General features: G+C 67.6%; 52 protein-coding genes and 1 tRNA gene (1 of these 53 only partly in view). 20 read left to right on the forward strand and 33 right to left on the reverse strand.

The genetic code is table 11. The features are described 5' to 3' along the window. Positions 1–614: 614 nt before the first annotated feature. Complete coding sequence (pssA, locus tag DFP85_RS13250; RefSeq protein ID WP_133636818.1) at positions 615–1,451, reverse strand: CDP-diacylglycerol--serine O-phosphatidyltransferase; 837 nt, start codon at positions 1,449–1,451, stop codon at positions 615–617. Between the two features lie 144 nt (positions 1,452–1,595). Beyond that, entirely contained in the window at positions 1,596–2,612 is a 1,017-nt protein-coding gene (ilvC, locus tag DFP85_RS13255) for a ketol-acid reductoisomerase (RefSeq protein WP_106232115.1), read from the reverse strand. A gap of 177 nt (positions 2,613–2,789) precedes the next feature. On the opposite strand from ilvC, the gene ilvY reads away from it, so the two are divergent. Further along, positions 2,790–3,677, forward strand: a complete 888-nt coding sequence (gene ilvY / locus DFP85_RS13260) for an HTH-type transcriptional activator IlvY (protein WP_133636820.1) — start codon at positions 2,790–2,792, stop codon at positions 3,675–3,677. A gap of 77 nt (positions 3,678–3,754) precedes the next feature. On the opposite strand, the gene ilvN is transcribed toward ilvY, so the two are convergent. The 5 genes from ilvN to rluD all read right to left on the reverse strand — a co-directional run bounded on the left by ilvN (position 3,755) and on the right by rluD (position 11,103). Further along, the gene (gene ilvN, locus DFP85_RS13265; RefSeq protein ID WP_040183026.1) at positions 3,755–4,246 is read right to left on the reverse strand and encodes an acetolactate synthase small subunit; all 492 of its coding nucleotides are present in this window, start codon (positions 4,244–4,246) and stop codon (positions 3,755–3,757) included. Further along, positions 4,246–5,970, reverse strand: a complete 1,725-nt coding sequence (locus DFP85_RS13270; protein ID WP_133636822.1) for an acetolactate synthase 3 large subunit — start codon at positions 5,968–5,970, stop codon at positions 4,246–4,248. Before DFP85_RS13270 ends, ilvN begins: the two co-directional genes overlap by 1 nt. 541 nt (positions 5,971–6,511) lie before the next feature. After that, entirely contained in the window at positions 6,512–9,094 is a 2,583-nt protein-coding gene (gene clpB / locus DFP85_RS13275) for an ATP-dependent chaperone ClpB (RefSeq protein WP_133636824.1), read from the reverse strand. 283 nt (positions 9,095–9,377) lie between these two features. Beyond that, positions 9,378–10,133, reverse strand: a complete 756-nt coding sequence (pgeF, locus tag DFP85_RS13285; protein ID WP_133636828.1) for a peptidoglycan editing factor PgeF — start codon at positions 10,131–10,133, stop codon at positions 9,378–9,380. A gap of 10 nt (positions 10,134–10,143) precedes the next feature. After that, positions 10,144–11,103, reverse strand: coding sequence for a 23S rRNA pseudouridine(1911/1915/1917) synthase RluD (rluD, locus tag DFP85_RS13290; protein WP_133636830.1), 960 nt, complete (start codon positions 11,101–11,103; stop codon positions 10,144–10,146). 125 nt (positions 11,104–11,228) lie between these two features. Here rluD and DFP85_RS13295 point away from each other — a divergent pair, with 125 nt between their 5' ends. Continuing rightward, the gene (locus DFP85_RS13295; protein ID WP_133636832.1) at positions 11,229–12,044 is read left to right on the forward strand and encodes an outer membrane protein assembly factor BamD; all 816 of its coding nucleotides are present in this window, start codon (positions 11,229–11,231) and stop codon (positions 12,042–12,044) included. Between the two features lie 158 nt (positions 12,045–12,202). Here DFP85_RS13295 and DFP85_RS13300 read toward each other — a convergent pair whose 3' ends face one another. Further along, positions 12,203–13,834, reverse strand: a complete 1,632-nt coding sequence (locus tag DFP85_RS13300) for an NAD+ synthase (protein WP_133636834.1) — start codon at positions 13,832–13,834, stop codon at positions 12,203–12,205. Positions 13,835–13,935: 101 nt separating this feature from the next. Between DFP85_RS13300 and DFP85_RS13305 the strand changes: the two genes are divergently transcribed. Together DFP85_RS13305 and DFP85_RS13310 are read left to right on the forward strand one after the other, a co-directional pair. Next, positions 13,936–14,247 (forward strand): PP0621 family protein, encoded by a 312-nt coding sequence (locus DFP85_RS13305; RefSeq protein WP_133636835.1) that lies wholly within the window; start codon positions 13,936–13,938, stop codon positions 14,245–14,247. Positions 14,248–14,433: 186 nt separating this feature from the next. Further along, positions 14,434–14,982, forward strand: coding sequence for a GspH/FimT family pseudopilin (locus DFP85_RS13310; RefSeq protein WP_133636942.1), 549 nt, complete (start codon positions 14,434–14,436; stop codon positions 14,980–14,982). Between the two features lie 23 nt (positions 14,983–15,005). Here DFP85_RS13310 and DFP85_RS13315 read toward each other — a convergent pair whose 3' ends face one another. From DFP85_RS13315 to DFP85_RS19220, 5 genes are read right to left on the reverse strand one after another with little or no spacing between them, the layout of a single operon-like run. Beyond that, on the reverse strand, positions 15,006–16,337 hold the full coding sequence (locus DFP85_RS13315; protein WP_133636837.1) for a pilus assembly PilX family protein: 1,332 nt from the start codon (positions 16,335–16,337) through the stop codon (positions 15,006–15,008). After that, a complete protein-coding gene (locus DFP85_RS13320) occupies positions 16,334–16,948 on the reverse strand; it encodes a PilW family protein (protein WP_243737302.1) in 615 nt (204 codons plus the stop codon). The genes DFP85_RS13315 and DFP85_RS13320 overlap by 4 nt, the downstream gene beginning before the upstream one ends. Before the next feature lie 3 nt (positions 16,949–16,951). Beyond that, positions 16,952–17,416 (reverse strand): type IV pilus modification protein PilV, encoded by a 465-nt coding sequence (pilV, locus tag DFP85_RS13325; protein ID WP_133636839.1) that lies wholly within the window; start codon positions 17,414–17,416, stop codon positions 16,952–16,954. A 21-nt stretch (positions 17,417–17,437) separates the two neighbouring features. Then, positions 17,438–17,893, reverse strand: coding sequence for a GspH/FimT family pseudopilin (locus DFP85_RS13330; protein WP_133636841.1), 456 nt, complete (start codon positions 17,891–17,893; stop codon positions 17,438–17,440). Then, a complete protein-coding gene (locus DFP85_RS19220) occupies positions 17,877–18,350 on the reverse strand; it encodes a type IV pilin protein (RefSeq protein WP_133636843.1) in 474 nt (157 codons plus the stop codon). Before DFP85_RS19220 ends, DFP85_RS13330 begins: the two co-directional genes overlap by 17 nt. A 321-nt stretch (positions 18,351–18,671) precedes the next feature. Between DFP85_RS19220 and DFP85_RS13340 the strand changes: the two genes are divergently transcribed. After that, positions 18,672–19,916: an OmpP1/FadL family transporter gene (locus DFP85_RS13340; protein WP_208108510.1), complete on the forward strand. Its 1,245-nt coding sequence runs from the start codon at positions 18,672–18,674 to the stop codon at positions 19,914–19,916. Between the two features lie 140 nt (positions 19,917–20,056). Here the strand turns inward: DFP85_RS13340 and ispH are convergent, their stop codons facing one another. From ispH to rplU, 11 genes are all read right to left on the reverse strand, one after another. Further along, the gene (gene ispH / locus DFP85_RS13345) at positions 20,057–21,010 is read right to left on the reverse strand and encodes a 4-hydroxy-3-methylbut-2-enyl diphosphate reductase (protein WP_133636948.1); all 954 of its coding nucleotides are present in this window, start codon (positions 21,008–21,010) and stop codon (positions 20,057–20,059) included. Positions 21,011–21,165: 155 nt separating this feature from the next. Then, on the reverse strand, positions 21,166–21,627 hold the full coding sequence (gene fkpB / locus DFP85_RS13350) for an FKBP-type peptidyl-prolyl cis-trans isomerase (protein ID WP_133636845.1): 462 nt from the start codon (positions 21,625–21,627) through the stop codon (positions 21,166–21,168). Positions 21,628–21,736: 109 nt separating this feature from the next. Beyond that, positions 21,737–22,285 carry a signal peptidase II gene (gene lspA, locus DFP85_RS13355; RefSeq protein WP_243737303.1) on the reverse strand — a complete coding sequence of 183 codons (549 nt, stop codon included), beginning with the start codon at positions 22,283–22,285 and terminating at the stop codon, positions 21,737–21,739. A 22-nt stretch (positions 22,286–22,307) separates the two neighbouring features. Continuing rightward, positions 22,308–25,142, reverse strand: a complete 2,835-nt coding sequence (ileS, locus tag DFP85_RS13360; protein ID WP_133636847.1) for an isoleucine--tRNA ligase — start codon at positions 25,140–25,142, stop codon at positions 22,308–22,310. A 10-nt stretch (positions 25,143–25,152) separates the two neighbouring features. Then, positions 25,153–26,193, reverse strand: a complete 1,041-nt coding sequence (ribF, locus tag DFP85_RS13365; protein WP_133636849.1) for a bifunctional riboflavin kinase/FAD synthetase — start codon at positions 26,191–26,193, stop codon at positions 25,153–25,155. A 310-nt stretch (positions 26,194–26,503) separates the two neighbouring features. After that, positions 26,504–28,027 (reverse strand): murein biosynthesis integral membrane protein MurJ, encoded by a 1,524-nt coding sequence (murJ, locus tag DFP85_RS13370; protein WP_133636952.1) that lies wholly within the window; start codon positions 28,025–28,027, stop codon positions 26,504–26,506. Between the two features lie 221 nt (positions 28,028–28,248). Beyond that, positions 28,249–28,515 (reverse strand): 30S ribosomal protein S20, encoded by a 267-nt coding sequence (rpsT, locus tag DFP85_RS13375; protein ID WP_133636851.1) that lies wholly within the window; start codon positions 28,513–28,515, stop codon positions 28,249–28,251. A 220-nt stretch (positions 28,516–28,735) separates the two neighbouring features. Next, positions 28,736–29,875, reverse strand: a complete 1,140-nt coding sequence (gene proB, locus DFP85_RS13380; protein ID WP_133636852.1) for a glutamate 5-kinase — start codon at positions 29,873–29,875, stop codon at positions 28,736–28,738. A 53-nt stretch (positions 29,876–29,928) separates the two neighbouring features. Next, entirely contained in the window at positions 29,929–31,116 is a 1,188-nt protein-coding gene (cgtA, locus tag DFP85_RS13385) for an Obg family GTPase CgtA (RefSeq protein ID WP_106232093.1), read from the reverse strand. Positions 31,117–31,201: 85 nt separating this feature from the next. Continuing rightward, positions 31,202–31,459, reverse strand: a complete 258-nt coding sequence (gene rpmA / locus DFP85_RS13390) for a 50S ribosomal protein L27 (protein WP_040183062.1) — start codon at positions 31,457–31,459, stop codon at positions 31,202–31,204. Positions 31,460–31,493: 34 nt separating this feature from the next. Then, complete coding sequence (rplU, locus tag DFP85_RS13395) at positions 31,494–31,805, reverse strand: 50S ribosomal protein L21 (protein ID WP_040183063.1); 312 nt, start codon at positions 31,803–31,805, stop codon at positions 31,494–31,496. A 293-nt stretch (positions 31,806–32,098) separates the two neighbouring features. On the opposite strand from rplU, the gene ispB reads away from it, so the two are divergent. Both ispB and DFP85_RS13405 read left to right on the forward strand, forming a co-directional pair. Beyond that, entirely contained in the window at positions 32,099–33,106 is a 1,008-nt protein-coding gene (gene ispB, locus DFP85_RS13400; RefSeq protein WP_133636853.1) for an octaprenyl diphosphate synthase, read from the forward strand. 92 nt (positions 33,107–33,198) lie between these two features. Continuing rightward, positions 33,199–33,275, forward strand: a tRNA-Pro gene (locus tag DFP85_RS13405). 95 nt (positions 33,276–33,370) lie between these two features. Here DFP85_RS13405 and DFP85_RS13410 read toward each other — a convergent pair. The 5 genes from DFP85_RS13410 to DFP85_RS13430 all read right to left on the reverse strand — a co-directional run bounded on the left by DFP85_RS13410 (position 33,371) and on the right by DFP85_RS13430 (position 38,247). Then, entirely contained in the window at positions 33,371–34,300 is a 930-nt protein-coding gene (locus DFP85_RS13410) for a DUF808 domain-containing protein (protein ID WP_133636855.1), read from the reverse strand. A gap of 55 nt (positions 34,301–34,355) precedes the next feature. Beyond that, positions 34,356–34,808, reverse strand: a complete 453-nt coding sequence (locus DFP85_RS13415; RefSeq protein ID WP_133636857.1) for a universal stress protein — start codon at positions 34,806–34,808, stop codon at positions 34,356–34,358. A gap of 94 nt (positions 34,809–34,902) precedes the next feature. After that, a complete protein-coding gene (locus tag DFP85_RS13420) occupies positions 34,903–36,399 on the reverse strand; it encodes an SLC13 family permease (protein ID WP_133636859.1) in 1,497 nt (498 codons plus the stop codon). Positions 36,400–36,449: 50 nt separating this feature from the next. Next, positions 36,450–38,015, reverse strand: coding sequence for a phospholipase D family protein (locus tag DFP85_RS13425; RefSeq protein ID WP_133636861.1), 1,566 nt, complete (start codon positions 38,013–38,015; stop codon positions 36,450–36,452). Next, the gene (locus DFP85_RS13430) at positions 38,005–38,247 is read right to left on the reverse strand and encodes a hypothetical protein (RefSeq protein ID WP_106232087.1); all 243 of its coding nucleotides are present in this window, start codon (positions 38,245–38,247) and stop codon (positions 38,005–38,007) included. Before DFP85_RS13430 ends, DFP85_RS13425 begins: the two co-directional genes overlap by 11 nt. A 115-nt stretch (positions 38,248–38,362) precedes the next feature. On the opposite strand from DFP85_RS13430, the gene DFP85_RS13435 reads away from it, so the two are divergent. Together DFP85_RS13435 and rapA are read left to right on the forward strand one after the other, a co-directional pair. Further along, a complete protein-coding gene (locus tag DFP85_RS13435; RefSeq protein ID WP_133636863.1) occupies positions 38,363–39,163 on the forward strand; it encodes a TlpA family protein disulfide reductase in 801 nt (266 codons plus the stop codon). Between the two features lie 114 nt (positions 39,164–39,277). Further along, positions 39,278–42,226: an RNA polymerase-associated protein RapA gene (rapA, locus tag DFP85_RS13440; protein WP_133636865.1), complete on the forward strand. Its 2,949-nt coding sequence runs from the start codon at positions 39,278–39,280 to the stop codon at positions 42,224–42,226. Positions 42,227–42,405: 179 nt separating this feature from the next. On the opposite strand, the gene DFP85_RS13445 is transcribed toward rapA, so the two are convergent. Further along, entirely contained in the window at positions 42,406–43,311 is a 906-nt protein-coding gene (locus DFP85_RS13445) for a TIGR01777 family oxidoreductase (protein ID WP_133636867.1), read from the reverse strand. 106 nt (positions 43,312–43,417) lie between these two features. Between DFP85_RS13445 and DFP85_RS13450 the strand changes: the two genes are divergently transcribed. From DFP85_RS13450 to fabB, 11 genes are all read left to right on the forward strand, one after another. Beyond that, positions 43,418–44,476 (forward strand): NAD(P)/FAD-dependent oxidoreductase, encoded by a 1,059-nt coding sequence (locus DFP85_RS13450; protein WP_133636869.1) that lies wholly within the window; start codon positions 43,418–43,420, stop codon positions 44,474–44,476. 124 nt (positions 44,477–44,600) lie between these two features. Further along, the gene (locus DFP85_RS13455) at positions 44,601–45,515 is read left to right on the forward strand and encodes a MerR family transcriptional regulator (RefSeq protein WP_133636871.1); all 915 of its coding nucleotides are present in this window, start codon (positions 44,601–44,603) and stop codon (positions 45,513–45,515) included. 13 nt (positions 45,516–45,528) lie between these two features. Then, entirely contained in the window at positions 45,529–46,947 is a 1,419-nt protein-coding gene (phrB, locus tag DFP85_RS13460) for a deoxyribodipyrimidine photo-lyase (RefSeq protein ID WP_133636873.1), read from the forward strand. A 27-nt stretch (positions 46,948–46,974) separates the two neighbouring features. Continuing rightward, a complete protein-coding gene (locus DFP85_RS13465) occupies positions 46,975–47,409 on the forward strand; it encodes a nuclear transport factor 2 family protein (protein ID WP_133636875.1) in 435 nt (144 codons plus the stop codon). A gap of 25 nt (positions 47,410–47,434) precedes the next feature. Next, entirely contained in the window at positions 47,435–48,217 is a 783-nt protein-coding gene (locus DFP85_RS13470; RefSeq protein WP_133636877.1) for an SDR family NAD(P)-dependent oxidoreductase, read from the forward strand. After that, complete coding sequence (locus DFP85_RS13475; protein ID WP_133636879.1) at positions 48,214–49,584, forward strand: NAD(P)/FAD-dependent oxidoreductase; 1,371 nt, start codon at positions 48,214–48,216, stop codon at positions 49,582–49,584. The genes DFP85_RS13470 and DFP85_RS13475 overlap by 4 nt, the downstream gene beginning before the upstream one ends. Further along, positions 49,581–50,360 (forward strand): DUF1365 domain-containing protein, encoded by a 780-nt coding sequence (locus tag DFP85_RS13480; protein WP_133636881.1) that lies wholly within the window; start codon positions 49,581–49,583, stop codon positions 50,358–50,360. Before DFP85_RS13475 ends, DFP85_RS13480 begins: the two co-directional genes overlap by 4 nt. Continuing rightward, positions 50,357–51,625, forward strand: coding sequence for an SAM-dependent methyltransferase (locus DFP85_RS13485; protein ID WP_133636883.1), 1,269 nt, complete (start codon positions 50,357–50,359; stop codon positions 51,623–51,625). The genes DFP85_RS13480 and DFP85_RS13485 overlap by 4 nt, the downstream gene beginning before the upstream one ends. A gap of 6 nt (positions 51,626–51,631) precedes the next feature. Next, complete coding sequence (locus DFP85_RS13490) at positions 51,632–52,159, forward strand: DUF2878 domain-containing protein (protein WP_133636885.1); 528 nt, start codon at positions 51,632–51,634, stop codon at positions 52,157–52,159. A gap of 125 nt (positions 52,160–52,284) precedes the next feature. Then, positions 52,285–52,800: a 3-hydroxyacyl-[acyl-carrier-protein] dehydratase FabA gene (fabA, locus tag DFP85_RS13495; RefSeq protein WP_040183089.1), complete on the forward strand. Its 516-nt coding sequence runs from the start codon at positions 52,285–52,287 to the stop codon at positions 52,798–52,800. A gap of 13 nt (positions 52,801–52,813) precedes the next feature. Further along, a complete protein-coding gene (gene fabB / locus DFP85_RS13500; protein WP_133636887.1) occupies positions 52,814–54,031 on the forward strand; it encodes a beta-ketoacyl-ACP synthase I in 1,218 nt (405 codons plus the stop codon). Positions 54,032–54,108: 77 nt separating this feature from the next. Here fabB and DFP85_RS13505 read toward each other — a convergent pair whose 3' ends face one another. The 3 genes in view from DFP85_RS13505 to ssb are tightly spaced (at most 24 nt apart) and all read right to left on the reverse strand, a layout consistent with a single transcriptional unit that may run on beyond the window. Continuing rightward, the gene (locus tag DFP85_RS13505) at positions 54,109–54,870 is read right to left on the reverse strand and encodes a lysophospholipid acyltransferase family protein (RefSeq protein WP_133636889.1); all 762 of its coding nucleotides are present in this window, start codon (positions 54,868–54,870) and stop codon (positions 54,109–54,111) included. Further along, on the reverse strand, positions 54,867–55,757 hold the full coding sequence (locus tag DFP85_RS13510; protein ID WP_133636891.1) for a sugar nucleotide-binding protein: 891 nt from the start codon (positions 55,755–55,757) through the stop codon (positions 54,867–54,869). The genes DFP85_RS13505 and DFP85_RS13510 overlap by 4 nt, the downstream gene beginning before the upstream one ends. Positions 55,758–55,781: 24 nt before the next feature. Then, positions 55,782–56,178: the 3' portion of a single-stranded DNA-binding protein gene (gene ssb / locus DFP85_RS13515; RefSeq protein ID WP_133636893.1), read on the reverse strand. It continues 200 nt past the right edge of the window; only the last 397 of its 597 coding nucleotides appear in the window; its start codon lies beyond the right edge, outside the window; its stop codon occupies positions 55,782–55,784.

A 56,178-nucleotide genomic window follows, 5' to 3' on the forward strand; every position in this document is an offset into this window, starting at 1 on the left:
CTTTGACGAGTCGCTTGCCTTGAATGTTTCAGTGACTGGTCACCGACATCCCGACAAGCGCCCACATGAATTACCTGATCGATTGTTAAAGAGCGTCTCGCTATTGCCGTCGTGCCCGGCTTCTGATGAAGCGGCGGTCTCGCCGGCGCCCTGCGAGGAAGGCGTATTCTACGTGATCGGCTGTCGTTGTCAACCCTGCGAGACGTTCCGAAGAAGCGAAGCGGGTGACCGAAATCTCATTTCGCTAGAGCGAAGTGAGTGCCGATCGAGTGGCGATACATTCTACCGAATGCGGCGAGTTCGTCAACCGGGAATTTCTGAAACCGCTTCGAAAAACCCAATAGGAAACAAGCACTTCTACCACTTCCCACCGCCTGCAACGTGTGCCCGTCGCCGGCAGCGGATGCGTACTTTACGGATTTCCCCGGGACCGCGCAAGGCCCTCGCGAAGAAAAATGTCACGGCGATGACGCCCCCGTGAATCGGTGATGACGATCGGGCGGCTGGCAGGCCGTCCACAGCCCCGTCATGACGACCGCCTGTGGATGACATGGCCGTGAGCAGAGACGACGACGCCCGCGCGGGGCGGGCGTCGTGGGGAATGGAAATCGGGTTCAGTGCGTGGACGGCGAGTGCTTCAGCTTGCGCATCATCGCCATCACCGGGCCGGAGACCACGTAGGCACCGAACAGCAGCAGCAACATCACCGAGGGCTCGATGGAGATGACCACGAAGCCCAGCACGATGGCCAGCAGAAAGACGAAGGGCACCGGCCCCTTGAGGTCCACGTCCTTGAAGCTGTAGTAGCGGATATTGCTGACCATCAGAATCCCCGCGGTGCCCACCACGAAGAGCATCAGCAGCTTGAAGCCGAAGGCATCGGCATCAAAGCTGTGAAAGGTCCAGACACTGGCCGCGACCAGGGCCGCCGCCGAGGGGCTCGGCAGGCCGATGAACCACTTCTTGTCGACGCTGCCGATCTGCACGTTGAAGCGCGCCAGCCGCAGCGCGGCGCAGGCCACGTAAAGGAAGGCCACCACCCAGCCGGTCTTGCCGATGTCCTGCAAGATCCAGATGAAGGCCACCAGGCCCGGCGCGACACCGAAGGAGAGCATGTCGGAGAGGCTGTCGTACTCCGCGCCGAAGTCGCTCTGGGTGTTGGTCAGGCGAGCCACCCGACCATCAAGGCCATCCAGCACCATGGCGATGAAGATGGCGATGGAGGCCGTGGTGAAGTCCCCGTTCACGGCGGCCACCATGGCGAAGAAACCGGAGAAGAGGGCGGAAGTGGTGAACAGGTTGGGCAGCAGATAGACGCCCTTGCGCCTCACCTTCCTGCCACCCTCCTCGGCCTCCTCGATGACCTCCGATTCGCGCATGAAGGTGCTGGCCAGATCCTCGTCGCCAGGCCGGTCCGGTTCTTGCTCGCTGTGGTGCGAATCCCGATTCATCTGTCTCTTCCATCGGCTTGGGTGTCGCCCCATTCTACACACAGAGCGCCCGACGACTCACGACGGCGGGCGCGCCGGGTGACTCCAGACGCAGCGAGGGCGCGGAAACCCGCGCCCTCGCATCAGCCGGAACGGATCGTGAGATCAGTTCTTGGACTTGTCGACCAGCTGGTTGGCGGCGATCCACGGCATCATGCCGCGCAGCTTCTCGCCGACCTGCTCGATCGGGTGCTCGGCATTCAGGCGACGACGCGCGGTCATCGAAGGGTAGTTGCTGTTGCCCTCGTTGATGAACATCTTGGCGTACTCGCCGGTCTGGATGCGCTTGAGCGCATTGCGCATGGCGGCACGGGACTGCTCGTTGATCACCTCGGTGCCGGTCACGTACTCGCCATACTCCGCGTTGTTGGAGATGGAGTAGTTCATGTTGGCGATGCCGCCCTCGTACATCAGGTCGACGATCAGCTTGAGCTCGTGAAGGCACTCGAAGTAGGCCATCTCCGGCTCGTAACCCGCCTCGGTCAGGGTCTCGAAGCCGGCCTTGACCAGCTCCACGGCGCCGCCGCACAGCACGGCCTGCTCGCCGAAGAGGTCGGTCTCGGTCTCGTCCTTGAAGGTGGTCTCGATGATGCCGCTGCGGCCGCCGCCGATGGCCGCCGCATAGGAGAGCGAGAGCTCCTTGGCATTGCCGGAGGCATCCTGATGGATGGCGATCAGGTCCGGGATGCCGCCGCCGCGCACGAACTCGGAGCGCACGGTGTGGCCCGGGGCCTTGGGCGCGATCATCACCACGTCCAGGTCCTTGCGCGGCTCGATCTGGTTGTAGTGGATGTTGAAGCCGTGGGCGAAGGCCAGGGTGGCGCCCTGCGCCAAGTTCGGTGCGACCTGGGTCTCGTAGATCGCCTTCTGGTTCTCGTCCGGCGCCAGGATCATCACCACGTCGGCGTTCTTGCTGGCTTCCTCGACGGAGGCGACCTTGAGGCCGGCGGCCTCGGCCTTGGCCGCGGAGGAAGAGCCCTCACGCAGGGCGACCGTGACGTCGACACCGGACTCCTTGAGGTTGTTGGCGTGGGCATGGCCCTGTGAACCGTAGCCCACGATGGCCACCTTCTTGCCCTGGATGAGGGAGAGGTCGCAGTCCTTGTCGTAGTAGACGCGCATAGGGGGTACTCCTGAACGTGATAGCGTGGAATCGAGGTCAGCGTTGATGGCCACCCGCGCCGTCTGTCGCGGCGCTGGGATTCGTTGCAGCCGATGGGGTCACCTTACGCCAGCTCTCGCGTTGCGTAAAACGCGATATTTGCAATGTCACATGCCGAAATATGCAATACTAGCGACATGGACATGCGCCCCCTCAAGCACTTCCTCGCCCTGGCCGAGACCTTGCACTTCGGCCGCGCCAGCGAGGCCTGCCACGTCAGCTCCTCGACGCTCTCGCGCACCATCCGCCAGCTCGAGGAGAGCCTGGGCGTGCGCCTCTTCGAGCGTGACAACCGCCATGTGGTGCTGACCCGCCAGGGTCGCACCTTCCAGGGCTATGCCCGGGACACCATGGAGGAGTGGGAACGGCTGCGCCAGTCGCTGATGAGCGAGGCGCGCACCCTCACCGGCGAGATCAGCATCTACTGCTCGGTGACCGCCAGCTACAGCTTCCTCTACGAGCTGCTCAGCGAGTTCCGCACCCGGCATCCCGGCATCGAGCTCAAGCTGCACACCGGGGACCCGGCCCAGTCCCTGCCGCGGGTGCTGGCCGGCAACGAGGACATGGCGATCACCCCGCGGCCACGCCAGGCCCCCGATGCCCTGGCCTTCAAGTCGCTGACCCGCTCGCCGCTGGTGTTCATCGCGCCCCACGAGGCTCACGACTGGATCCCCCCCACGCCGGAGTCGCCCTCCGCCGAGCAGTGGCGCGAGGTGCCGATGATCCTCTCCGAGGCCGGCCTGTCGCGCCAGTTCAGCGACACCTGGTTCCGCGCCCTGGGCGTGGCGCCACGGATCTATGCCCAGGTCGCGGGCCACGAGGCCATCGTCAGCATGGTGGGGCTGGGGTTCGGCGTCGGCGTGGTGCCGCGGATCGTGCTCGACACCAGCCCCCTGGCGGAGCGGGTCAGGGTCCTGCCGGTCAAGCCGGAGCTGCCCCACTACGATGTCGGGCTCTGCGTGCTCGAGCGCCGCCTGAAGAGCCCACTGATCGCCGCCCTCTGGGACGAGGTCGCGGAGCGCTGAATCAGAGCCCTCACGCACGAAGGCCGCCCCAAGGGGCGGCCTTTGCGGTACGGCAGTTGGCTCTCTTGCAGGAACCGCTACAGGGACAGCACCTTGTCGCCGCGGGCAATCCCCGACACCCCGGTGCGCGCCACCTCGAGGATGCCCACCGGCGCCATGGCCTGCAGGAAGGCATCCAGCTTGCCGGCGTCGCCGGTGATCTGCACCGTGTAGAGGCTCGGCGTCACGTCGACGATCTGCGCGCGGAAGATGTCCACGGTGCGCTTCACCTCGTCGCGGGCTGCGCCCAGTGCCTTGACCTTGACCAGCATCAGCTCGCGCTCGATGTGGTTGCCCTCGGTCAGGTCCACCAGCTTGACCACGTCGATCAGCTTGTTGAGGTGCTTGGTGATCTGCTCGATCACCCGGTCGTCCCCCACGGTGGTCACGGTCAACCGCGACAGGCTCGGGTCCTCGGTGGGGGCCACGTTCAACGTCTCGATGTTGAAGTTGCGCTGGGAGAACAGCCCCACCACGCGTGACAGGGCGCCCGGTTCGTTTTCCATCAGAATCGAGATGATATGGCGCATCAGGTCCGCTCCGTCTTGGAAAGCAGCATGTCACGCATGGAGCCCAGGGGCACCTGCATCGGATAGACGTGCTCGTGCGGGTCGACGAGAACGTCGAGGAACACCAGCTCGTGCGTGTCGGCAAAGGCGCGTTCCAGTGCCGGCTCGAGATCCGCCAGTGTCTCCACCCGCAGCGCGGTGAAGCCATATGCTTCGATCAACTGCTGGAAGTCGGGCAGCGATTCCATGTAGGAGTGCGCATGGCGGGACTTGTAGTTGAGGTCCTGCCACTGGCGCACCATGCCCAGCGAGGCATTGTTGAGGTTGACGATCTTCACCCCGCCACCGAACTGCTTACAGGTCGAGAGCTCCTGCATCATCATCTGGAAGCTGCCCTCGCCGGTGACGCAGATCACCTGCTCCTCGGGGAAGTTGTGCTTGATGCCCATGGCCGCCGGGAAGCCGAAGCCCATGGTGCCGAGCCCCCCGGAGGTGATGAAGCGGTTGGGCTTGTCGAACTTGTAGTACTGGGCCGCGAACATCTGGTGCTGGCCCACGTCGGTGGTCACGTAGGCCTCACCGCGGGTCACCCGGCACAGCGCCTCGATCACCTCCTGGGGCTTGATCGGCTCGCCGGGCTTCGAGGGCTCATAGAGCTTTTCGCGGCGCTCCTCGCGCCAGCCGTCGATCTGCTTCCACCAGTCGGCCAGGGCCTCGGGATTGGCGATCTCCTTGCCCTGCACCATGCTGATCATCTCGTTGATCACGCTGCCGGCGGGACCGACGATGGGCACGTCGGCCCGCACCGTCTTGGAGACCGAGCTCGGGTCGATGTCCACATGGATGATCTTGGCGGTGGGACAGAACTTCGAGGTGTTGTTGGTGACACGGTCGTCGAAGCGTGCGCCGATGGCGATGATCAGGTCGGCATGGTGCATGGCCATGTTCGACTCGTAGGAGCCGTGCATGCCCAGCCAGCCCAGGCACTGGCGGTCGCTCTGCGGGTAGGAGCCGATGCCCATCAGGGTGGTGGTGATGGGATAGCCCAGCCGCTGGACCAGGTCGGTCAGCCCCTCGCTGGCGTTGCCGGTGACCACGCCCCCGCCGGTGTAGAAGACCGGGCGCCGGGCCTTGAGCATCAGCTCCACGGCCTTCTTGATCTGGCCGGTGTGGCCGCGGGTGACCGGGTTGTACGAGCGCATCTTCACCTTCTTCGGGTAGACGTACTCGTAGCGCTCGGTAGGCGCGGTCATGTCCTTGGGAATGTCCACCACCACCGGGCCGGGCCGACCGGTCGCGGCCAGGTAGTAGGCCTTCTTGAGGACTTCCGGAATCTCGGTCGGGTGGCGGATCGAGAAGCTGTGCTTCACGATCGGCCGGGTCACGCCGATGATGTCGGTCTCCTGGAAGGCATCATCACCGATCAGGTGGCTCATCACCTGGCCGCACAGCACCACCATGGGGATCGAGTCCATGTAGGCGGTGGCGATGCCGGTGACGGCGTTGGTCGCGCCGGGGCCGGAGGTGACCAGCACCGTGCCCGGCTTGCCGGAGGCCCGGGCATAGCCGTCGGCGGCGTGGGTGGCCGCCTGTTCGTGGCGCACCAGGATGTGCTTGACCTTGTCCTGGCGGAACAGCGCATCGTAGATGTGCAGCGCTGCCCCCCCGGGATACCCATAGATGTATTCGACGCCCTCGTCCTGGAGGAAGCGGGCAATCATGTCTGCGCCGGAAAGCAGTTCCACAGATGTATCTCCCCTGGAGGTCTCGAGTGCGATCCGCGCCCACCGTGTGGACACGAAGTCGAGTGCGACGGTATGCCGCTGCCGGCCGTGCCGGCACCTGATGCCAAACCCTGGCAGTAAGGGCCCTGTTGGGGCCTGCACTCTCATCACGGCGGATTGCCGCGTCGGGGCGTTGGCCGACCCGGGCGGTTGGCCCGGATTCGGAAGTCCTTCGGCGGGTAGAGGCGCTCGGCCCACCCTTCGCGCGGGAATGGGGGGTTGCCCGCTGGAGTCCGCGCCCGTATCAGGAAGGGTCAAGATTCCATTAGCACTGTGGAAGTGTCAACCGCGGAAACAGCGTGGGTAGCCCATGATGGGCCATCCGGCAAGGGGGTCGTGTCACCCGGGCCACCACAAAAGAGCCCGTCCACTCGCGGGGAGGGACGGGCAAGGGGGTTACAGGACGCAACCTGAATCTCAGTGTAGACCGTCGCCGCCCGGTCGCCCGGGCGGCAAGGTAACGCTTTGTGGCGCAGTGTGACGCGGCTTTACGGCATGTGCCTCAGCTCTGGAACACCAGCTGGTCGCCTTCCGCCTCCACATGGATGACGTCGCCCGGCGAGAACTTCCCGGCCAGCAGGTCCTGGGCCAGCGGGTTCTCGATGCGCGCCTGGATCGCCCGCTTGAGCGGCCGTGCCCCGAACACCGGGTCGAAGCCCGCCTCGGCCAGCAGGCCCAGCGCCGCCTCGCTGACCTCGAGGGAGAGGTCGTGCTCGGCGAGCCGCGCGCGCAGGCGGTCGAGCTGGATCTCGGCGATGGCCTGGATCTGCGCCTGGCCGAGGGCGTGGAACACCACCACCTCGTCGATGCGGTTGATCAGCTCGGGGCGGAAGTGGTCGCCGACCACCGCCATCACCATCTCCTTCATCTGGGCGTAGTCGCTGTCGTCGCCGCCCATGCGCTGGATGATGTCCGAGCCCATGTTGGAGGTCATCACGATCACCGTGTTGCGGAAGTCCACGGTGCGCCCCTGGCCGTCGGTGAGGCGGCCATCCTCCAGCACCTGCAGCAGGATGTTGAAGACGTCGGCATGGGCCTTCTCCACCTCGTCGAGCAGCAGCACCGAATAGGGCTTGCGGCGCACCGCCTCGGTCAGGTAGCCGCCCTCCTCGTAGCCGACATAGCCGGGAGGCGCGCCGATCAGCCGCGCCACGGAGTGCTTCTCCATGAACTCGGACATGTCGATGCGCACCATCGCCTCCTCGGTGTCGAAGAGGAAGCTGGCCAGCGACTTGCAGAGCTCCGTCTTGCCCACCCCGGTGGGGCCGAGGAACAGGAAGGAGCCGTTGGGCCGGTTGGGGTCGGCGAGGCCCGCACGGGAGCGGCGCACGGCATTGGCCACGGCGGTCACCGCCTCATCCTGGCCGATCACCCGCTCGTGCAGCGCCTCCTCCATGCGCAGCAGCTTGTCGCGCTCGCCCTCGAGCATCTTGGCCACCGGGATGCCGGTCCAGCGCGAGACCACCTCGGCGATCTCCTCCTCGGTGACGTTGGAGCGCAGCAGCTGGTGCTTGGAGGTATCGGCCTCACCCTCCCCGGCCTCGGCGATCTTCTTCTCCAGGTCGGGAATTATTCCATACTTGAGCTCCGACATGCGGCCATAGTCATTTTGTCGGCGCGCCTGCTCCAGGTCGATGCGGGCCTTGTCGAGCTCGTCTCTGAATTTGGCCGCGCCCTGGATACTGGCCTTCTCGGCCTTCCAGATCTCGTCGAGATCGGCGTACTCGCGCTCGAGCTCCTCGATCTGCTCCTCGAGGCTCTCGAGACGCTTCTTCGAGGCCTCGTCGGTCTCCTTCTTGAGGTGCTCGCGCTCCATCTTCAGCTGGATCAGTCGGCGGTCGAGGCGGTCCATCTCCTCGGGCTTGGAGTCGAGCTCCATGCGGATGCGCGACGACGCCTCGTCGATCAGGTCGATCGCCTTGTCGGGCAGCTGGCGGTCGGTGATGTAGCGGGTCGAGAGCTTGGCCGCGGCGATGATCGCGCCGTCGGTGATGTCGACGCCGTGGTGCACCTCGTAGCGCTCCTTGAGGCCGCGCAGGATGGCCACGGTGTCCTCCTCGGAGGGCTCGTCCACCAGCACCTTCTGGAAGCGGCGCTCCAGAGCGGCATCCTTCTCGATGTACTTGCGGTACTCGTCGAGGGTGGTGGCGCCCACGCAGTGCAGTTCGCCGCGGGCCAAGGCCGGCTTCAACATGTTGCCGGCATCCATGGAGCCCTCGGCCTTGCCGGCGCCGACCATGGTGTGCAGCTCGTCGATGAACAGGATCACCCGGCCCTCCTCCTGGGCCAGCTCCTTGAGCACCGACTTGAGGCGCTCCTCGAACTCGCCGCGGAACTTGGCCCCGGCCAGCAGCGCGCCCATGTCCAGCGACAGCACGCGCTTGTCCTTGAGCCCTTCCGGCACCTCGCCGTCGACGATTCGCTGGGCCAGTCCCTCGACGATGGCGGTCTTGCCCACGCCGGGCTCACCGATCAGCACCGGGTTGTTCTTGGTGCGACGCTGCAGTACCTGGATGGTGCGGCGGATCTCGTCATCGCGGCCGATCACCGGGTCGATCTTGCCGCTGGCGGCCCGCTCGTTGAGGTCCAGGGTGTACTTCTCCAGCGCCTCGCGCTGGTCCTCGGCGTTGGGGTCGTCGACCTTCTCGCCGCCGCGCACGCTGTCGACGGCCGTCTCCAGCGACTTGCGGGTCACCCCGGCCTGGGTCAGCAGCTTGGTCACCGCATGGCCCATCTCCAGCGCGGCCAGCAGCACCAGCTCGCTGGCGATGTACTGGTCACCGCGCTTCTGGGCCTCGCGGTCGGTGAGGTTGAACAGCTTGATCAGGTCGCGGGAGGGCTGCACCTCGCCATCGAAGTTGGCGACCTTGGGCAGGTCGTCGAGGTGGCCCACCAGGCCATCGCGCAGCCGGGCGGCATCGCCGCCGGCCTTCTGGATCAGCGCCTTGACGCCGGTATCGGTAGCCTCCAGCAACGCCAGCAGCAGGTGGCCAGGTTCCAGCTGGTTGTGGCCACGCCCCACGGCCAGGGACTGGGCATCGGCCACGGCGTTCTGCAGCTTGGCGGTGAACTTGTCGAATCGCATTCGCTTTCCTCCATCGGGGTGACGGCGCGGTCGGACGCACCGTTTGGCCCTCTCAATGTGTCTTGACGGTATCAATGGAGACAGCGTGGCCGGCTTTCAAGTCGGCGGCCAGGGGAAGCGCGTGGCAAGTTGACGCGGGTCAAGCGGCCAAGCGGCCAAGCGGCCAAGCGGCCAAGCGGCCAAGCGGCCAAGCGGCCAAGCGGCCAAGCCAGGATAGCTCGAAAGCGCAGAGAGCAAGCCGAGGGGGTTCTTGGCGCTTGCAGCTCGGCGCTCGGCGCTGCTTTCAGCGCAACCAGATCACGCTGGCCATGCGGCCGGTGAGGCCGTCGTCGCGGCGGTAGGAGTAGAAGCGGGGCTCGCAGGCGGTGCAGAAGTGGCCGCCGCTGATATGCGAAACGCCCAGGCGCTCGAGGCGCAGGCGGGCCAGCTTGTAAAGGTCGCCCATGTAGTGGCCGAGCCGGTAGGGGCTGGGATCGAAGGCCGCCTCGGCCTCCGGGTGCACGCCGACGAAGGCCTGCTGCACCTCGGGGCCGACCTCGAACTGGGCGTTGGAGATCGCCGGGCCCAGCCAGGCCATCAGCTCCTCCGGCGGCAGGCCCATCGCCCCCACGGTGGCCTCGATCACGCCGCCGGCCAACCCGCGCCAGCCGGCATGGGCCACCGCCACCCGCTCGCCGCGGCGGTCGCAGAGGAACACCGGCAGACAGTCGGCGGTGAGCACCACGCAGGCGTAGTCGCGATTCGTGGCCACGGCGGCGTCCGCCTGGGGCCGGGCGTCGGAGTAGGCCTGCTGCACCCGGGCGCCGTGCACCTGGTCGAGCCACAGCAACGGGCGGCCGTCGCCGACCTCCTTCTCCAGCTGGCGTCGGCACAGCGCCACGTGATCCGGGTTGTCGCCCAGGTTCTCGGCGGGATTGAAGGCGGCGAAGGGGCCCTGGCTGGGCCCGGTCTCGCGGGTGGTGACGAAGGCGCCCACGCTCTCCGGCGCCGGCCAGTCGGGCAGGATCGGGGTCGGGCGCAGGTCGAAGGTATCGCTCATCACGGGGTCCTTAGCGCATGGTCTCGCGGTCTTCGCGCAGGTAGTCGAGCAGCATCAGCAGGTCATCCGGCAGCGGCGCGCGGAAGGCCATCCGCTCGCCGCTGGCCGGGTGCACGAAGGCCAGCTTGCGGGCATGCAGCGCTTGGCGGGGGAACTCGCGCAGGATCTCCTTGAGGGTCTCGCCGGCACCGGCCGGCAGCTTGAGGCGTCCGCCGTAGACCGGGTCGCCAATCAGCGGATAGCGCGCATGGGCCATGTGCACCCGGATCTGGTGGGTGCGGCCCGTCTCGAGCTTGCAGCGCACGTGGGTATGGGCGCGGAAGCGCTCCACCACCCGGTAGTGGGTCACCGCCGGCTTGCCCGAGGCATTCACCGCCTGGCGCTTGCGGTCGCGAGGATGGCGGCCGATGGGGGCGTCCACGGTGCCGCCGGCGGTCATCACCCCGACCACCACGGCATCGTACTCCCGCGAGACGGTGCGCGCCTGGAGCTGCTCGACCAGGGCGGTCTGGGCGGCCAGCGTCCTGGCCACCACCATCAGCCCGCTGGTGTCCTTGTCCAGGCGGTGCACGATGCCCGCCCGGGGAATGGAGGCCAGCGCCGGGTCATGGTGCAGCAGGGCATTGAGCAGCGTGCCATCGGGGTTGCCGGCGGCGGGATGCACCACCAGGCCCGGCGGCTTGTCGATCACCAGCACCTCGTCGTCCTCGTACACCACCGTCAGGGGGATGTCCTCGGGCTCGAAGCGGGTGTCGTCCTCGATCTCGGCGGCCAGCGCCAGGGCCTCGCCGCCGTAGACCTTGTCCTTGGGCTTGGCCACCCGGCCATCCAGGGTCAGGGCCCCGCTCTTGATCCAGGCCTTGAGCCGCTCGCGGGAAAGGTCGGCGAAGAGTTCGGCGGCGGCCTGGTCGAGGCGCAGGCCCGCCATGCGTTCGGGAACGCGATGCTGGGCTTCGAGGGTCTGGGACATGGGTCGGGACAGGGCTCTTTGCGCACCGGGAGCGATGACTGCGTTTCGCCGCAAGGTGCTTTATAGTGGGCGGATATCGGCCGATTCTACCACGGCCGTCCGGGTTGTTAGACACGAGGATCACGATGCGCGTTATCACCTCCCCCGCCCGCCTGGCGTCCCTGCTGCTGGCCGGCGTCCTGCTGGCCGGCTGCGCCAGCACCGATTCCCAGGAAGACGAGCTCGACGGCGTGGCCGAACGCCAGCTCTACGAGGAGGGTCGCGAGGCCCTGGAGGATGGCCGCTACACCACCGCCATCAACCGGCTCGAGGCCATCGATACCCGCTTCCCCTTCGGCGAGCATGCCGAGCAGGCACAGCTGGAGCTGATCTACGCCTACTACGAGACCGATGACTGGGAAGGCGCCCGCGCCGCCGCCAGCCGCTTCATCCGACTGCACCCGGACCACCCCCAGGTGGACTACGCCTACTACATGCGTGGCCTGGCCGCCTGGCAGGCGGGGCGCTTCAGCCTCGAGCGGCTGCGCCTGATCGACATCGCCAAGCGCGACCTGGGCGCCACCCGCGATGCCTACGCCGACTTCCGCGAGCTGATCCAGCGCTACCCGGACAGCCAGTACGCCCCGGACGCCCGGCAGCGCATCGTCTACCTGCGCAACGTGCTGGCCCGCCACGAGCTGCACGTGGCCGACTTCTACCTGCGCAAGGGGGCCTACCTGGCCGCCGTGGAGCGCGGCCGCTGGGTGATCGAGAACTACCCGCAGTCCGCGGCCACCCATGACGCCCTGGCGGTGATGGTGGAGGGCTACCTGGGCCTCGAGATGCGCGACCGCGCCCGCGAGTCCCTGCAGGTGCTGATCGACAACGCCCCGAACCACGAGCGCCTGCGCGGCCGCACCTTCCGCCCGGAGCACGTCAAGGCCGACGCCCTCTCGGCCTGACACCGCCGAGCGCCGAGGAGGATGAGACTGCCCGGCGTGATCGGCATCAATAAGAAACCCCGCCGACTCTACACTCGGCGGGGTTTCTATTTACGATCTCAACACCGGCTGCCCGTCACCAAGCAGCTTGGCTGCTCGGCGCTTTTAGCTCGGCGCTATTAGTCCCCCGGCTGCCAGCCGTTGACGATGGGGTAGCGGCGGTCGCGACCGAAGCCACGGCGGGTGACGCGCACCCCCACCGGCGCCTGCCGGCGCTTGTACTCGCAACGGTCCACCAGCTTGACCACCTTGTAGACGTCCTCGCGCTCGAACCCCGCCTCGATGATCGCCTCGGCGCTCATGTCGCCCTCGATGTAGCGCACCAGGATGGCGTCGAGCACGTCGTAGTCCGGCAGGCTATCGCTATCCTGCTGGTCCGGGGCGAGCTCGGCGGAGGGCGGCCGCTCGATGACCCGCTCGGGAATCGCCGGCGACTGGGTGTTGCGCCAGCGTGCCAGGCGGTAGACCCAGGTCTTGTAGACGTCCTTGATGGCATTGTAGCCGCCCACCATGTCGCCGTAGAGGGTGGCGTAGCCCACCGCCATCTCGCTCTTGTTGCCGGTGGTCAGCACCATCAGGCCCTTCTTGTTGGAGATCGCCATCAGCAGCACGCCGCGGCAGCGCGACTGCAGGTTCTCCTCGGTGGTGTCCCGCTCGGTGCCGGCGAAGCTCTCGGCCAGCGTCGACATGAACGCCTCGACCATCGGCTCGATGGGCAGCACCTCGTAGCCCACGCCCAGCATCTCGGCCTGCTCAGCGGCGTCCTGCCGGGAGATATCCGCCGTGTAGTGGTAGGGCATCATCACCGCGTGGACGCGCTGCGGGCCCAGGGCGTCGACGGCGATGGCGAGCGACAGCGCCGAGTCGATGCCGCCGGAGAGCCCCAGCACCACGCCCTGGAAGCCGCTCTTGTTGACGTAGTCGCGCAGGCCGGTGACCAGCGCGCAGTAGAGGTTGTCTTCGGGCTCGACCTCGGGCTCGGTCTCGCCCGGTTGGGGCACCCAGTGGTGCGCGTCGCGCACGAACTGCACCGGCATCAGGCCCACCGCCCAGTGGGGCGCCTGCACCATCAGCTCGCCCCTGGCATCGACGCAGGCCGAGCCGCCATCGAAGACCAGCTCGTCCTGGCCGCCGATCTGGTTGACGTAGACGATGGGCAGTTCTACCTCGCGGGCTCGCGCCTCGAGCAGCGCCAGGCGCTCGGCGGGCTTGTCCTGGTGGAAGGGTGAGGCATTCAGGGTGACCAGTATCTGGGCGCCGGCATCACGGGCCTGGCGAACCGGTTTCTCGCTCCAGATGTCCTCGCAGATCAGGATGCCGAGCCTAGCCCCCTTGTGCTCCACCACCAGCGGCCGGTTGCCGGTGGCGAAGTAGCGCTGCTCGTCGAACACCTCGTAGTTGGGCAGCGCCTGCTTGGCGTACTCGTCGAGCCACTCGCCGTTGTAGAGCACCCCGGCCAGGTTCCAGTTCTGCCCCTCCCGGCGCCCCGGGTAGCCGACGATGACCATGACGTCGCGGGCCATCTTCTCGGCCATGTGGGCCCGGGCATGACGCAGGCGGGTCTCCATGGAGGGGCGCAGCAGCAGGTCCTCCGGCGGGTAGCCGGTGAGGAAGAGCTCGGGCAGCACCACGATATCGGCACCATGCTCGATGCGTGCCTCGCGCACGGTCTCGATGGCGAGGTCGGCGTTGCCGGGAATGTCGCCGACCAGCGGGTCGAGCTGAGCCATCACCAGGGTCAGGTCTTGCATGGGCTTGGAAATCTCTCGAGAATCGATGGATATCCGCCATTGTCCCGCAAGGGCGGCCGAGTGGCAAAGCCGGCCACCCCCACCTGGGAGTTCCACAAGGAATGAACCTGTTGCTGATTCGCCTGATCATCTTCGCCGTGCTGTTCTTCGCCGGCCTGAAGCTCTACCGCATGTATCGCGAGTGGAAACTGGACCGCGAGGGCCCGCAGCAGGAGGGCGACCAGGGCAACCGCATGGTGCGCTGCAGCTGGTGCCAGGTGCACCTGCCCGAGGAGGATGCCCTGCGCGAGCGTGGCGACTGGTTCTGCTCCGGCGACCACCGCGACAAGTACCTGGCAGAACGAAAAGAAGAGCAGAAGGAAGAGAAGAAAGAAGAGCAGAAGGAAGAGAACAAGCAGGAAAGGGACGACTGAAGAACCACAAGGGCGGGTTCTCCTCGCCCACCTGCCCCTCTCCTGCCCCCACGACCGAGGAAGACCTCGCCGACCTCCCGCATGGATGGCGCACAGCCCTTGTAGGCGATCGCCTACGGCGCGGCATTACCTCCCGGCTAGCCTGAAGAAAGGACCCACCGAACAGGCCACCGCCGGGAGGGCACCATGCGCCCTGCTGCCAGTTTCCCGCTTTCTTCGCGCCAGCCTTCACTTCAGCAGGGCCTGACGCTGATCGAGCTGATCGCCGCCATCGCCGTGCTTGCCATCATCGCAACCATCGGCGTGCCAAGCTTCCAGCGCTTCACCGCCCGCAACGAGGTCGCCGCCGAGGTCATGCGCATCAAGACGGCGCTGGCGTTGGCGAGAAATACCGCGGTGACCAGAAGGACGACGATTTCGGTCTGCTCGAGCCCCGGGCCCAATCACGACACCTGCACCTTCGATGATTGGTCGCATCCGTGGGTGATCGTGGAGGGAGAAGCATCAGGAGGTAACTTAATCGGCAACAGTGTATTGAGAATACTTGACGGACCAACTAAAGCTGTCAAATTCAATCGGAATGATCGCCCTGTGCGCTTTTCCGCATTAGGTCGATCGCACGGCCATAACGGCACCTTCATTATCTGCATCGAAAGAGACGCAGTAGCGAAAGTAATCATCAGCAATGCGGGGCGTGTAAGGATTGGCGATAACACGACCCCACAATCATGTTGAAACTATGCCGACAACCCCATCACCTACATATTAGCAATACCAGGCAAACCCGGATCTTCCAGTTCATCCCAGCTATCGAGACGACCCGAGCTCAGGTATCGAATCATCCCAGTTTCCATCGCCTCGAAATCCATACCACCGTTGGCAGTAATATCTCCAGTCGAAATAATAGTTCCATACACCGTCGAGGTGCCAGCTTGGAAGAACCCTACACCAGGTGTGCCAGTGGAAAGATAGCCATCGGAAACAAACTCCCCATAGCTATCGTTTTCGCCATTAAGCTTGATTCCTCCAGTGGCATACATAAAGGTATCAACTTCCTGCCCCCCTGTTGCTGTAGTGCCGAGCTCTGACGAGCCATTGTGGATAATATCCCCATCAGCCATGAGGACAGCCCCATTGAAGTCCCCCTCTATTGTCAGCTTCCCGGGGCAATAAAAAACGGTCTGTTTATATTGCATTCCAGAGTCATTCACAATCAAACTATCTGTCTGATAACTCTCATCTATCTCAGAACCATCAACGGTGCAAGAGCCATCAGCAGGGTCATGGGGGAAAACAACCAAGTCATCAGAGGATAAGCCGTACCCGCTACCATCGGTTGGCAACACTGGCGGACTTTCTCCAATAGACGAAAATGCTGCCGCGATTTGGTCTGCGGCTTTAGGAACATCTACCCTCGGAGCATTAGATGATGCACAAACAAGAGTATCACACACTCCGTCTACTGCTGGGTCAACGACTGTCTTATTTAACGTCACAGTACCAGTGGCAGTAAGATAGCCAAGCGGATCGCCCTCTTCATCAGAATCTGGAACCTGTATATCCAGGTCTCCATTTGCATGAACAACACCAACGATACTAGTTTTTTTACCATTAATAGTGATATTCGAATCAGATATCATGCCCGTAACAGTCGTCCAACCGGGAGGGTCGAACAGAACTCGTATCTTCCTGGCAGAAAGCTCGACATCCTCCTTGTTAAGCACATACCCTCGACTGAGCCCAACAACCTTGTTGCTCGCAGTATCACACGAAAGCTTTATCAGGTACTCTCTTCTCAACTCCCCGTCATCGGAGAAGTCATATGGGTTAGTAAGCGTGAACTCTGATGCCACATCTACACCATCACATAGCGTATCTTCATCTCCCACCGTGTAGGTATATGACAACACTGTATCCAGCATTTTATCTACACCAGCTTCGGCTGACTGTAAAGCACTCACTGATAGGCGATGATTGCCTGCCATTCGCTCTTCAAGAAGCGATGACTGAAAACTCGAAAGACCTAGAAGAATGGCCACCACCAAGACGACTAGACTAACCAGTAGCGCAACACCACTTTGAGACTTCATGATCCCACCTCATATTCTAGTGCTCTGCCAATGCTAGTACGGTTTGCTACCCTGAAGGTAAACTCTTCATCCTGAAGCCTGCCTTTCTCATCCACCAACGTGATGGTAACGATCATCCCAACAGGGCCTGTCGGAATAGTGCTATATGCACCGCTACTGGCAGTGGCAGGCTGTGAATAATTGAAATTGACACTGCCTACTCCTATTACGACAGGCTGGGTAGTAACGACAGAACCATCGCACACCACCTCGACAATGATTTCTGTAGAATCTGTTTTACGATAATAGTCAAGCCGATACTTATCCTCACCAGCACAATAGGTGTTCTCTTTGTCAAACGAAAGCGATAGCCTGGAGTTATTACTACTCAACACCCCAATGAAATCAGCACTCCTCACGTCATATGAAATGGAGTCGACCAAGTATCTTAACGTTTCTTGCCTTTCCATGATCGCGGAAGCCTGGTCAAAGTTCTGCCTACTTGTCACAAAAAGCTGAAAGGCACCCAGCGTAATGAGTAGTCCGACAAGCAAGGCAACCATCAACTCGACTAGGGAGAAACCGACATTGCGCCGCATGGCTGACACCTCTAATGAAACCGAAGCCTTCATAGGCTACGATTCCTCACCGATCAATTTGGCTACATAAACCAGCCGAGAGACATCCTCATCGGCTTTAGCCCCATTGATAACTTTCTGAAATCGATCGTCGCTCCAGGATACGGTCACCGTGTATTCGCAGATTCCTTTTCCTGACGATGCACCGGGCTGTACTGCTCCTGACTTCACTAGACTCGGTATAAACTCGACCCACTCAGTGTGCCAATCATCCAAAATCGTGCCGGTGGGGTCAGGGCAGACGATCGTGGCAGGTGCACCATTGCCAAGTGCTATCCACAACCTTTCTACCATATCTTGGGCGGCGACGGTGGCTATAGAACGCTGGTAAGCCACATGGGCACTTTTCATCGCACTAATTTGCATCGCCGCCACACCTAATAGCCCCAAAGAAAGGATCACGATGGCCACCAGGGCCTCAATAAGTGAAAAACCTTTTACTTTAAACCCCCTAAATTTCACGACAGCATCTCCAGCACTGCATTAAGGCCTAGATATGTTTCCGGCGGCATTTACATTTAACGCCTCGGACTCGTTATAAATAATAGAAAGATCGCAAGGTGTAGCACTCTTACAATTAGGGCTTCGTCCTAACGCATTAAAAGTGACTTCAAACGGGTCAGGGCTCACACTGACAGAACCATCATTACTCGAAACTTGCCTTAAGGTCGTCACACTACCACTGGCTTCAGTTTGTACGAGCACTTGCCAAGCTCCTGATACTTGCACCGTAACATTCTCGCGACGTTTAACGGCTTCACTACGAGCATAATTCAGGCTCGACAAGATTATATTAAAATCAGAAGAAAGGCGATTCCGCTCTATCAAGCTTTTAAAGTTAGGCACTGCAATGGTCGCCATTACGATGACAAGGGCTATTGTGACCAAAAGCTCGATCAAGGTAAAACCCGCTACCTTTTTTTTAGTTCCAGCAATCATCTGGAGTCCTCACACCTTGATGATTGAGGGTAAAACTTCCACAACTATCGTTCTTCTGCTTTCCGTTGGGATCTATAGCACCGCCATCAGGGTCAGGGTCTGCCGTCAATAGATAACTAGCTGATGATGCCGCGATATCAACTTCATAAAAGCCTTCCTCTGAAAGCTGCGGTGTACTGACGCAAATCGTATTGGTCGCTCCTGAAGACCCGCTATAACGATAATCACTAGTCACCGTATAGCAGCGCTCCAACTGACCAGCAATGCTGGTCAGAGCCGACATGGCATCCGTTCTGCGTGCCTGTTCTACATAACGCTGGTAATTAGGAATCGCTATCGCCGCCAAGATCCCGATCACGGCTACCGCAATCAGCAGTTCGATGAGCGTAAAGCCGGCGCTGTGCCGGGTGCTGCCTGAGGGGCCCTGGGGCCTGAATGGTGTGCTCGTGGGGGTCACGCGCTGCGTCTCCCTGAGGATCAAGGCATTTGTTTCAGTATGTATCAAGATGTGGCGTTTCGATAGGGTGAAGGAGCAAAAATGCCATGCCTGCCGGGTGAGCGGCTGCTTACGTGGCGCTCCTCGCGGTCCCTGTGGCCCGTGGAGGACCCGGCGGCCGAGGCTAGCCTTCCTGCCCACCGTTGCCGTGCGCAGGCTTGACTGTGGTGCCACAGCGGAAGGAATCACGGCATATCAGTATAAAAACTGATTACTTTTCATTATAACCACCATGCTGTAGAAGGGGGCGCAAAACTCCCCCTCCCCTGACCCACAGGCAACATGATGCGACTCAAGCACTCCCTGCTGGTGCTGGCGGCCCTCGCCCCGGCCCAGGCACTGGCGACTAACGGCTACTTCTCCCACGGCTACGGCACTATCAACCAGGGCATGGCCGGCGCCGGGACCGCCCTGGCCCAGGACAGCATCGCCGCGGCGACCAACCCGGCGGGCATGGCCTTCATCGGCGACCGCGCGGATGTCGGCGCCGAGCTCTTCTCGCCGCACCGGGAGTACCGCGTCGAGGGTGGCGGCCCCCGGAGCCCGCAGACCTTCTACCTGATGCCCGGCACTCGGGAGAGCGAGAACGAGGCCTTTCTGATCCCCCATCTCGGCTACAACCGCCAGGTCACCGAGACCCAGACGCTGGGCCTCTCGGTGTTCGCCAATGGCGGCATGAACACCGAGTACGATGGCAGCAACGGCGGCACCTTCGGGGGCGGCAAGGCCGGCGTGAACCTGGAGCAGGGCTTCATCGCTCCCACCTGGACCTGGCGCTTTGCCGAGCAGCAGGCCATCGGCATCTCGCCGGTGATTGCCTATCAGCGCTTCTCCGCCGAGGGGCTGGGCAACTTCGCGCTGATGTCCTCCGACCCGGGCGCCCTCTCCGACAACGGCACCGACGATGCCTGGGGCTACGGCTTCCAGATCGGCTGGCAGGGGCAGCTCACTGACGAACTGCGCGGCGGGCTGAGCTGGCGCAAGGTGCTGAAGATGGATGAGTTCGACGCCTATCGCGGGCTCTTCGCCGAACAGGGCGACTTCGACATCCCGCAGATGTTCCACGCCGGCCTGGCCTGGTCGGGCATCGAGGACCACTGGCTGCTGCTGGACGTGCAGCATATCCGCTACAGCGAGATCAACAGCGTGGGCAACCCCTTCGATCTCACCACGCGCCTGGGGGATGACGACGGCTCCGGCTTCGGCTGGGACGACATGACCGTAGTAAAGCTCGGCTGGCAGTGGCAGCAGGACGACCGCCAGACCTGGCGGGCCGGCCTCAGCTACGGCGAGCAGCCGATCCCGGAGAGCGAGGTGCTATTCAACATCCTGGCCCCCGGCGTGCAGGAGTGGCATATCACCGGCGGCTTCACCCGGGAGCTTCCGAGTGGCCTGAGCCTCTCCGGCATGGCCTTCTACTCGCCGGAGGAGACGGTGCGTGGAGAGAACCCCATGGGCCCGGGCCAGGAAATCGAGCTGAGCATGTATCAGCTGGGGGCTGGCCTCAGCCTGGGCTGGCAATTCTGATCCGCCATCGCTGCGCGATGGATCGCTCAGCAAGCTGAGCTCCTACGAAACTCCTTCCCGCAAACTCCTAACCTATATAAATAACGCCGCCGTCAGGACTCTGACGGCGGCGTCTTCGTGTCGGCGGGGCGAGGAGCGCGTTACTCGCTGGCGATCACACGCTCGCGCAGTTCGCGCGGCATGGAGAAGGTGATGGTCTCCTCGCGGCCGGCAAGCTCCTCGGGGGCGGTGGCCCCCAGCGCCTGCAGCCGCTCGATCACCCCCTTGACCAGCACCTCGGGGGCGCTGGCGCCGGCGGTGACGCCGATCACCCCAACCCCATCGAGCCACGTCGGGTCGACCTGCTCGGCGCTGTCGACCAGGTAGGCCGGGGTGCCGACCCGCTCGGAGAGCTCGCGCAGGCGATTGGAGTTGGAGCTGTTGGGGCTGCCCACCACCAGCACCAGGTCGGCGCCGTCCGCCAGCTCGCGCACGGCGTCCTGGCGGTTCTGGGTGGCGTAGCAGATGTCGTCCTTGCGCGGCCCCTGGATCTCCGGGAACTTCGCGCGCAGGGCGTCGATCACCCGGGCGGTGTCATCCATGGAGAGGGTGGTCTGGGTCACGAAGGCCAGCTTGCTCGGATCCTTCACCTCGAGCCTGGCCACGTCCGCCTCGTCCTCGACCAGGTAGATCTGCCCGCCATGGGAGGTGTCGTAGCGCCCCATGGTGCCCTCCACCTCGGGATGCCCCTGGTGGCCGATCAGGATGCATTCCTGTCCGCGGCGGGCGTAGCGCAGCACCTCCAGGTGCACCTTGGTGACCAGCGGGCAGGTGGCGTCGAACACCTTGAGGCCGCGGCGCTCGGCCTCCTCCTGCACGGCGCGGGAGACCCCGTGGGCCGAGAAGATCACGATGACGTCGTCGGGCACCTCATGGAGCTCCTCGACGAACACCGCTCCCCGCTCCCGCAGGCTGTCGACCACGAAGCGGTTGTGGACCACCTCGTGGCGCACGTAGATCGGCGGGCCAAAGGCGTCCAGGGCGCCATTGACGATCTCGATGGCGCGGTCGACGCCGGCGCAGAAGCCGCGGGGGTTGGCCAGCTTGATTTGCATGGTGTTGGGTTGCATGGGGGCCTTGCCTTGATGCCGCAGCACCGTTGCATTGGATTAATCGAGAGACACCGCTATCGCGCTGCAAGCAGCGCTCCTACACAGAACCTCGGTAATCCGCCAGACAATGTAGGAGCTTTGCTGGCAAAGCGATGGGGTCAATGCGTCGTGGCGGGCTTCACGTCCAGCACTTCCACCTCGAAGGTCAGGGTACGCCCCGCCAGCGGGTGGTTGAAGTCCACTTCCACCTGCTCGCCCTCGATGTGCCGGATCACCCCGGGCAGCTCGCCGCCGGCGGCATCGGCGAAGGACATCACCATGCCCACCTCCGGCTCGTCGCTCTCGAAGTCGTCGCGCTTGAGCATCTGGATGTTCTGGGGATTGTGCTGGCCGAAGGCGTGCTCGGGGGTGATCTCGAAGCTGCCGGTGTCGCCGCTCGCCAACCCCTTGAGGGGATGCTCGAAGCCCGGCGGCAGGTTGCCATCGCCCACCTGGAAGGTGGCGGGCGCCTTGTCCCGGGTGGAATCCACCACGGTGCCGTCTTCCAGGCTGAGGGTGAAGTGCAGGGTCACTTCCATGCCCTCGTCGATGCGGTGTTGGGGGCTGCTCTGGTCGCTCATGACAGTCTCGGACTCGGTAAGGGTGGTAAAGTTCGGAGGCCTTATCGGGCGCCTGACGGCGCCATTCGCGCAATGAATTGCGCTCCCACAGGAGCGGCGAGCGGGTTCCTCAGCCACGCCGACGGGCCCGGCGCCGCTCAGCGAACAGCGACTCCCAGATCAGGCCGATGGCCCCCAGGGTGATGCCGATGTCCGCCACGTTGAAGGCCGGGTAGTACCAGCCGGCCACATGGAAGGAGAGGAAGTCCACCACGTAACCGTGCACCAGCCGGTCGTAGAGGTTGCCGAGCGCCCCACCGATGATCAGCGCCAGCGACACCGCCAGCAGCGTCTCGTCGCGCCTGAGGCGACGCATCCAGACCGTCAGGCCGATGCTCGCCCCCACCGCGATGGTGGCGAAGAACCAGCGCTGCCAGCCGGGATGGCCGGCCAGGAAGCTGAAGGCGGCGCCGGTGTTGTGCAGCAGCGTCAGGTTGAAGAACGGCAGCACCTCCACCGGCCGGGCGTAGTCGAGCAGACCGCTGGCCAGATACTTGGTGCCGAGATCCAGCACGATCACCGCCAGCGCCAGCCACAGCCAGCGCAGGGGGCGGTCCATGGGCGTGGCCTCGGGCCGGCCGGTCTTGTCGCTCATGCTCGCCTCGCTTCCCTCGGACATCGCCCTCTCCTCGCGCCGGCCGTCAGGCATACTGGCGCGTCTCGCCGGGGCCGTCCGGCAGGTTGCTGATGCAGCGCCCGCAGAGGTCCGGATGTGCCGGGTGGGTGCCTACGTCCTCACGATGGTGCCAGCAGCGCTCGCACTTGTTGTTGGGGCTCTCGGCCACGGCCACCTTGAGCCCCTCGAGCTCGGTGGCCTCGGCGTCCCGGGCCTCGCCGAGCGGCTTGAGCGTCACCTCGCTGGTGAGCATCACGAAGCGCAGCTCGTCGCCCAGCTTGGCGAGCGTGGCCTGCAGGGCGTCGTCCACGTAGAGGGTGACCTCGGCAGCCAGGCTGCCCTTGATCGCCTTGGCGTTGCGGGCATCCTCCAGGCACTTGTTGACCGCCTGCTTGACCTCGAGCACCTGCTCCCAGAAGTCGCGGCCCATGGCGGCGTCATCGGCGAGCGTCCCGAGGCCCGTGTAGTACTCGGCCAGCAGCACGCTGTCGCCGCGCTTGCCCGGGATGTTCTCGAAGATCTCCTCGGCGGTGAACGAGAGGATCGGCGCCACCCAGCGCGAGAGTGCCTCGACCACGTGGTAGAGCGCGGTCTGGGCGCTGCGGCGCGCCACGGAGTCCGCCTGGGTGGTGTACTGGCGATCCTTGATCACGTCCAGGTAGAAGCCGCCGAGCTCCCGGGCACAGAAGCCGTGCACCTGCTGGTAGACGTCGAGGAAGCGGTACTCCTCATAGGCGGTCTCGATACGCGCCTGCAGCTGGGCGGCACGATCGACCACCCACTGGTCCAGGGCCAGCATCTGGTCGAAGGGCAGCGCGTCGCGCTTCGGCTCGAACCCGTTCAGGTTGGCGAGCAGGAAGCGCGAGGTGTTGCGGATGCGGCGGTAGACGTCGGCGGTGCGCTTGAGGATCTCGTCGGAGACGGCCATCTCGCCGGAGTAGTCGGTGGAGGCTGCCCACAGGCGCAGGATATCGGCGCCGAGCTTGTCCATCACCTCCTGGGGCGCCACCACGTTGCCCACCGACTTGGACATCTTGCGGCCCTGGGCGTCCACGGTGAAGCCGTGGGTCAGCAGGCCGCGGTACGGCGGGTGGCCGTCGATGGCGCAGCCGGTCAGCAGCGAGGAGTGGAACCAGCCGCGGTGCTGGTCGGAGCCCTCCAGGTAGAGATCGGCGATCGGCCCCTGCTCGTGGCCGTGGGGGTGCGAGCCGCGCAGCACGTGGCGGTGGGTGGTGCCGGAGTCGAACCAGACGTCCAGGGTGTCGGTGACCTTGTCATAGTCGGCGGCCTCCTCGCCCAGCAGCTCGGCGGGGTCGAGGCGGAACCAGGCATCGATACCCTCCTGCTCCACGCGCTTGGCGGCCTCTTCCATCAGCTCCAGGGTGCGCGGGTGCAGCTCGCCGGTGGCCTTGTGCAGGAAGAACGGGATCGGCACGCCCCAGTTGCGCTGGCGGGAGATGCACCAGTCCGGGCGGTTGGCGATCATGCTGTGCAGGCGCGCCTTGCCCCAGGCCGGGGTGAAGGTGGTGGCCTCGATGCCCTCCAGGGCCCGCTCGCGCAGGGTCTTGCCGTCCTTGCCGGCCACGTCCATGCCCACGAACCACTGGGCGGTGGCGCGGTAGATCACCGGCGTCTTGTGGCGCCAGCAGTGCATGTAGCTGTGGGTGATCACCTTGTGGGCCAGCAGCGCCCCCACCTCCTCGAGCTTGGCGACGATCTGCGGATTGGCCTTCCAGATCATCTGGCCGCCGAAGAACGGCAGGCTGTCGGCGTAGACGCCGTTGCCCTGCACCGGGCTCTCGATCTCGTCGAAGGTCATGCCGTGGGCGCGGCAGGTGACGAAGTCGTCGACGCCGTAGGCCGGGGCCGAGTGGACGATGCCGGTGCTGCCCACCTCGGACTCCACGTAGTCGGCGAGATAGACCGGCGAGAGGCGATCATAGAAGGGATGGCGGAAGCGAATGCCGTCGAAGGCCTCGCCCTTGGCGGTGGCGATCACCTCGCCGGTGAGGCCGAAGCGCTCCAGGCAGGATTCCACCAGCTCCTCGGCCAGCACCAGCAGACGATCGCCGGTGTCCACCAGGGCGTAGGTGAACGCCGGGTGCATGTTGAGCGCCTGGTTGGCGGGGATGGTCCAGGGGGTGGTGGTCCAGATGACGATGGCGGCCGGCTTGGATAGGGCCTCCAGGCCGAAGGCGGCGGCCAGCCTGTCGGCATCCTCCACCGGGAAGGCCACGTCGATGGCGTCGGACTTCTTGTCCTGATACTCGACCTCGGCCTCGGCCAGCGCCGAGCCGCAGTCGAAGCACCAGTTCACGGGCTTGAGCCCCTTGAACACGTAGCCCGCCTCGACCATGTCGGCCAGCGCGCGGATCTCGCCGGCCTCGTTGGCGTAGTCCATGGAGCGATAGGGGTTGTCCCAGTCGCCGATCACGCCCAGGCGCACGAAGTCGGTGAGCTGGCCCTGGATCTGCTCGGCGGCGTACTCGCGGCACAGCTCGCGGGCACGCGCCGGCTCGAGGTGCTTGCCGTGGGTGGTCTCCACCTTGTGCTCGATGGGCAGGCCATGGCAGTCCCAGCCGGGCACGTAAGGGGCGTCGAAGCCGGCCAGGTTCTTCGACTTGACGATGATGTCCTTGAGGATCTTGTTGACGGCGTGACCGATGTGGATGCTGCCGTTGGCGTAGGGAGGGCCGTCGTGAAGGACGAACAGCTCCCTGCCCCGGCGCTCCTCGCGCAGGCGATGGTAGAGGTCCATCTCCTTCCACTGCGCCACCCGGGCGGGCTCCTTTTTCGGGAGCATGCCGCGCATGGGGAAGTCGGTTTCTGGCAGGTTCAGAGTGTGCTTGTAGTCGCTCATATCCTGGGGGTCAGCCGTCGTCGTGGTCGGCGGGCGCACCCGCCGAGGAATCGGAAGTCACGGCCTCGCGCGCCAGCGGCGCCGATGCCAGAGGAAGAGAATCGTCGCTGCCGTCGCCTGCCGGGTGTTTCGCGAAGTAGGCGCGGGCCCGCTTGAGGTCGAGGCCGATCTGGTGTTTCAGGGCCGCGAAGTCGTCGAACTTCACCTCGCCGCGCAGCTTGGCGCAGGGGAACACCGTCAGGCGCCGGCCGTAGAGGTCGCCGTCGAAATCGAAGAGGTGCACCTCGAGCACCGGCCGAGCGCTTCCCACCGTGGGGCGCCAGCCGATGTTGGACACGCCGGGCAGGCAGCGCCCGTCGGGAAGCTCGGTGACCACCGCATAGACGCCCTGCAGGGCCAGCGACCGGGCCGGCTGTGGCAGGTTGGCGGTGGGCACGCCGATGGTGCGGCCCAGCTGCCGGTCGGGCACCACCCGGCCGCCCAACCGGTAGGGTCGGCCCAGCAGGCGCGCCGCGGCGGCGAAGTTGCCGCTGGCCAGCAGGGTGCGCACCCGGGTGCTGGAGACCCGCTCGTCGTCGACGGTGAAGGTGCGGGTGTGCTCGACGCCGAAGCCGCGGGTCTCGCCCACCTCGGTGAGCAGGTGGAAGTCGCCGCGGCGGTCGCAGCCGAAGCGGAAGTCATCCCCCACCACCAGGTGGCGCACGCCCAGGCCCTCCACCAGCACTCGCTCGATGAACTCCAGGGCGGTCAGGCTGCGCAGGGCATCGTTGAACGGCAGGCAGAGGATGCGATCGACCCCGCACTCGCCGAGCAGCGCCACCTTGTCGCGCAGCCGGGTCAGCCGCGGCGGCGCCTGGTCGCCGGCGAAGAACTCCCGGGGCTGGGGCTCGAAGACCACCACCGTGACCGGCAGGCCGAGTCGAGCGGCCTGCTCGCGGCACTGTTCGAGGATCGCCCGATGGCCGCGGTGCACGCCATCGAAGTTGCCAATGGTGGCCACGCAGCCGCGATCCTCGTCACGCAGGTTGTGCAGTCCTCGAATCACTCGCATGGGCGTCATCACGCTGGGAAATAAAGTCCACGATTATAACGGACCGGGGGCCCCTTGACAGCCGGCGCGGCTTGGTCTTTCCCCGCCGTCTCTTGTGGAGACCGGTGATCAGCTGCTTCTTGTGGGAGCTGACGGTTCGACGCTTCGACTCGCACGGCGATTGGCTGCTCATACCCACTGACAGAGCTCTCCGCCTTTCGCGGTGCAAGCACCGCTCCCACATGTCCCCCTAGCCACCGGCCATGACATGAATTGTGGGAGCAACGCTTGCGTCGCGATCCGCCGCGGAGCGGCGTTTGGTTGGCATGCTTCAGCCCTTCATCCGGAAATGGCGAAGCCGCACCCCGAAGGCCGCCAGCCAAACGAAGTAGACCACCACCCCGACCGAGACCAGCAGCGCCAGCCAGCCGGCGCGGGTCCAGACGCTCCACTCGAGCCAGGCCTGCCACTCGGGGGCCAGCCAGGCCAGTCCCACACCCATCACCGTGCAGCCACCGACCAGCTGTACCGCGTAGCGCCCCCAGCCGGGCTGGAAGACCAGCACGCCCTGCTTCCTGAGCAGCCAGCCCAGCAGGCCGGCGTTGAGGAAGGCCGAGAGCGCCGTGGCCAGCGCCAGGCCGGCATGGGCCAGCGGCCAGATCAGGATCAGGTTGAAGACCATGTTGGCGACCATGGCGATGATGCCCACCTTCACCGGGGTGGCAGTGTCCTGGCGGGCGAAGAAGCCCGGCGCCAGCACCTTGATCAGCATGAAGGCCACTAACCCGAAGGCATATGCTCTGAGGCTCATCGCCGCCATGGCGATATCGCGCTCGGTCATGGCGCCGTAGTGGAACAGCGAGATCAGCAGCGGCTCGGCGAGCACGGCGAGGGCCAGGGCCGCGGGCAGGCCGAGCAGCAGCACGGCACGGATCGCCCAGTCGAGCATGGCGGCGAAGTGCTCGCCGGACTGCTCGGCATGGCGCCTGGAGAGCGCCGGCAGGATCACCGTGCCGATGGCGATGCCGAACACCCCCAGCGGCAGCTCCACCAGGCGGTCCGAGTAGTAGAGCCAGGAGACGCTGCCCGCCGCCAGCAGCGAGGCCAGCACGGTGTCGAGCAGCAGGTTGATCTGCGACACCGAGACCCCGAACAGCGCCGGCACCATCAGCCGCAGGATGCGCCGCACCCCGCTGTGGGCGAAGTCGGGCCAGGGCCGCGGCAGCAGCCCCAGCCTCGCCAGGAAGGGGACCTGGAAGGCCAGCTGGGCGCCCCCGGCGATCAGCACGCCCCAGGCCAGCGCCATGGCCGGCTCCTCGAACAGCGGGGTGAGCAGCAGCGCCGCGCCGATCAGCGAGAGGTTGAGCAGCACCGGGGTGAAGGCCGGCACGGCGAAGCGGTTCCAGGTGTTGAGCGTGCTGCCGGCGAAGGCGGTGAGCGAGATCAGCAGCAGGTAGGGGAAGGTCAGCCGCAGCATGTCGGCGGTCAGCGCCAGCTTCTCCGGGTCGCGGCCGAAACCGGGCGCGAAGGCCCACACCAGCCAGGGCGACGCCAGCATGGCCAGCGCCGTGATCAGTGCCAGCACCGCCGTGAGGCTGCCGGCCACCGCATCGAGCAGCTCCTTCACCTCGCGCTTGCTGCCGCGCGTGGCATATTCCGAGAGCACCGGCACGAAGGCCTGGTTGAAGGCCCCCTCGGCAAACAGGCGGCGCAGGAAGTTGGGGATCTTGAAGGCGACGAAGAAGGCGTCCGCGCCGTTGCCGGCGCCGAACAGGGTGGCGATCACCACGTCGCGCGCCAGCCCCATCACCCGCGAGAGCATGGTCATCACGCTGACCACCAGGCCGGAGCGCATCAGGCCGCCCGCCTTGGGCGCCACTGCGCGGTCGTGGTCGTCGACGGCCGGCGGGCGGCGGCCGCCGTCAGGCGTCTGGGGTTCGTCGCCCCGGGGCTCGGGGGGCTGTTCGTGATCCGTCACCGTCTGTTCCTCGTTCGGCGCCGCGGCGGGCGCTCGGCAAGAATCGCGGACACAAAAAAACCGGCCGCAGCCGGTTTTTCTGCTGGCGCTCGGCTGGCTTACGCCGCGAGAGCCTTGATGCGCTTGTTCAGGCGGCTCTTCAGGCGCGCGGCCTTCTTCTTGGAGAGCACATCCTTGTCGGCGATGCGGTCGATGACCGGCTGCGCCTGCTTGAAGGCGTCCATGGCCTGGGCGTGGTCACCGCCGTTGATGGCCTTGACGACGCGCTTGATGTAGGTACGGACCATGCTGCGCTGGCTCGCCTTCAGGACACGACGACCTTCCGCCTGACGGGCACGCTTGCGGGCTTGCTTGCTGTTCGCCACTGACTGTCTCCTTGGAGAAAGTTGTGGTCGCCATCTGCGGGCGACACTTGATAACTGTATGATCCAACAGGGAAATAAAAAATCCCCGCCGGCCTGGCCATGTTGCCGGCTGCGCCATCGAGCGCAGTCGCTTAGGGGCCGTGTCTGAGAGGATGGCGTATCCTATCACGCCAACCCCGTGCTTGCCATAGTTCCTGCGAGAGTGCTAGGGCAGAGAGTGCTAGAGCACCACCAGGTTGTCGCGATGGATCAGCTCCGGCGCCTCCATGTAGCCGAGGATGGCCTCGATCTGGTGGCTGGGCTTGCCGACCAGCAGGCGGGCCTCGTCGGCGCCGTAGTTGACCAGCCCCTTGGCCACGCGCTGTCCCTGGTCGTCGACGCAGAGCACCATGTCGCCGCGGCGGAACTGGCCGCTGACGGCGGTCACCCCCACCGCCAGCAGGCTGGAGCCGCTGCCCTTGAGCACCTTCACCGCGCCGGCATCCAGGGTCAGGCTGCCGCGCACCTGCAGCTGCCCGGCCAGCCAGCGCTTGCGCGCCGCCATGGGCGCCTGCTCGGGGAGCAGCAGGGTCCCCAGCCGCTCGCCCTCGGCCAGGCGACCGAGCACGTCCGGCTGGCGACCGCTGGCGATCACCGTGACCGCACCGGAGCGGGCCGCCAGCCGGGCCGCCCGCACCTTGGTAGTCATGCCGCCGCGGCCGAGCGCCCCGCCGCCGCCGGCCACCGCGGCCAGGGTCGGGTCGTCGGCGCGCCCCTCGGCGATCAGCCGCGCCCCGGGGTTCGAGCGCGGATCGGCATCGAACAGCCCCTCCTGGTCGGTGAGGATCACCAGGGCGTCGGCCTCCAGCAGGTTGGCGACCAGGGCCCCCAGGGTGTCGTTGTCGCCGAAGCGGATCTCGTCGGTGACCACGGTGTCGTTCTCGTTGACCACCGGCACCACCCGCAGCGCGACCAGGGTGCGCAGCGCCGAGCGGGCGTTGAGGTAGCGCTTGCGGTTGGAGAGGTCATCGTGGGTGAGCAGGATCTGGGCGGTGAGCAGGCCGTGGCGGGCGAAGTGGCCCTCGTAGCACTCGGTGAGGCCATTCTGGCCCACCGCCGCCGCGGCCTGGAGCTCGTGGACCGCCGAGGGGCGGGCCTGCCAGCCCAGGCGCACCATGCCGGCGGCCACCGCGCCGGAGGAGACCAGCACCACCTCGATGCCCCGGCGGTGCAGCGCGGCGATCTGGTCCACCCAGCCGCCGATGGCCGCCTCGTCGAGGCCGCGGCCATCATTGGTCAGCAGCGCACTGCCGATCTTCACCACCACCCGGCGCGCGCGCTTCAGGGCCTCGCGGCCGACTACCTGCTCGTTGCTTTCCATCCTTTCCTCGGTTCACCCCTCAACGGGCACCCAGCGTGCGGACCGATCACCCCTCAGGGCGCATACTCGACCTCGACGTCATAGTCGTCGTCATCGAAATCGTCGTCATCCTCGTCGGCCGGCTTGCGCTTGCGGCCGAGGCGGGCCTCGGTGCGGGCCACCGCCTCGTCCTCCATCCGCGCGCGCATCTCGCGGGCGCGCTCGGCGGCTTCCTCGTCCTCGTTCTCGAGGCGGCGCTGCTCGGTGAGCCAGCGGTAGGCGGCCTGCACCAGGGCATCGGTGCCGTCGCTGGAAATCGCCGAGATGCGAAATACCGGCCCCTCCCAGCCCAGGCGACGGACGATCTCGTCGGCCACCGCCTCGCGCTCCTCGGCCGGCAGCAGGTCGAGCTTGTTGAGCACCAGCCAGCGCGGCAGTTCGGCCAGCGCCGGGGAGAACTCGCCCAGCTCGTGGATGATCGCCTCGGCGGCCTCCACCGGGTCGGACTCGTCGAAGGGCGCCACGTCGACCACGTGGAACAGCAGCCGGGTGCGGGTCAGGTGCTTGAGGAAGCGCAGCCCCAGGCCGGCACCGTCCGAGGCCCCCTCGATCAGGCCGGGCACGTCGGCCATCACGAAGTGCTCGTGCTGGCCGAGCTTCACCACGCCGAGGTTGGGCACCAGGGTGGTGAAGGGGTAGTTGGCCACCTTGGGCTTGGCCGCGGAGACCGAGCGGATCAGCGTCGACTTGCCGGCATTGGGCAGGCCCAGCAGGCCCACATCGGCCATCACCTTCATCTCAAGGCGCAGGTTGCGGCGCTCGCCCTCGGTCCCCGGCGTGGTGCGCCGCGGCGCGCGGTTGGTGGAGGACTTGAAGTGGATGTTGCCGAGCCCCCGGCGGCCGCCCTGGGCCACCAGTACCACCTGACCAATCTCCGTGACGTCGGCGATCACCTCGAGGGTGTCCTCGTCGATCACCGTGGTGCCCACCGGCACCTTGACGTGCAGGTCCTCGCCGGCGCGCCCGCTCATCTGCCGGCCCATGCCGGGCTGGCCGTTCTGCGCCTTGTAGAAGCGCTGGTACTTGAAGTCGATGAGGGTGTTGAGGGCATCGTCCCCGATCAGGTAGACGGTGCCGCCATGCCCCCCATCGCCGCCATCGGGGCCGCCCTTGGGCACATACTTCTCGCGGCGGAAGCTCAGGCAACCATTGCCGCCCTTGCCGGCTTCCACGATGATCGAGGCTTCGTCGACGAACTGCATCTCTTACTCTCCTGACGGCCCATGCCGCCATGATACAAGAAGGCCCCGCCTGGGCGGGGCCTTCTCGCTGCAAGCGTCAGGGGTCTCAGGCAGAGACGACACTGACGAACTTGCGGTTCTTCGGACCCTTGGTCTCGAACTTGACCACGCCCTCGTCCAGCGCGAACAGGGTATGGTCCTTGCCGATACCTACGCCAGTGCCGGCGTGGAACTTGGTGCCACGCTGGCGGACGATGATGTTGCCCGGGTTGACGACCTGGCCGCCGAACAGCTTGACGCCGAGGCGTTTGGATTCGCTGTCGCGACCGTTACGGGTGGAACCCGCTGCCTTCTTGTGAGCCATTGCAAATACCTCGCTCGTTCAGGGGAGCAGCCGCTTACGCGGAGATCCCGGTGATCTTGACTTCAGTGAACCACTGGCGGTGGCCCTGACGCTTCATGTGGTGCTTGCGACGACGGAACTTGATGATGGTGACCTTGTCGCCACGACCATGGGAGACGACCTCGGCCGCCACCTTGGCACCGTCGACCAGCGGGGCGCCAACCGTGACGTCCTCGTCGTTGCCCACCAGCAGGACCTCGTCGAACTCGATGGTGTCGCCGGTCGGCACTTCCAGCTTCTCGAGCTTGAGAGTCTGGCCTTCCTGAACGCGGTACTGCTTGCCACCGCTCTTGATAACTGCGTACATGCTTTTCTCTCCAGGACTCATCGGGTGTTGGCTCTTCATCGACCTGCTGCGAGTGGCGCCCCTTTTGGCAACCATCTGACAGGGAGCGTGATGAGTGGGTCGCGGATTATAACCGCGGGCGAACGACCGCACAACCCGTGGGCGACCCTCCCGGAGATGCGGCCGGCACCCCGGCCGAGGGCCCGCCAGCACCGGCTTGACGCCCCCATGGGGGCCCCATAGCATGGCCGGCAACCCGATGCCAGATGGGGCGCCCGTCGCCCCGGCCCCACCTACCCGTCGAAACCGCCTCCATGCCAGCGAACGCCTCACCGCCCCAGTCACCCCACCCCGCTCCCGCGTCGCCGCTGCATGCCGCGGTGGCCGATGACTTCCTCGCCGTGAACCGCACCATCATGGACCAGCTCGCCTCGCGCATCCCGCTGGTGGAGACCATCGGCCAGTACATCATCGAGAGCGGCGGCAAGCGGCTGCGCCCGCTGCTGGTGCTGCTGGCGGCACGCTCGCTGGGCTACGCGGGCGACCGGCACATCACCCTGGCGACCCTGGTCGAGTTCATGCACACCTCGACGCTGCTGCATGACGACGTGGTCGACGAGTCCCACATGCGCCGCGGCAAGGCCACGGCCAACGATGCCTGGGGCAACGCCCCCTCGGTGCTGGTGGGCGACTTCCTCTACTCCCGCTCCTTCCAGATGATGGTGGAGGTGGGCTCGATGCGCATCATGGACGTGCTCTCGCGGGCCACCTGCACCATCGCCGAGGGCGAGGTGCAGCAACTCACCAACGTGGGCAACCCGGACACCGACGAGGCCGCCTACTTCGATACCATCCAGGGCAAGACCGCCATGCTCTTCGAGGCGGCTTCCCACAGCGGCGCCATCCTCGCCGACGCCAGCCCCGAGCAGGAGGCGGCCCTGCAGTACTACGGCCGCTACCTGGGCCTGGCCTTCCAGCTGATCGACGACCTGCTCGACTACCAGGGCGACGCCGAGGCGATGGGCAAGAACGTGGGCGACGACCTGGCCGAGGGCAAGCCGACCCTGCCGCTGATCCAGGCCATGGCCGCCGGCACCCCCGCGCAGCGCGACCTGGTCCGCCAGGCCATCCGCAAGGGCGGCCTCGATCACCTGGACGAGGTACTGGCCATCGTGCGCGACACCGGCGCCCTGGACTACACCCGGGCCCGCGCCGAGGAGATGGCCGACAGGGCCCTGGCACAGCTCGACGCGCTGCCCGATAGCCCCTTCCGCGACAGCATGGCCCAGCTCGCCCGCCTGGCCGTCGACCGGCAGAACTGAGCGGCACAAAGCTGCCGCGGGGGCTTGCATGCCGGCAGGGCTTGCGTATAATGCGCTCCGTCGGTCAGCACAGACCCGACGCAAGAAAAGTTCGGAGTATAGCTCAGCTTGGTAGAGCGCTGCCTTCGGGAGGCAGAGGTCGTAGGTTCGAATCCTGCTACTCCGACCAAGAACATCAGTAAAAACGGCCACTTAGCTCATATGAGCGGTGGCCGTTTTTCGTGACTCCCGGCCGGATGCCCCCCCCCAGCCGCATCTCGCGCCTCACGCCCCTCTTCCTGCCCAGAGCCGCTGCCCCAGCGTCACCGCGCCCAGCACCGCCGCACCGACCACCAGGCCGAAGAGCATATTGAGCAGCGACGGGCCCAGACCATGGACCACGGCACTGAGCCCCGGGATGTCGAACTGCGCCTCGGCCAGGCCCTGGACCAGATGGTGAACCACGGGGATCCCGTGGGTGAGGATGCCGCCGCCGACCAGGAACATCGCCAGGGTACCGACCACCGACAGCCCCCTCATCAGGTAGGGCGCCCCGGCAAGCAGGCCACGTCCCAGCGCCCGGAGCAGGCCGTTGCGTCTGCTCAGGTACAGCCCCAGATCGTCGAGCTTGACGATGCCGGCCACCAGACCATAGACCCCCACGGTCATCAGCAGGCCGATGCCCACCAGCACCGCGACCTGCTGTGCCAGGGCGACACCCGCCACCGTCCCCAGGGTGATGACGATGATCTCGGCAGAGAGGATGAAGTCGGTACGTACCGCCCCGCGAATCTTGTCCTTCTCGAAGGCTCGCATGTCGACCTGCTCGTTGGCCATGGCCGCGAGGCGACGACGATGCGCCTCCTCTTCCTCGCCGCCGTGCAGGAACTTGTGAGCCAGCTTCTCGACTCCCTCGTAGCAGAGGTAAGCCCCACCGAGCATCAGCAGCAGGGTAACCGCCCAGGGTATCAGGGCGCTGACCAGCAGTGCTGCCGGTATCAGGATCAGCTTGTTGACCAGCGAACCCCGGGCCACTGCCCAGACCACCGGCAGTTCCCGGTCGGCGTCAACACCGGTGACCTGCTGGGCGTTGAGCGCCAGGTCGTCCCCCAGCACGCCGGCGGTCTTCTTGGCCGCTACCTTGGTCATCAACGAGACATCGTCAAGGATGGTGGCGATGTCATCGATCAGGGTGAGAAGGCTGCTGCCGGCCACGGTACGGGCTCCTTGTCGTTGGGCATTCCCGCATGCCGGCGGGCGCCAGCGCGCCTCAAGTCACGGTAATCACGGTGCAATCGGCGGTATGGCTGACCTTGTGGGAGACGCTGCCGAACACCATGCCACGCACGTCGCTGACGCCGCGGCTGCCCATGACGATGGCATCGACGCCGAGCTCCTCGGCCTCGGCGGTGATCAGCTCCGCCGGGCGACCCTGGCGGACCACCTCCTTGACCTCGGTGCCGGCGAGGTCGACGGTGGCACGCGCCTTGTCGATCGCCTTGTGGGCCTCCTCCTTCATCCCGGCTGCCAGCTTCTCGCGCTCCTCCTCGGAGAAGGGCTCGGCGGTGCCACCGGTGAACAGGCCGATGTTGTCCGGCGGAAACTCGGCCACGGTCATCAGGTGCAGGACGGCGGACGTTCCCTTCGCCAGTTGGGCGGCCACCTGGAGCGCCTTCTCGGCATGGCTGGAGCCGTCGACGGGAACGAGGATTGACTGGTACATGATATCTGCCCTTTCAGTGACATACCGGAGTGCCCCGCGGCACCCCTCCTGAATCCTAGCCTAGACGCTGTCGGCGATCCGGCAATGTCCTGGATCAAACGCGCCAGCCGAAACCCAGCACCGGCATGGCCAGGCCAAACACCACCAGGGTGATGACCAGGATCGCCGCCAGGCTCACCAGGGCCCCGGCGCGCATCATCTCCGCCACGCTCAACCGGCCGCTGCCGAAGACCACGGCATTGGGCGGGGTCGCCACCGGCAGCATGAAGGCGCAACTCGCCGCCATGGCCACCGGCACCGAGAGCAGCAGCGGGCTGGCTCCGAGGCTCACGGTCAGCGCGGCGGTCAGCGGCAGGATCGCCGCCGCGGTGGCGGTATTGCTGGTCACGTGGCTCATCAGCATCACCACCACCACGACCATCGCCACCAGCCCCCAGGTCGGCCAGGCACCGAAGGCCCCCAGCCCTTCGGCCACCGCCGCGGCCAGGCCGCTGCCCTCGATCGCCGTGCCCAGGCTGAGCCCGCCGCCGACCAGCACCAGTACCCCCCAGGGCAGCTGACGGGCGCTGTCCCAGTCCATCAGGAACTGGCGCTGGCGCCAGCGGGCCGGCACCACGAACAGCAGCAGGGCCCCGATCACGGCGATGCCGGCATCGCTGAGCGGCACCTGCAGCCAGGACTCCAGCAGCGGCCGGGTGACCCAGGCCAGGGCGACGAGGGCAAAGACCGCCGCCACGCGCTGTTCGGGACGGCTCATGCGCCCCAGGTCCTCGGCCTGATCGCGGAGCATCTGCGCCACCCCGGGCAGCTCGTCATGGCTCACCGGGTAGACCCAGCGAGTCAGCAGCCACCAGGCCAGCACCAGCAGCAGCAGGGCGGGGGGCACCGCCACCAGCATCCACTGGGCGAAGCCGATCTCGATGCCGTAGTTGTCGGCCATGAAGCCGGCCAGCAGCGCATTGGGGGGCGTGCCGATCAGGGTACCCATGCCGCCGATATTGGCAGCCAGGGCGATCCCCAGCAGCAGCGTCAGGGCCATGTGGTGGCTGGCGCCCTCGCCGCCCTCCCGTTCCAGCATGGTCAGCACCGAGATGCCGATGGGCACCATCAGCGCTGCGGTGGCGGTATTGCTGACCCACATGCTCAGCGCCGCCGTGGCGACCATGAAGCCGCCCACCAGCCGGTCCGGGCGCAGCCCGGAGATGCGCAGCACCAGCATGGCGATGCGCCGATGCAGGCTCCAGCGCTGGATCGCCTCGGCCAGCAGGAAGCCCCCCAGGAAGAGGAAGATCAGCGGGTTGGCATAGGGCGCCGCCACCTGGTCGATGGGCGCCACCCCCATGAGCGGCAGCACGGCTACCGGCAGCAGGGCGGTGACCGCGATGGGCACGGGCTCCAGCACCCACCAGGTCGCCATCCAGGCGGTCAGCGCCACCACCTGCCAGGCCGCCGCCGGCATCTGTGCCGGCACCTCCGTCAGCGCCAGCAGCAGGAAGGCCAGCGGCCCCAGCGCCAGCCCCAGCGGGACCCTGAGACGCGTCAGTCGTGACGGCGAGGCCTCCTGGGCCTCGGTGGAGATCGAGTCGGTCATGGCTCCTCCCTATGATCGGCTACCCCGAGCATACACGGCGACGAATGGCCTCAGAGCCAGGGCTCCAGCCCCAGCACGCCGCTGAGCCAGGCAAGGAAACGCGCGCCCGCCGAGCCCGGTTCACGGTCGAGGTGGACCGGGCGGCCATCGATCAGCGACAGCCAGTGCAGCCGTCCCCGGGCATCGAGCTCGAGGGCATAGCTCTGCTGGGGACTCGCCCCCTCGGCCACGAAGTCCATGAAGTCGTCGAACAGCGGCTCGCTCTCGGCCAGCACCCCCACCTCGGTGTTCCACCACACCGACCGGGGATCGGCATTGGCCGAGCCCACGAAGAGCCGGTCCTGGTCGATTCCCAGCGCCTTGATGTGCAGCACCGAGGCGGAGCTGCCGACACTCTCGTCGCGCGGGTCGGTGTCCGCCTCGAGGTCACCGCGCAGCTCGAAGAGCGCCACGCCACTCGCCAGCAGCTGTGCCCGGTAGGGCGCGTAGGCACCGTGGACGACCGGGACGTCGGAGGCCTCCAGGGAGTTGGTCACCACCTTCACCTCGATGCCCGCCTCGGCCAGGGCCTGCAGCCGGCGGCTGCCCGCCTCGGTGGGCACGAAGTAGGCGGAGACCAGCAGCAACCGCGACTCGGGGGCGACCCGGCGCGCCAGCTGGCCGGCCATGGTCTCGGCCAGCGGCGGGCGGCCGCGGCGCGCCGGCTTGCCGGGTGGGTCCCAGAGGGCCTCGGCCTCCCCCCAGTGCAGGGCATCGGCCAGCCGGCTGCGGGAGCGGCTCTCGTAGCGCTCGCGCAGGGCGTTGAAGTAGCTCGAGTCGCTGCGCGCCTCGAGCCAGGCGGCCAGGTCGTCGCGCAGCCCCTGCCAGGCGTCGGGGGCGGCCTGGCGATAGCGGCCGATGGGCTGGGCCAGGCCATGGTTCCAGTAGAGGTCGAAGCTGCGCGACAGCGGCTCCATCACCGGCCCCATGACCAGCAGGTCCAGGTCGGCGAAGTTGCGCGGGGAGTTCGCGTTGTAGTACTCGTCGCCCAGGTTGCGCCCGCCGACGATGCCCAGGGCGTTGTCGGCGAGCCACAGCTTGTTGTGCATGCGCCGATGCTGGCGGCCGGCCACCGGCAGCGAGGCCAGCACCCGGGTGGCCAGGTGGCCCCGCCCCAGCGGCAGGGCGTTGTAGACCCGCACCTCAATGCGCGGGTGGCTGTCCAGGGCGGCCAGGCGCGCATCCTGGCCGACGGCCCCGATATCGTCGAGCAGCAGCCTCACCGTCACGCCCCGCTCGGCGGCCTCCAGCACCCGGTGCAGCAGGGCCCGGGTGGTGATACCGTCGCCCATCAGGTAGGTCTGGATATCCAGGCGCCGCTCGGCCCGGGCGGCGAGCAGCGAGCGCACGGCGAAGGCGTCGCGGCCGTCGGCGAGCAGCGCCAGACCGTTCAGGCCCTCGTGGGGCGCGGCCTGGTCGAGGGCCCAGCGGCCCAGGCTGGTGGAGGCGACCGCCTCGGGGGTCAGGGCGGTGGTGTGTTCCCGGGCCACCGGGGAAGCGGCACAGCCGGAAAGCAGCAGGAGCAGCGCCAGCAGGCCGCCCCGCCACAGGTACCCCGCGGCGCGGTCAGTCCGCATCGCCGTCATCGTCGGCCAGGCGCCTCGCCATGGCCTTGCGCGCCCGGTTGCGGCGGTAGAGGCGCACCAGGGCGATCCACAGGGCGGCCGCCACCATGGCCGCCAGGGTCCAGCCCTGCCAGGGCCGGGCGGCATCCCCCATCAGGGTCTCCAGGGTGATGATCAGGATGAAACCCGTCGCCTGGCTGGCGATCGCCAGGGCGCGCAGGGTATCGAAGGCCGGTCGTGCCATGAGTGCTCCCGCTGGATGACAGCCCTGCCCGCCGGCAGTAGGCTTGGCGAAACGAACCCGCCCAGTGTACCCGCTGCGGCGCCCGCCGCCGACCTCTCGGAGTCACCGCCACGACATGGATGCCATCGCCCTGGGGCCCGTCCTGATCGCGCTGCCACGCCTCTATGCCTTCTTCGCCGCCCTGGTCCTGCTGGCCGCCAGCGCCTTCCTTCTCGGCCTGCCCCGGGGGCGCCATGCCCGCTGGTTCAACGGCCTGCTGCTGGCCTGGCTGGTCGGTGCCCGCCTGGGGCATGGGCTGATGAACCTGGGCGCCTATGCCGAGGCGCCCCTGGACATCCTCAAGCTCTGGCAGCCCGGCTACCACGGCCTCTGGGGCCTGCTGGCCGCGCTAGGCTGGACCGCCTGGTCGCTGCGCGACCGGCTGGGTGCCATGCTCGGCGGCATGGGCCTGGCGTTGGGCGCCTCGCTGCTGTGGCTCACGCTGGTCACCCTGGCACCGCTGGGCGGCGGCATGGCCCTGCGCGAGCTGCCCGACCTCGCCCTGGAGAACCTCGACGGCGAGGAGGTGAACCTGGCCTCGCTGTCCGGCGAGCGGGTGGTGGTCAACCTCTGGGCCACCTGGTGCCCGCCCTGCCGTCGCGAGATGCCGCTGCTGGCCGAGGCGGACGCCCGGGAGGGGGTCACCGTGGTGATCGTCAACCAGGGCGAGGAGCTGCTGCAGGTGGTGCGCTACCTCGACGACCAGGGCCTCGACTTCGGCCATGCCCTGCTCGACCCGCGCCAGCGGCTGATGGTGCTGACCGAGTCCCCGGGCCTGCCCACCACCCTGCTCTTCGACGGCGAGGGGCGCGCCCTGGAGCAGCACGTCGGGGAGCTCACCCGCGCACGGCTTTCGACCTGGCTGGAGGAGCGCTGATCGGCGCGAGTGCTTAAGCCGCGCTGGGCTTTGCTGTAAGATACCGCGCCCTGTCGCCGCCGGGCCGGGTGTGGCCAGCGGCACCGAACCGATCCCAAGCATCCCCGAGGCACCATGAGCGACTACTCTCCCGGCCAGCGCTGGATCAGCGACGGCGAGGCCGAACTCGGCCTGGGCACCATCCTCAACGTCGACGCCCGCAGCGTCACCGTGCTCTTCGGCGCCAGCCAGGAAACCCGCACCTACAGCAGCCGCAATGCCCCCCTGACCCGGGTGGCCTTCGGCAGCGGCGACCGCATCCAGTCCGCCGAGGGCTGGCAGATGACCGTCGACGACAGCAAGGAGATCGGCGGCCTGATCGTCTACATCGGCGAGGACGACGCCGGCGAGCTGTGCGAGCTGCCCGAGGCACGGCTCGCCGACACCATGCAGTTCGACCAGGCCCGCGACCGCCTGCTCACCGGCCAGGTCGACCGCAACGACTGGTTCGACCTGCGCTTTCGCACCCTGCACCACTTCCACCGCATCGAGCAGAACCCGGCACTCGGCCTGGCCGGCCCGCGCATCGACCTGATCCCCCATCAGCTCTATATCGCCGACGAGGTGGCCCGTCGCCACGCCCCGCGGGTGCTGCTGGCCGACGAGGTGGGGCTGGGCAAGACCATCGAGGCGGGACTGATCCTGCATCGCCTGCTGCTCACCGGCCGCGCCGAGCGGGCGCTGATCCTGGTGCCGGCGAGCCTGACCCACCAGTGGCTGGTGGAGCTGCTGCGCCGCTTCGCCCTCGAAGTCACCCTGCTCGACGAGCAGCAGAGCCAGGCCCACGGCGAGGCGAATCCCTTCGAGGCCGGCCAGCTGGTGCTGGCCAGCCAGGACTGGTTCTTCGCCAACCCCCATCGCCAGCAGCAGGCGCTGGCCTGCGACTGGGACCTGCTGATCGTCGACGAGGCCCACCACCTGGACTGGAGCCCGACGCAGAGTGGCCCCGGCTACGCCTGCGTGGGGCGCCTGGCCGCCCAGGTGCCCGGCATCCTACTGCTCACCGCCACCCCGGAGCAGATGGGCCTCGAAAGCCACTTCGCCCGGCTGCGCCTGCTCGACCCGGACCGCTACCACAGCCTCGAGGCCTTCCGCGAGGAGGAGCAACACTACGTGGAGGTGGCCGAGGCGATCGACGCCCTGGAGCGCCTGCCGGGCGAGGAGGCCGACCGCGATAGCGTCGCCGCGGTGATCGCCGAGCCCGACAGCCTGGCCCTGCTCGACACCCTGGCCGACCCCGAACGCGGGGAGGACCAGCACGGCGCCGCCCGCGACCAGCTGCGCGACCAGCTGCTGGACCGCCACGGTACCGGCCGGGTGATGTTCCGCAACAGCCGCCGCCATGTGGGCGGCTTCCCCGAGCGCCGCCTGCATGTCGCGGAGCTCGAGGCGCCCTCCTCCTATCGCCGTGTGCTGCGCCGCCTGGCGCGCGACGAGGACTACCTGGACGAGTTGCTGATCGAGACCGGCCTCGACCATCCCGAGGTACTGATCTACCCGGATGCCATGTACCGGGCGCTGGCCGACGACCCGCTCAACACCGAGCCCTGGTGGCAGTTCGACCCGCGGGTGACCTGGTTGCTGGAGCGCCTCGCCGATGACGGCGAGGGCGGCTTCGCCGGTGACAAGGTGCTGGTGATCGCCCATGACCGCGAGACCGCCCTGGGCCTGGCCGAGGGATTGCGCGTGCTCGGCGGCTATCAGGCCCCGGTGTTCCACGAGGGGCTCTCGCTGGTGGAGCGCGACCGCGCCGCGGCGGCCTTCGCCGACCAGGAGGAAGGCTGCCAGGTGCTGGTCTGCTCGGAGATCGGCTCCGAGGGGCGCAACTTCCAGTTCTGCCGCCACCTGGTGATGTTCGACCTGCCGCTGCACCCCGACCAGCTGGAGCAGCGCATCGGCCGCCTCGACCGCATCGGCCAGCGCCATGCCATCGAGCTGCATGTGCCGGTGTTCGCCGGCAGCCCCGGCGAGAAGCTGCTGCGCTGGTACCACCAGGGCATGGACGCCTTCAGTGCGCCCCATGGCCTGGGCAGCGAGATCCATGCTGCCTTCGGCGACACCCTGGCCGACAGCCTGCTCGACGACGAGGCCCTCGAGGAGGTGATCGCGGAGACCCGGGCGCTGTTCGAGGCACGCCTGGCCGAGCGCGACGCCGGGCGCAACCGCCTGCTGGAGCTCAACGCCTGCCGGCACGAGCGCGCCGATGCGGTCATCGCGGCGATCCGCGAGCTCGATGCCGACAAGGCCCTGACCCGCTATCTGGACCAGGCGCTGGACATCTTCGGCGTCGACAGCCAGGAACTGGGCGGTGGCATTCAGCACCTGCAGCCGAGCCCGCAGATGCTCGACGGCCTGCCGGGCCTGGTGAAGGGCGAGGAGGGCTTCTCGGCCACCTTCTCCCGCGCCCGGGCCCTGGCCCGGGACGACGTCCAGCGCCTCTCCTGGGAACACCCGCTGCTGCGCGAGATGATGGGCCGGATCCTCGATGGCCCCATGGGCAACACGGCGCTGGCCCTGCTCAGGCATCCCGCGATCCCCGCCGGTCGCCTGATGGTCGAGCTGGTCTTCCGCACCCACTGCCCCGCACCGAAGCGCCTGCACCTCAACCGCTTCCTGCCGCCCACCGCGGTGCGCGTGCTGCTCGACGAATCCGGCGCCAACCTGACCGACAGGATCTCCTTCACCGGCCTCTCCAAGGCGGTGCAGAAGGTCAAGAAGGCGGTGGCCCGCGATCTGATCAAGAGCCGCCACGACCGGCTGCGCGAGCTGCTCGACGGGGCCGAGGCGGAGGCCGAGCGGGAGCTGCCGAGCATCGTCGAGGCCGCCCAGGTGCGCATGCGGGCCGAGCTCGATGCCGAACTCAGCCGCCTCGAGGCGCTCTCGCGGCTCAACCCCGCGGTGCGCGCCGACGAACTCGAGGCGCTGCGCGCCGAGCGCGCCGAGCTGGACACCGCCATCGAGGGCGCCCGGCTGCGCCTGGACGCGGTGCGGGTGATCGTCACCGTGGGTGACGAGACACGCTGAGCCCTGTGTCGGGCTGAACCGGCGGGGCATGCCCGCTGCCCTGGTGCTTCCCGGCCCCACTTGGCCGCTTGGCCGCTTGGCCGCTTGGCGGCTTGGCGGCTTGGCGGCTTGGCGGCTTGGCGGCTTGGCGGCTTGGCGGCTTGGCGGCTTGGCGGCTTGGCGGCTTGGCGGCTTGGCGGCTACCCCAGAATATCGGCCAGGGCTTTTTCCAGCGTCTCGAACCGGAACTCGAAGCCCGCCTCGAGCAGCCGGGCCGGGCGCATGTCGGCGCCGGTCAGCAGCAGCCGCGACATCTCGCCGAAGGCGGTCTCCAGGGCAATGGCCGGTACCGGCATCAGGGCGGGACGCCCCAGCTGCCCGGCCAGGGTGCGGGTGAACTCGGCGTTGGTGACGGGGTGGGGGGCGCTGCCGTTGAAGGGGCCCTCCAGGTCATCGCGCTCGATCAGGAAGAGGATTGCGCGGACCAGGTCCTCGCGGTGGACCCAGGGCATGAACTGCTTGCCGTCGCCGAAGCGGCCGCCCAGCCCCAGCTTGAAGGGCGGTAGCATCTTCTGCAGGCTGCCGCCGCCGGCATCGAGCACCAGGCCTATGCGCAGCAGGGCCACGCGCACGCCGAAGTCCGCCGCCTCCCGGGCGGTGTCTTCCCAGCGCTTGCAGAGGCGGTGGGCAAACTCGTCATGGGGCGGGGTCTCCTCAGTGACCTCGCGATCGCCCTGGTCGCCGTAGTAGCCCATCGCCGAGGCCGAGACCATCACCCGGGGGGTCCGGCCCTGGCTGGCCTGGAGCTGCTCACAGAGCATCACCAGGTCACCGGTGACGTTGACCCGGGAGTCGATCAGGCGCTTCTTCTGGTTGTCGCTCCAGCGCCGGGCGGCGATCGACTCGCCGGCCAGGTTGACGATGGCGTCCGGCGGGGTGTCAACGAAGTCCAGCACCGAACGGCGGATATCAGTGCCCTCCGGCAGGCGGTCGCGCACCTGCTCCGGCTCCCGCGACACCACCAGCAGGCGATGCCCCGCCTCCTTCAGCCGCCGGCAGAGCCGCTGCCCGACGAAACCGCTGCCGCCCGTGATCAGCACTCGCATCCGGAATCCCTCCCCATGCCATTTAAGACAAGCCACCGTGAGTTATACAGCCGTTGTACACTTCTGCTAGTCTAGCGATGAACGCCGTTGACTGCACGAGATGACCATGTCCCAGCCTCCCGTTTCCACCGCCATCATCGGCGCCGGCATCGCCGGCCTCGCCTGCGGGCAGGCCCTAAGCGCGGCTGGCCTGCCGGTGCACCTCTTCGACAAGGGCCGCGGCCCCGGGGGACGCATGTCCAGCCGGCGCCTGCCGGGCGCCGTGGTCGACCTGGGCGCCCAGTTCTTCAGCGTGCGCGACCCGGCCTTCCGTCGTCGGGTCACCGCCTGGCGAGAGGCAGGCCATGTCGCCAGCTGGCCCGAGACCCTCTGGCAGGTCACCGAGAAGGGCTGGCAGCCCCACCGGGACAACGTCGAGCGCTTCATCGGCACCCCGCACATGAGTGCCGTGACCCGCCCGCTGGCCGAAGGGCTCGAGGTCACCTCCGGCACGCGCATCGCGCGCCTCGAATCCCATGACGGCCAGTGGTGGCTGCTGGACCAGGACGACGCTCGCCACGGCCCCTACACGCGGGTGGTGATCGCCGTCCCGACGCCCCAGGCCGCGACGCTGCTGGCGGGCCACGAGACGGCCCTGGCCGAGGCCTGCGAGGCGGTGATCCAGCGCCCCTGCTGGACGGCCTGGGCGCGCTTCGATGCGCCGCTGCCCGCCCTGCCGGGCGTCGACGACGACTGGCAGGCGGTACGCCTGGACCCCGGCCAGGAGCGGGCGCCAGCCGACGATCCGCTGCGCTTCGTCAGCCGCAACGACCACAAGCCGGGCCGCCACGGCCAGGGCGAGAGCCTCAGCCTGCTGGCACGCCTGGAGTGGAGCGAGGCCCACCTCGAGCTCGGTGCCGAGGCCGTGGCCCGGGCGCTGCTCGACGCCTTCCGCGCGCGCCTGCCGCGCGGTGTCACGCTGCCCGAGCCCACCGACCTGGGCGCCCATCTCTGGCGCTACGCCCAGCCGGACGTCTTCGCCGCGGGCGAGGCCGTCAACCGCGACTATCGGCGCTCGTCCGCCGGACTGGCACTCTGCGGCGACGGCTGGCGCGGGCCGCGGGTCGGGGATGCCTGGCTCTCCGGCCACCACCTCGGCGAGGCCCTGGCGGCCGACACTCCCTGATCCCATCGCGACTGGAGACTTCCATGCCCCATGCCCTGACACTGCTCGACCTCGGCTCCAGCGCCCCACACTGGCGAGCACCCATCCCACACTGCACCGAGCAGGCAAGGGAGTCGGCACGCTCATGAATGACGAGGCAAGGCGTCCGGCCGACACCCCCCTCTACCCGATCCGCGAGGTCTCCCGGCTGACCGGGGTGAACTCCGTCACCCTGCGCGCCTGGGAGCGCCGCTACGGCCTGATCAAGCCGCAGCGCACGCCCAAGGGGCACCGCCTCTATGCCCGCGAGGACATCGAGCGCGTCGAACGCATACTGCAGTGGCTGAATCGCGGGGTGCCGGTCAGCCAGGTGCGCGAGCTGCTCGACCAGCCGGAGAGCGCGGAGGCCCCGGCGCCGGCGGCCGGCGACTGGCCCGGCCAGCGCCGCCTGCTCATCAGCGCCGTGCAGGCGCTGGACCTGACGCGCCTGGAGGAGCTGTTCAACCAGTCGCTGGCGCTCTACCCGGTACCCACCTGCCTGGCCGAGCTCTGGCAGCCGGTGGTCCGCCAGCTCGAGGAGGGCTGGGGAGAGCAGCTCGGCGACGTGCTGCAGCGCCGCACCCTCGAGACCTTCCTGCGCACGCGCATCGGCACCCGGCTGCTGCATGCCAACCGGCTGGGCATGGGCCCGACCCTGCTGGTCGCTCCCCTGCCCGACGACCCCGCCCCGCTGTGGGTGCTGCTCACGGCCCTGGCCGCCAGCGACCGCGGCTATCGGGTCCAGCTCTTCGATGCCCCGCTGCCCTGCAGCGAGCTGCCGCTGGCGGTGGAGCGCTTCCAGGCGGCGGCCCTGCTGCTGGCCAGCGGCAAGGCAGAGAAGGCCGAGCTGGTGCGGCGCCAGTTGCCGCGCCTGGCCGAGCAGCTCGAGGTGCCGCTGATGGCCTGCGGCCCCATGGCTCGCATCCGCGAGGCCGACCTGGAGGAGACCCGCGTGGAGCTGCTCGGCGATGACCTCGGCGAGGCCATGGAGCGCCTCCAGGCCCGCCTGCCCGTACGCTGAACCGGAGCCTCCCATGACCCGCCCCGTGATCGTCTGGTTCCGCAGCGACCTGCGCATCCAGGACAATACTGCCCTGGCCACGGCCGCCCGCCAGGGCCCCGTGATTGCCGTCTTCCTGCGCAGCCTCCCCCACTGGCAGCGCCACGGCCACGGCGCCAACAAGCTCGACTTCTGGGGCCGCGGGGTGGCTGCCCTGGCCGACAGCCTGGACGGCCTGGGGATCCCGCTGCTGCACCGCGACATCGACGACTTCGGCGAGGCCCCGGCGGCCCTGCTGGCCATCGCCCGGGAGACCGGCGCCGTCGGCCTGCACTTCAACCGCGAATACCCGGTGGACGAGCTGGCCCGCGATGCCGCGGTGATCGAGGCCTTCGACGAGGCGGGCCTCACCGCCAGCGGCCACCATGACGCCGTGGCCTTCGCCCCCGGCGAGCTGCTCACCGGCAAGGGCGACTACTACGGGGTCTTCACCCCCTTCGCCAGGGCCTGGCACCGCCAGCTGACGCCGGAGCGGATCACCCTGCACGACACCCCGACGCCCCAGGCGCCCATCGGCCTCGCCTCCGACCCGCTGCCCGGACTGCCCGAGCTTGCCGACACGCCGATCGACGGCCGCACCTGGCCCGCCGGCGAGGGCCCTGCCGCCGACCGCCTGGAGCGCTTCCTGCGCTTCCGGGGACGCCACTACGCCGCGCAGCGGGACTTCCCGGCGACCCCCGGCACCAGCGAGCTCTCCCCGTACCTGGCGCTGGGCATGATCTCCCACCGCCAGTGCCTCCAGGCGGTGCTGGCCGAGAACGACGGCGCCCTGGCCGAGGGCGACGCCGGGCTCACCGCCTGGGTCAACGAGCTGGTGTGGCGGGAGTTCTATCGCCACGTGGCCGTCGGCTTCCCGCGGGTCTGTCGCCATCGCCCCTTCCAGCGCCATACCGAGGGGCTTGCCTGGCGCGACGACGAGGCCGGCTTCGCCGCCTGGTGCGAGGGACGCACCGGCTACCCCCTCGTCGATGCCGCCATGCGCCAGCTGGTGGCGACCGGCTGGATGCACAACCGCCTGCGCATGGTCACCGCCATGTTCCTCAGCAAGCACCTGCTGATCGACTGGCGCCGCGGCGAGGCCTTCTTCCTGCGCCACCTGGTGGACGGCGAGTTCTGCGCCAACAACGGCGGCTGGCAGTGGGCCGCCTCCACCGGCACCGATGCCGCCCCCTACTTTCGCATCTTCAACCCCACCACCCAGTCCACGCGCTTCGACCCCGAGGGCCGCTTCCTCGCCGAGTGGCTGCCGGCGCTGGCCGGCCTGCCGGCGAAGGCCCGCCATGCTCCCTCCCAGGACCTGCTGGGCGGGGTCGACTATCCGCCCCCCATCGTCGACCACCGCACCGCCCGGGCCCACGCCCTGGAGGCCTTCAAGGCCCTGAACACGGAGTGACGCCCACCCGACACGGGAGACCCTGCCATGCGCCAGGCACCTGACCTGGAGGCCTTCTGCGCCTTCTTCAATAAACTGGACAAGACCTGTACAAAGAAGCTATACGAGGTATACACTGACGACGTCGACTTCATCGACCCGCTGCACCACATCAGGGGGCGGGAGGCGCTGGAGGCCTACTTCGACACCCTGTACGACAACGTGACATCGTGCCACTTCACCTTCCACGAGACGCTGCAACGGCACGACACGGCGTTCGTCACCTGGACGATGCACCTGGTGCATCCCCGCCTCGACGGCGGGCGCGGGGTGGAGGTCGAGGGCTGCTCGCACCTGCGCTTCGCAGACGACGGCCGGGTGGCCAGGCACCGCGACTACTTCGACGCCGGCGCCCTGCTCTACGAGCGCCTGCCCCTGCTGGGGGGCGCGATACGACTGGTGAAGCGACAACTGGCCCGCTGACGGCCGACGAGAATGGGGAAAGACCATGACCACAGCGAGTGACAGGCAGCGCATCTGGCTGACCGGGGCCACCTCGGGCATCGGGCGCGCCCTGGCCGAGCGCCTGCTCGACGAGGGGCACCGGGTGGCGCTCAGCGCTCGCAGCGAGCCGGCGCTGCAGGAGCTCGCTGCCGGTCGCGACAACGCCCTGCTGCTGCCCCTGGACGTGTCCGACCGCCAGGCCGTGCGCCGAGCCGGCGAGCGGCTGGGCGAGGCCTTCGGCGGCCTGGACCTGGTGATCCTCAATGCCGGCACCTGCGAGTACCTGGACGCCCGCGACTTCGATGTCGACCTGGTGGAGCGGGTCTTCGCCCCCAACTTCTTCGGTGCCGTCTACGGCGTCGAGGCCGCCCTGCCCCTGCTGCGCCGGGCCCGTGCCGAGGGCGGGCACCCGCTGCTGGCCGCGACCTCCAGCGCCGCGGCCTACCTGCCGCTCCCTCGGGCCGAGGCCTACGGTGCCTCCAAGGCCGCGCTGAGCCACTTCCTGGAGTCGCTGCGCCTCGACCTGGACGCGGAAGGCATCGGCGTGAGCCTGATCCACCCCGGCTTCGTCAAGACACCGCTGACCGACCGCAACGACTTTGCCATGCCCATGCGCGTGAGCGTCGACGAGGCCGCCACGGCGATCCTCGACGGCCTCGCCAGGCGCCGCCTGGACATCCATTTCCCGCGACGCTTCACGCTGCTGGTGCGGCTGGCGGGTATCCTCCCCCCGGGCCTGCGCCATCGCCTGGGCCTGCGCATGACCCGCCAGGAGACCCGCCCATGACCGCCTCGTTCACCCCGTCACACCCGCCCCACGACGCCCGACGGGCTGCCGCCCAACGCATTGCCGTGATCGGCAGCGGCATCGGCGGCATGGCCGCCGCCTGGTACCTGTCGAGCCGCCACGAGGTGACGCTGTTCGAGGCCGACGAGCGCCTGGGTGGCCATACCGCCACCATGGACGTGGAGCTCGAGGGGCGCCACTACGCCATCGACACCGGCTTTATCGTCTTCAACGACTGGACCTACCCGCACTTCCAGCGGCTGCTGGCGCGGCTGGGCGTGGCCAGCCAGCCCACGGAGATGAGCTTCTCGGTGCACGAGACGGCTCGCGACTTCGAGTACAACGGCCACACCCTGGCGAGCCTCTTCGCCCAGCGCCGCAACCTGCTGCGCCCCAGCTTCCACCGCCTGCTGCGCGACATCCTGCGCTTCAACCGCGAGGCGACCCGGGCGCTGGAGGAGGGTCAGCTCGACCCCGCCATGACCCTCGGCGCCTGGCTGGATGCCAACGGCTTCGGCGACGACTTCCAGCACCACTACCTGCTGCCCATGGGCGCAGCGATCTGGTCGGCCAGCATCCGTGACCTGCGCGACTTCCCGCTGCTGTTCTTCGTGCGCTTCTTCCGCCACCACGGCCTGCTGTCGATCAACGACCGCCCCCAGTGGCACACCCTGGTGGGCGGCTCGCGCAGCTACATCCCGGCGCTGACCGCGCCCTGCGCCGGCCGCATCCACCTGGCCACCCCGGTGCGCGGCATCCGCCGCCATGCCGACTGGGTCGAGGTGCGCACCGCAGGCGGCGTCCAGGCCTTTGACCAGGTGGTGCTGGCCTGCCACGCCGACCAGGCGCTGGCGATGCTCGACGACCCGAGCGCCGCCGAGCGCGAGATCCTCGGCGCCCTGCCCTACGCCGACAACGAGGTGGTGCTGCACACCGACACCCGGCTGCTGCCGCGCCGCCGGCGCGCCTGGGCGAGCTGGAACTACCGTCTGGATGGCCGCGGCGACGACGCCCGGGTCTCGGTGACCTACGACATGAACATCCTGCAGCGCATCAGCGCCCCGCATACCTTCTGCGTGACCCTCAACGACAGCGCCGCCATCGACCCCGCCAGGGTGCTGGGCCGCTATACCTATGCCCACCCCCAGTTCACCCTGGCCGGCCAGGCGGCCCAGGCCCGCCACGGCGAGATCTCCGGCCCCGAGCAGCGCACCCACTACTGCGGCGCCTACTGGCGCAACGGCTTCCACGAGGATGGGGTCTGGAGTGCGCTACGTGTGGCGCGGGCCCTGGGCTGCGACGAGGACGACCGCCGCCAGGCGCCGTCACCCATGGCGGTCCCGGCCGCCGAGGAGCAGGTGGCATGATTCGCTCGCCGCGCTCGCGCATCTACCGGGGGACCCTGCGCCATCGCCGCTTCCTGCCGCGGCCCCACGCCTTCGAGTATGGCCTGTGGATGGCCTGGATCGACCTCGACGAGCTCCCGGAGCTTTTCGACGGCGTGCCCGGCTTCAGCGCCCGGCGCCCGGCGCTGGCGCGCTTTCGCCGCGAGGACTACCTGGCCCCCCACGATCGCCCCCTCAAGCAGGCGGTGCGCGAGGAGCTGGAGCGCCAGCTGGGCAGCGCGCCGGACGGGCGAATCTGCGTGCTGACCCAGCTGCGCACCCTGGGGCTGGGCTTCAACCCGGTATCGCTCTACTACGCCTACGATGCGCGCGGCGAGCTGCGCGCGGTGCTCGGCGAGGTGAGCAACACGCCCTGGGGGGAGCGCACCCGCTATGCCTGCGCCGTGTCGCCTCGCCGCCATGGCCATGTCGCCGAGTTCGACAAGGTCATGCACGTCTCGCCCTTCAACCCCATGGACATGACCTACCGCTGGCGCTTCGACACCCCGGGCGACGCCCTGTCGATGCACATGGAGAACTGGAAGGATGGCGAGCGCCACTTCGACGCCACCCTGACCCTGCAGGCCCGCCCGGCGACCCGCGGCGTGCTGCTGGCCACCCTGGCCCGCCAGCCGTGGATGAACCTGAAGACCCTCGCCGGCATCCACTTCGAGGCGCTGCGGCTCTGGCTCAAGCGCATTCCCGTCCATGACCACCCCGGCCAGGACCACCCTTCCCGTGAGGAGAGCTCGTCGTGAACACCCTTCGCTCCGCCACTGCCCGCCCCTTGGCGCCCGAGGGCGACCGTCTCACCCGCTGGCTCAAGCCCCGGGTGCTGGCCCAGCTCGACCGCCTGGAGGGCGGCAACATCACCCTGATCGACGGCCATCAGCGCCACCAGCTGGGCCAGGGAGGGCCGCTGCGGGTCACCCTGGTGGTGCGCCACCACCGCGCCTGGAAGCGCCTGGCCCTGGGTGGCACCGTGGGCGCCGCCGAGTCCTACATGGAGGGGGACTGGGATGCCGACGACCCGGTGGCCCTGGTGCGGCTGTTCGCCGCCAACCTGGAACGGGTCAACGGCGAGATCGAGAACGGCCCGGCGCGACTCGGGCGCTGGCTGCTCGGGGCCCTCTACGGCCTGCAGCGCAACAGCCTGCGCGGGTCGAAGCGCAACATCGCCGCCCACTACGACATCGGCAATGCGCTGTTCGCCACCTTCCTCGACCAGGACCACCGCATGTACTCCAGCGCGGTCTTCCCGCACCCCGAGGCGAGCCTGGAGGAGGCCTCGACCCACAAGCTCGACCTGATGCTCGAGAAGCTCGATCTCCAGCCCCATCACCACCTGCTGGAGATCGGCACCGGCTGGGGTGGGCTGGCCATCCATGCGGCGAAGACCCGCGGCTGCCGGGTGACCACCACCACCATCTCCGCGGAGCAGCACGCCTACACGGCACGACGCATCGAGGAGGAGGGGCTGGGCGAGCGCATCACCCTGCTCCAGCAGGACTACCGTGAGCTCGAGGGACAGTACGACCGGCTGATCTCGGTGGAGATGATCGAGGCGGTGGGCCACCAGTACCTGGGCACCTACCTGGCGACCCTCGACCGGCTTCTCACCGACGACGGCCAGGCCATGCTGCAGGCGATCACCATCCGCGACCAGCGCTACGAGGCGGCCAAGCGCGAGATGGACTTCATCAAGCGCTACATCTTCCCGGGGGGCTTCCTGCCGTCGCACCGCGCCATCCTCGACGGCCTGACGCGCCACACCTCGCTCAACGTCATCGACCTGGACGAGATCGGCCTGCACTACGCCCGCACCCTGCGCGAGTGGCGCCACCGCTTCGAGGCGAGCCTCGAGACCGTGCGCCGGCTGGGCTACGACGAGCGCTTCATCCGCATGTGGCGCTACTACCTCTGCTACTGCGAGGGCGGCTTCCTGGAGCGCACCATCGGCACCTGCCACCTGCTGCTGGCCAAGCCCGGTGCCCGGCCGGCACCGCTCACCGGGGCGGCGTGACCCGCGATGGCCATCCTGCCCGACGGTCCCGTGAAGATGCTGGCCAACCTGGCTACCTTCCAGGTGGGCTGGTTCGCCTGCGTGCTGGGCGGCTCGCGGGTCGGCCTGCTGGCGGTCGCGCTGATCCTCACCCTGCACCTCGCCTGGCTGGCCCGCCCCGGGGAGTGGCGCTGGCTGGCGGGATTCGCCGCGCTGGGGCTGGTGGTGGACGGCGGCCTGACGCTGGCCGGCGGCTTCGCCTTCGCCGAGGGGACCTCCCTGCTGGGGGGCATGCCCGCCTGGCTGTGGCTGCTCTGGCCCCTCTTCGCCACCCTGGTCCACCACTCGCTGGCCTGGCTCTGGCAATACCCCTGGCTGGCCGCCCTCGGTGGCGCCACCAGCGGCCCGCTCTCCTACTATGCCGGCGCCCGCCTCGCCGGGGTGGAGCTGGCCCCCTGGCTGCTGCCCGCCGAGGCGCTGGCCTGGGCGCTGATCTGCCTGGCCCTGAGCGCCTACCTGGGCAAGACGCCTGCCCTGGCCAGGCGGCTCCGCTGAGGCCAGCCCCGCCCCTCCCGCCTGCGGCGTGCATTCATCGTGTGTGGACAGTAGACTAGGCACAGCCGCCCGGCGGCCCCAGGCCGCTTTCGGCACACAATGATCTCGACTCTCGGAACGATTCAGTGACCAAGCAACACTCCTTTGATCGCGAAGAACTGCTGGCCTGCTCACGCGGCGAGCTGTTCGGTCCGGGCAATGCCCAGTTGCCGGCCCCCAACATGCTGATGCTCGACCGCATCATGCACATCCACGAGGAAGGCGGGGATCACGGCAAGGGCGAGCTGATCGCCGAGCTGGATATCCACCCCGACCTGTGGTTCTTCGACTGCCACTTCCCGGGGGATCCGGTGATGCCCGGCTGCCTGGGCCTGGACGCCATGTGGCAGCTGGTGGGGTTCTACCTGGGCTGGCTCGGCCATCCCGGCCGCGGCCGCGCCCTGGGCTGCGGCGAGGTCAAGTTCAGCGGTCAGATCCTGCCCGATGCCCAGAAGGTCACCTACCGCATCAACATCAAGCGCATCATCACCCGGCGCCTGATCCTGGGCATGGCCGACGGCACCGTATCCGTCGACGGCCGCGACATCTACCAGGCCAACGACCTGCGCGTCGGCCTGTTCACCTCCACCGCGAATTTCTGAACAGGAGGCTCCCATGCGACGAGTGGTAGTCACCGGCCTGGGCATCGTGTCCTGCCTGGGCAACGACGCACAACAGGTTCTGGAGGCGCTCAGGAACGGGCGCTCGGGCATTCGCTTCAAGGAAGACTACGCCGAGCGGGGCTTCCGCAGCCAGGTGGCCGGCAGCGTCGACATCGACCTGGACGCCCTGATCGACCGCAAGCTGCGCCGCTTCATGGGCGACGCCGCCGCCTTCGCCTATGTCTCCATGGCCCAGGCCATCGAGGACGCGGGGCTGGCCCCGGAGCAGGTCTCCAGCGAGCGTACCGGACTGATCGCCGGCTCAGGCGGCGCCTCCAGCGCCAACCAGGTGGAGGCCGCCGACCTGATGCGCGAGAAGGGGCTGCGCCGCGTGGGGCCCTACCGGGTCACCCGCACCATGGGCAGCACCGTCTCGGCCTGCCTGGCGACCCCGTTCCGGATCAAGGGCGTCAACTACTCCATCTCCTCGGCCTGCGCCACCTCAGCCCACTGCATCGGCAGTGCCATGGAGCAGATCCAGATGGGCAAGCAGGACGTGGTCTTCGCCGGCGGCGGCGAGGAGGAGCACTGGACCCTCTCCTGCCTGTTCGATGCCATGGGGGCGCTCTCGACCCACTACAACGACACCCCCGACAAGGCCTCCCGACCCTATGACCAGGCCCGCGACGGCTTCGTCATTGCCGGCGGTGGTGGCATGCTGGTGCTCGAGGAACTGGAGCACGCCAAGGCGCGCGGCGCGAAGATCTATGCCGAGGTGACCGGCTACGGTGCCACCTCCGATGGCCACGACATGGTCGCGCCCTCCGGCGAGGGGGCAGTGCGCTGCATGCGCCAGGCCATGGCGACCGTCGATGGCAAGATCGACTACATCAACACCCACGGCACCTCGACCCCGGTGGGCGACGTGGCCGAGCTCAAGGCGATCCGCGAGGTCTTCGGCGACTCCACGCCGGCGATGAGCTCCACCAAGTCGCTGACCGGCCACTCCCTGGGGGCCACCGGCGTCCAGGAGGCGATCTACTCGCTGCTGATGATGGAGAACGACTTCATCGTCGCCTCCGCCAACGTCGAGACCCTCGACGAGCAGGCCGATGGTTTCGATATCGTCACCCAGCGCCGCGACGGCGTGAAGGTCGAGCGGGTGCTCTCCAACAGCTTCGGCTTCGGCGGGACCAATGCCTGCCTGGTGCTGGAGAAGTACCGCGACTGACACGTCGCGCTCCAGCCGCAACGCAAGAGGCGCCCTCAGGGGCGCCTCTTGCGTTTGCGTTGCGGGAGTCGTCAGCGTCAGGCCAGGGGCCTCTCGGTGACCGGCGCTGCGGCCGTGGCCGGGCGCGGCACCTCGGAAATCTCGGCAAGCCTCGCCTCGATCCACGCCTCCACCTCGACCAGCACCTCCTCCGAGGTGCGCCCGGCGGTCTCGATGGGCTCGCCCACCTCCAGCGACAGGCGTCCCGGGCGCTTGACCCAGTGGCGCCCCGGCCAGCGCTCCCCGGCATTGTGGGCCACCGGCACCACCGGCACCCCGGCGCGGCAGGCGATCACCGCACCGCTCTTGTTGTAGCGGCGCCGGCTACCCGGCGCCACCCGGGTCCCCTCGGGAAAGATCAGCACCGAAAGCCCCTCCTCGAGCCGTATCTTGCCCTGGGTGAGCACCTGCTTCATGGCCCGGGCGGGCTTGCTGCGGTCCACGGCGATGGGGTGCAGCAGGCGCAGCCCCCAGCCGAAGACCGGAATGGTCAACAGCTCCCGCTTGAGCACCGTGCAGACCGGCGGATGCAGCAGCTGCAGGTAGACGGTCTCCCACTCGGACTGGTGGTTGGCGAGAATGACGCAGGGCCCCTCGGGCAGGCGCTCATGGCCGCGGAAGTCGTAGCGCACGCCGCAGGTCAGGCGGAACCAGGCGATGATGAAGTGGTTGTAGAGGTTGAGCAGGCGATAGCGGGAACGCAGCGGCAGGAAGGGGGCCGGCGGCAGGAAGAGCACGCCGCAGACCAGCATGGCCAGAAAGTAGCCGGCATAGAAGACCAGGCTGCGGATCACGTTCATCGGGATATCGACTCCTCTGCCGCCTCGCCGTCATCCCTGGCCAGGCACCAGGTATCCAGCATGCGTCCGACTTCCAGGCGCCAGGGCTTCTGGTGGACGCCGAACACGTCCAGCACCCGCCGGCAGTTGAGGACGCGACGCAGCGGCTGGTCGTGGTGGTGGTTCAGCGCCTTGACGCTGCCCAGCGCGACCCGCTCGCCACGCCCCTCGAGCCGCGTGGCGAGTTGGGTACGCACCATGGAGACGAAGGTGTAGGCACTCACCGGCTCGGTGCCGGCCAGGTGGTAGCTGCCCCAGGCCCCGGCCCCGCAATACTGCTGCTGGAGCATGCCGACCAGCGCCATGGCCACGGCATCCGCCGAGGTCGGGCAGAAGATCACGTCGGATTCGGCGCGAACCTCGCCGCCATCCATCAGGGTGTCGAGCAGCTCGCTGAGCCAGGCCTGGCTGCCCTCCAGGGCAAACAGCGGTCCCAGGCGCACGATCAGGTGCCGGGGGTACTCGGCACGGATCCGGTCGCCGGTACGGATCAGCCGCCGCAGGCTGTCGTCGCGGGGCTCGGGGATCACGTGCTCGTCGATGGGGACCTCGAGGCCGTCCTCGTAGAGCTGGTCGGAGACGCACCACACCAGCGGGATATCCGCCTCGCGACACGCCTCCATGCAGGCCTCGACCGCCTCGGCATGGGCCGTGACGGTCGCCGGCTCGGCAGTGATCGGCCGCGACAGCGGCGGGATCACCAGCGCATCCGGGCGCAGCTCCTCGAGCAGCGCCGGCGCAGGGGCCAGACCCGGCTCGATGGTGAGCTCGGTGTCGCTGCGCCGGTTGGCCTCGCGGGCCAGCGCCAGGCTCAGGCAGTGCCCGGCCTCCAGGATCAGCAGCTTCACGGCACCTCCTTGGCTGGCCCCTGCTTAAAAAGGGATCTCGTCATCGAAATCGTCGAAGCTGCCCGGGTCCGGGGCACCATAGTTGCCGCCCTGCTGCTGGCCGCCACCCTGCTGCGGGGGAGCCGGCTGCGGGGCCGGACGCTGGGGCTGGCCGCCACCGAAGTTGCCGCCCTGCGGCGGGACATTGCCGTAGCCGCCCTGCTGGGGCGCCGGGCCGCCGAAGTTACCGCCCTGCTGGGGCTGGCCGCCGTACTGCCCCCCCTGCTGGCCACCGAAGTCGCCGCCGCGGGAGTCGAGCATCTGCATGTCGTTGGCGACGATCTCGGTGCTGTACTTGTCCTGGCCGTTCTGGTCCTGCCACTTGCGGGTCTGCAGGCGACCCTCGATATACACCTTGCTGCCCTTCTTGAGGTACTGCTGG

The sequence above is a fragment of the Halomonas ventosae genome, from assembly GCF_004363555.1.
GTDB lineage: Bacteria > Pseudomonadota > Gammaproteobacteria > Pseudomonadales > Halomonadaceae > Halomonas > Halomonas ventosae.

Bases quoted from the DNA above. Each gene is read 5' to 3' on its own strand.
- DFP85_RS13445 (WP_133636867.1), bottom strand. From the start codon at position 43,311: ATGCGAGTGCTGATCACGGGCGGCAGCGGTTTCGTCGGGCAGCGGCTC.
- ilvY (WP_133636820.1), top strand. From the start codon at position 2,790: ATGGACATGCGCCCCCTCAAGCACTTCCTCGCCCTGGCCGAGACCTTG.
- DFP85_RS13470 (WP_133636877.1), top strand. From the start codon at position 47,435: ATGACCACAGCGAGTGACAGGCAGCGCATCTGGCTGACCGGGGCCACC.
- clpB (WP_133636824.1), bottom strand. From the start codon at position 9,094: ATGCGATTCGACAAGTTCACCGCCAAGCTGCAGAACGCCGTGGCCGAT.
- DFP85_RS13315 (WP_133636837.1), bottom strand. From the start codon at position 16,337: ATGAAGTCTCAAAGTGGTGTTGCGCTACTGGTTAGTCTAGTCGTCTTG.
- ispH (WP_133636948.1), bottom strand. From the start codon at position 21,010: ATGCAAATCAAGCTGGCCAACCCCCGCGGCTTCTGCGCCGGCGTCGAC.
- DFP85_RS13330 (WP_133636841.1), bottom strand. From the start codon at position 17,893: ATGATTGCTGGAACTAAAAAAAAGGTAGCGGGTTTTACCTTGATCGAG.
- ispB (WP_133636853.1), top strand. From the start codon at position 32,099: ATGCCAGCGAACGCCTCACCGCCCCAGTCACCCCACCCCGCTCCCGCG.
- DFP85_RS13300 (WP_133636834.1), bottom strand. From the start codon at position 13,834: ATGCAAGACCTGACCCTGGTGATGGCTCAGCTCGACCCGCTGGTCGGC.
- rluD (WP_133636830.1), bottom strand. From the start codon at position 11,103: ATGTCCCAGACCCTCGAAGCCCAGCATCGCGTTCCCGAACGCATGGCG.
- rapA (WP_133636865.1), top strand. From the start codon at position 39,278: ATGAGCGACTACTCTCCCGGCCAGCGCTGGATCAGCGACGGCGAGGCC.
- rpmA (WP_040183062.1), bottom strand. From the start codon at position 31,459: ATGGCTCACAAGAAGGCAGCGGGTTCCACCCGTAACGGTCGCGACAGC.
- DFP85_RS13310 (WP_133636942.1), top strand. From the start codon at position 14,434: ATGCGCCCTGCTGCCAGTTTCCCGCTTTCTTCGCGCCAGCCTTCACTT.
- DFP85_RS13420 (WP_133636859.1), bottom strand. From the start codon at position 36,399: ATGACCGACTCGATCTCCACCGAGGCCCAGGAGGCCTCGCCGTCACGA.
- DFP85_RS13490 (WP_133636885.1), top strand. From the start codon at position 51,632: ATGGCCATCCTGCCCGACGGTCCCGTGAAGATGCTGGCCAACCTGGCT.
- fabB (WP_133636887.1), top strand. From the start codon at position 52,814: ATGCGACGAGTGGTAGTCACCGGCCTGGGCATCGTGTCCTGCCTGGGC.
- lspA (WP_243737303.1), bottom strand. From the start codon at position 22,285: ATGTCCGAGGGAAGCGAGGCGAGCATGAGCGACAAGACCGGCCGGCCC.
- DFP85_RS13305 (WP_133636835.1), top strand. From the start codon at position 13,936: ATGAACCTGTTGCTGATTCGCCTGATCATCTTCGCCGTGCTGTTCTTC.
- ilvN (WP_040183026.1), bottom strand. From the start codon at position 4,246: ATGCGCCATATCATCTCGATTCTGATGGAAAACGAACCGGGCGCCCTG.
- DFP85_RS13435 (WP_133636863.1), top strand. From the start codon at position 38,363: ATGGATGCCATCGCCCTGGGGCCCGTCCTGATCGCGCTGCCACGCCTC.
- DFP85_RS13465 (WP_133636875.1), top strand. From the start codon at position 46,975: ATGCGCCAGGCACCTGACCTGGAGGCCTTCTGCGCCTTCTTCAATAAA.
- fkpB (WP_133636845.1), bottom strand. From the start codon at position 21,627: ATGAGCGACCAGAGCAGCCCCCAACACCGCATCGACGAGGGCATGGAA.
- DFP85_RS13430 (WP_106232087.1), bottom strand. From the start codon at position 38,247: ATGGCACGACCGGCCTTCGATACCCTGCGCGCCCTGGCGATCGCCAGC.
- DFP85_RS13320 (WP_243737302.1), bottom strand. From the start codon at position 16,948: ATGAAGGCTTCGGTTTCATTAGAGGTGTCAGCCATGCGGCGCAATGTC.
- DFP85_RS13340 (WP_208108510.1), top strand. From the start codon at position 18,672: ATGATGCGACTCAAGCACTCCCTGCTGGTGCTGGCGGCCCTCGCCCCG.
- murJ (WP_133636952.1), bottom strand. From the start codon at position 28,027: ATGCGCTCCGGCCTGGTGGTCAGCGTGATGACCATGCTCTCGCGGGTG.
- DFP85_RS13425 (WP_133636861.1), bottom strand. From the start codon at position 38,015: ATGCGGACTGACCGCGCCGCGGGGTACCTGTGGCGGGGCGGCCTGCTG.
- DFP85_RS13455 (WP_133636871.1), top strand. From the start codon at position 44,601: ATGAATGACGAGGCAAGGCGTCCGGCCGACACCCCCCTCTACCCGATC.
- ribF (WP_133636849.1), bottom strand. From the start codon at position 26,193: ATGCGAGTGATTCGAGGACTGCACAACCTGCGTGACGAGGATCGCGGC.
- pssA (WP_133636818.1), bottom strand. From the start codon at position 1,451: ATGAATCGGGATTCGCACCACAGCGAGCAAGAACCGGACCGGCCTGGC.
- proB (WP_133636852.1), bottom strand. From the start codon at position 29,875: ATGGAAAGCAACGAGCAGGTAGTCGGCCGCGAGGCCCTGAAGCGCGCG.
- DFP85_RS13505 (WP_133636889.1), bottom strand. From the start codon at position 54,870: ATGAACGTGATCCGCAGCCTGGTCTTCTATGCCGGCTACTTTCTGGCC.
- pgeF (WP_133636828.1), bottom strand. From the start codon at position 10,133: ATGAGCGATACCTTCGACCTGCGCCCGACCCCGATCCTGCCCGACTGG.
- ileS (WP_133636847.1), bottom strand. From the start codon at position 25,142: ATGAGCGACTACAAGCACACTCTGAACCTGCCAGAAACCGACTTCCCC.
- DFP85_RS13415 (WP_133636857.1), bottom strand. From the start codon at position 34,808: ATGTACCAGTCAATCCTCGTTCCCGTCGACGGCTCCAGCCATGCCGAG.
- phrB (WP_133636873.1), top strand. From the start codon at position 45,529: ATGACCCGCCCCGTGATCGTCTGGTTCCGCAGCGACCTGCGCATCCAG.
- DFP85_RS13475 (WP_133636879.1), top strand. From the start codon at position 48,214: ATGACCGCCTCGTTCACCCCGTCACACCCGCCCCACGACGCCCGACGG.
- DFP85_RS13480 (WP_133636881.1), top strand. From the start codon at position 49,581: ATGATTCGCTCGCCGCGCTCGCGCATCTACCGGGGGACCCTGCGCCAT.
- DFP85_RS13295 (WP_133636832.1), top strand. From the start codon at position 11,229: ATGCGCGTTATCACCTCCCCCGCCCGCCTGGCGTCCCTGCTGCTGGCC.
- cgtA (WP_106232093.1), bottom strand. From the start codon at position 31,116: ATGCAGTTCGTCGACGAAGCCTCGATCATCGTGGAAGCCGGCAAGGGC.
- ilvC (WP_106232115.1), bottom strand. From the start codon at position 2,612: ATGCGCGTCTACTACGACAAGGACTGCGACCTCTCCCTCATCCAGGGC.
- rplU (WP_040183063.1), bottom strand. From the start codon at position 31,805: ATGTACGCAGTTATCAAGAGCGGTGGCAAGCAGTACCGCGTTCAGGAA.
- DFP85_RS13450 (WP_133636869.1), top strand. From the start codon at position 43,418: ATGTCCCAGCCTCCCGTTTCCACCGCCATCATCGGCGCCGGCATCGCC.